The organism is Idiomarina sp. Sol25 (genome assembly GCF_033052775.1).
GTDB lineage: Bacteria > Pseudomonadota > Gammaproteobacteria > Enterobacterales > Alteromonadaceae > Idiomarina.
The window spans coordinates 1-56,017 of sequence record NZ_JAUPEW010000006.1 but is presented as its reverse complement, the minus strand read 5'-3'; the positions used below and the strand labels follow the sequence as shown (position 1 = coordinate 56,017).

57 protein-coding genes and 1 tRNA gene (1 of these 58 cut by a window edge) are annotated in these 56,017 nt (G+C 46.4%); 36 read left to right on the top strand and 22 right to left on the bottom strand.

What is annotated here, in order from left to right; all coding sequences use genetic code 11:
* On the top strand, positions 1–232 hold the 3' end of the coding sequence (locus Q5L94_RS09870) for a manganese efflux pump MntP family protein (RefSeq protein WP_110014392.1). The gene continues 326 nt to the left of window position 1, outside the view; the window shows 232 of its 558 coding nt (coding positions 327–558); the start codon falls outside the window, past its left edge; it ends in the stop codon at positions 230–232.
* 38 nt (positions 233–270) lie between these two features.
* On the opposite strand, the gene Q5L94_RS09865 is transcribed toward Q5L94_RS09870, so the two are convergent.
* The 5 genes from Q5L94_RS09865 to Q5L94_RS09845 are packed head-to-tail and all read right to left on the bottom strand — an operon-like array spanning position 271 to position 4,908.
* On the bottom strand, positions 271–1,656 hold the full coding sequence (locus Q5L94_RS09865; RefSeq protein WP_110014391.1) for an ATP-binding protein: 1,386 nt from the start codon (positions 1,654–1,656) through the stop codon (positions 271–273).
* Positions 1,653–2,318, bottom strand: a complete 666-nt coding sequence (locus Q5L94_RS09860; RefSeq protein ID WP_110014390.1) for a response regulator transcription factor — start codon at positions 2,316–2,318, stop codon at positions 1,653–1,655. Before Q5L94_RS09860 ends, Q5L94_RS09865 begins: the two co-directional genes overlap by 4 nt.
* Entirely contained in the window at positions 2,299–3,882 is a 1,584-nt protein-coding gene (locus Q5L94_RS09855; protein ID WP_110014389.1) for a phosphoethanolamine transferase, read from the bottom strand. Before Q5L94_RS09855 ends, Q5L94_RS09860 begins: the two co-directional genes overlap by 20 nt.
* On the bottom strand, positions 3,863–4,558 hold the full coding sequence (locus tag Q5L94_RS09850; protein ID WP_110014388.1) for a phosphatase PAP2 family protein: 696 nt from the start codon (positions 4,556–4,558) through the stop codon (positions 3,863–3,865). The genes Q5L94_RS09855 and Q5L94_RS09850 overlap by 20 nt, the downstream gene beginning before the upstream one ends.
* Positions 4,546–4,908: a diacylglycerol kinase gene (locus Q5L94_RS09845; RefSeq protein WP_110014387.1), complete on the bottom strand. Its 363-nt coding sequence runs from the start codon at positions 4,906–4,908 to the stop codon at positions 4,546–4,548. Before Q5L94_RS09845 ends, Q5L94_RS09850 begins: the two co-directional genes overlap by 13 nt.
* A 109-nt stretch (positions 4,909–5,017) precedes the next feature.
* Here Q5L94_RS09845 and Q5L94_RS09840 point away from each other — a divergent pair, with 109 nt between their 5' ends.
* The 5 genes from Q5L94_RS09840 (at position 5,018) to Q5L94_RS09820 (ending at position 9,455) form a co-directional block, all read left to right on the top strand.
* Complete coding sequence (locus Q5L94_RS09840) at positions 5,018–6,994, top strand: LTA synthase family protein (RefSeq protein ID WP_317498263.1); 1,977 nt, start codon at positions 5,018–5,020, stop codon at positions 6,992–6,994.
* A gap of 80 nt (positions 6,995–7,074) precedes the next feature.
* The gene (locus Q5L94_RS09835; RefSeq protein ID WP_110014385.1) at positions 7,075–7,575 is read left to right on the top strand and encodes a cytochrome b/b6 domain-containing protein; all 501 of its coding nucleotides are present in this window, start codon (positions 7,075–7,077) and stop codon (positions 7,573–7,575) included.
* 475 nt (positions 7,576–8,050) lie between these two features.
* Entirely contained in the window at positions 8,051–8,611 is a 561-nt protein-coding gene (locus Q5L94_RS09830; RefSeq protein WP_317498262.1) for a tyrosine-type recombinase/integrase, read from the top strand.
* Positions 8,612–8,733: 122 nt separating this feature from the next.
* Positions 8,734–9,111 (top strand): hypothetical protein, encoded by a 378-nt coding sequence (locus Q5L94_RS09825; protein WP_317498261.1) that lies wholly within the window; start codon positions 8,734–8,736, stop codon positions 9,109–9,111.
* Positions 9,112–9,122: 11 nt separating this feature from the next.
* Positions 9,123–9,455: a LytTR family DNA-binding domain-containing protein gene (locus Q5L94_RS09820; protein ID WP_317498260.1), complete on the top strand. Its 333-nt coding sequence runs from the start codon at positions 9,123–9,125 to the stop codon at positions 9,453–9,455.
* Between the two features lie 15 nt (positions 9,456–9,470).
* Here Q5L94_RS09820 and Q5L94_RS09815 read toward each other — a convergent pair whose 3' ends face one another.
* Positions 9,471–9,656, bottom strand: coding sequence for a carbon storage regulator (locus Q5L94_RS09815; protein WP_317498259.1), 186 nt, complete (start codon positions 9,654–9,656; stop codon positions 9,471–9,473).
* Between the two features lie 216 nt (positions 9,657–9,872).
* Here Q5L94_RS09815 and Q5L94_RS09810 point away from each other — a divergent pair, with 216 nt between their 5' ends.
* A complete protein-coding gene (locus Q5L94_RS09810; protein ID WP_317498258.1) occupies positions 9,873–11,981 on the top strand; it encodes an AAA family ATPase in 2,109 nt (702 codons plus the stop codon).
* Positions 11,982–12,138: 157 nt separating this feature from the next.
* Here Q5L94_RS09810 and Q5L94_RS09805 read toward each other — a convergent pair whose 3' ends face one another.
* From Q5L94_RS09805 to Q5L94_RS09790, 4 genes are all read right to left on the bottom strand, one after another.
* Complete coding sequence (locus tag Q5L94_RS09805) at positions 12,139–12,366, bottom strand: hypothetical protein (protein WP_317498257.1); 228 nt, start codon at positions 12,364–12,366, stop codon at positions 12,139–12,141.
* Positions 12,367–12,412: 46 nt separating this feature from the next.
* Positions 12,413–12,580, bottom strand: a complete 168-nt coding sequence (locus Q5L94_RS09800) for a hypothetical protein (RefSeq protein ID WP_317498256.1) — start codon at positions 12,578–12,580, stop codon at positions 12,413–12,415.
* A 202-nt stretch (positions 12,581–12,782) separates the two neighbouring features.
* A complete protein-coding gene (locus Q5L94_RS09795; protein ID WP_317498255.1) occupies positions 12,783–13,292 on the bottom strand; it encodes a hypothetical protein in 510 nt (169 codons plus the stop codon).
* Between the two features lie 43 nt (positions 13,293–13,335).
* The gene (locus Q5L94_RS09790; RefSeq protein WP_317498254.1) at positions 13,336–13,542 is read right to left on the bottom strand and encodes an AlpA family transcriptional regulator; all 207 of its coding nucleotides are present in this window, start codon (positions 13,540–13,542) and stop codon (positions 13,336–13,338) included.
* Between the two features lie 129 nt (positions 13,543–13,671).
* On the opposite strand from Q5L94_RS09790, the gene radC reads away from it, so the two are divergent.
* Positions 13,672–14,145 carry a RadC family protein gene (radC, locus tag Q5L94_RS09785; RefSeq protein ID WP_317498253.1) on the top strand — a complete coding sequence of 158 codons (474 nt, stop codon included), beginning with the start codon at positions 13,672–13,674 and terminating at the stop codon, positions 14,143–14,145.
* Positions 14,146–14,233: 88 nt separating this feature from the next.
* Here radC and Q5L94_RS09780 read toward each other — a convergent pair whose 3' ends face one another.
* The 3 genes from Q5L94_RS09780 to Q5L94_RS09770 all read right to left on the bottom strand — a co-directional run bounded on the left by Q5L94_RS09780 (position 14,234) and on the right by Q5L94_RS09770 (position 17,125).
* A complete protein-coding gene (locus Q5L94_RS09780; protein WP_317498252.1) occupies positions 14,234–14,905 on the bottom strand; it encodes an inovirus-type Gp2 protein in 672 nt (223 codons plus the stop codon).
* A 488-nt stretch (positions 14,906–15,393) separates the two neighbouring features.
* Positions 15,394–16,899, bottom strand: coding sequence for a YfjI family protein (locus tag Q5L94_RS09775; protein WP_317498251.1), 1,506 nt, complete (start codon positions 16,897–16,899; stop codon positions 15,394–15,396).
* Positions 16,889–17,125, bottom strand: coding sequence for a helix-turn-helix transcriptional regulator (locus tag Q5L94_RS09770; protein WP_317498250.1), 237 nt, complete (start codon positions 17,123–17,125; stop codon positions 16,889–16,891). The genes Q5L94_RS09775 and Q5L94_RS09770 overlap by 11 nt, the downstream gene beginning before the upstream one ends.
* A 123-nt stretch (positions 17,126–17,248) precedes the next feature.
* Here Q5L94_RS09770 and Q5L94_RS09765 point away from each other — a divergent pair, with 123 nt between their 5' ends.
* Positions 17,249–18,658 (top strand): hypothetical protein, encoded by a 1,410-nt coding sequence (locus Q5L94_RS09765; RefSeq protein ID WP_317498249.1) that lies wholly within the window; start codon positions 17,249–17,251, stop codon positions 18,656–18,658.
* 36 nt (positions 18,659–18,694) lie between these two features.
* Here the strand turns inward: Q5L94_RS09765 and Q5L94_RS09760 are convergent, their stop codons facing one another.
* From Q5L94_RS09760 to Q5L94_RS09740, 5 genes are all read right to left on the bottom strand, one after another.
* The gene (locus tag Q5L94_RS09760) at positions 18,695–19,921 is read right to left on the bottom strand and encodes an integrase domain-containing protein (RefSeq protein WP_317498248.1); all 1,227 of its coding nucleotides are present in this window, start codon (positions 19,919–19,921) and stop codon (positions 18,695–18,697) included.
* 165 nt (positions 19,922–20,086) lie between these two features.
* Positions 20,087–20,162, bottom strand: a tRNA-Phe gene (locus Q5L94_RS09755).
* Between the two features lie 103 nt (positions 20,163–20,265).
* Entirely contained in the window at positions 20,266–22,176 is a 1,911-nt protein-coding gene (speA, locus tag Q5L94_RS09750; RefSeq protein WP_317498247.1) for a biosynthetic arginine decarboxylase, read from the bottom strand.
* Position 22,177: 1 nt separating this feature from the next.
* Complete coding sequence (gene speB, locus Q5L94_RS09745) at positions 22,178–23,104, bottom strand: agmatinase (protein ID WP_317498246.1); 927 nt, start codon at positions 23,102–23,104, stop codon at positions 22,178–22,180.
* An 18-nt stretch (positions 23,105–23,122) separates the two neighbouring features.
* Positions 23,123–24,157: an ATP-dependent 6-phosphofructokinase gene (locus tag Q5L94_RS09740; protein WP_317498245.1), complete on the bottom strand. Its 1,035-nt coding sequence runs from the start codon at positions 24,155–24,157 to the stop codon at positions 23,123–23,125.
* 71 nt (positions 24,158–24,228) lie between these two features.
* Between Q5L94_RS09740 and Q5L94_RS09735 the strand changes: the two genes are divergently transcribed.
* A complete protein-coding gene (locus Q5L94_RS09735) occupies positions 24,229–25,299 on the top strand; it encodes an Ldh family oxidoreductase (RefSeq protein ID WP_317498244.1) in 1,071 nt (356 codons plus the stop codon).
* Here Q5L94_RS09735 and pdxH read toward each other — a convergent pair.
* The 3 genes from pdxH to Q5L94_RS09720 are packed head-to-tail and all read right to left on the bottom strand — an operon-like array spanning position 25,280 to position 29,166.
* Complete coding sequence (gene pdxH / locus Q5L94_RS09730; protein ID WP_317498243.1) at positions 25,280–25,918, bottom strand: pyridoxamine 5'-phosphate oxidase; 639 nt, start codon at positions 25,916–25,918, stop codon at positions 25,280–25,282. The two genes, Q5L94_RS09735 and pdxH, sit on opposite strands and share 20 nt — an antisense overlap.
* 17 nt (positions 25,919–25,935) lie before the next feature.
* Positions 25,936–27,498 carry a DUF3369 domain-containing protein gene (locus Q5L94_RS09725; protein ID WP_317498242.1) on the bottom strand — a complete coding sequence of 521 codons (1,563 nt, stop codon included), beginning with the start codon at positions 27,496–27,498 and terminating at the stop codon, positions 25,936–25,938.
* A 15-nt stretch (positions 27,499–27,513) separates the two neighbouring features.
* Positions 27,514–29,166, bottom strand: a complete 1,653-nt coding sequence (locus Q5L94_RS09720) for an amidohydrolase (RefSeq protein ID WP_317498241.1) — start codon at positions 29,164–29,166, stop codon at positions 27,514–27,516.
* A gap of 202 nt (positions 29,167–29,368) precedes the next feature.
* On the opposite strand from Q5L94_RS09720, the gene Q5L94_RS09715 reads away from it, so the two are divergent.
* The 22 genes from Q5L94_RS09715 (at position 29,369) to glnB (ending at position 49,769) form a co-directional block, all read left to right on the top strand.
* Positions 29,369–29,992 (top strand): response regulator transcription factor, encoded by a 624-nt coding sequence (locus Q5L94_RS09715; protein WP_317498240.1) that lies wholly within the window; start codon positions 29,369–29,371, stop codon positions 29,990–29,992.
* A gap of 10 nt (positions 29,993–30,002) precedes the next feature.
* Complete coding sequence (locus Q5L94_RS09710; protein WP_317498239.1) at positions 30,003–30,530, top strand: DUF1285 domain-containing protein; 528 nt, start codon at positions 30,003–30,005, stop codon at positions 30,528–30,530.
* Between the two features lie 21 nt (positions 30,531–30,551).
* A complete protein-coding gene (locus Q5L94_RS09705; RefSeq protein WP_317498238.1) occupies positions 30,552–31,988 on the top strand; it encodes a sigma-54 dependent transcriptional regulator in 1,437 nt (478 codons plus the stop codon).
* A gap of 118 nt (positions 31,989–32,106) precedes the next feature.
* Complete coding sequence (locus Q5L94_RS09700) at positions 32,107–33,114, top strand: sensor histidine kinase (protein WP_317498237.1); 1,008 nt, start codon at positions 32,107–32,109, stop codon at positions 33,112–33,114.
* Complete coding sequence (locus Q5L94_RS09695; protein ID WP_317498236.1) at positions 33,107–34,468, top strand: sigma-54 dependent transcriptional regulator; 1,362 nt, start codon at positions 33,107–33,109, stop codon at positions 34,466–34,468. The genes Q5L94_RS09700 and Q5L94_RS09695 overlap by 8 nt, the downstream gene beginning before the upstream one ends.
* Positions 34,469–34,615: 147 nt before the next feature.
* Positions 34,616–34,948 (top strand): flagellar hook-basal body complex protein FliE, encoded by a 333-nt coding sequence (gene fliE, locus Q5L94_RS09690; RefSeq protein ID WP_317498235.1) that lies wholly within the window; start codon positions 34,616–34,618, stop codon positions 34,946–34,948.
* A gap of 47 nt (positions 34,949–34,995) precedes the next feature.
* Positions 34,996–36,687 (top strand): flagellar basal-body MS-ring/collar protein FliF, encoded by a 1,692-nt coding sequence (gene fliF / locus Q5L94_RS09685; RefSeq protein WP_317498334.1) that lies wholly within the window; start codon positions 34,996–34,998, stop codon positions 36,685–36,687.
* Positions 36,680–37,726 (top strand): flagellar motor switch protein FliG, encoded by a 1,047-nt coding sequence (gene fliG / locus Q5L94_RS09680; RefSeq protein WP_317498234.1) that lies wholly within the window; start codon positions 36,680–36,682, stop codon positions 37,724–37,726. The genes fliF and fliG overlap by 8 nt, the downstream gene beginning before the upstream one ends.
* A 14-nt stretch (positions 37,727–37,740) precedes the next feature.
* The gene (gene fliH / locus Q5L94_RS09675) at positions 37,741–38,490 is read left to right on the top strand and encodes a flagellar assembly protein FliH (RefSeq protein ID WP_317498233.1); all 750 of its coding nucleotides are present in this window, start codon (positions 37,741–37,743) and stop codon (positions 38,488–38,490) included.
* Positions 38,491–38,495: 5 nt separating this feature from the next.
* Positions 38,496–39,845, top strand: a complete 1,350-nt coding sequence (gene fliI, locus Q5L94_RS09670; RefSeq protein WP_317498232.1) for a flagellar protein export ATPase FliI — start codon at positions 38,496–38,498, stop codon at positions 39,843–39,845.
* A 3-nt stretch (positions 39,846–39,848) separates the two neighbouring features.
* Complete coding sequence (gene fliJ, locus Q5L94_RS09665) at positions 39,849–40,292, top strand: flagellar export protein FliJ (protein WP_317498231.1); 444 nt, start codon at positions 39,849–39,851, stop codon at positions 40,290–40,292.
* Between the two features lie 124 nt (positions 40,293–40,416).
* Positions 40,417–42,204 carry a flagellar hook-length control protein FliK gene (locus tag Q5L94_RS09660; protein ID WP_317498230.1) on the top strand — a complete coding sequence of 596 codons (1,788 nt, stop codon included), beginning with the start codon at positions 40,417–40,419 and terminating at the stop codon, positions 42,202–42,204.
* Positions 42,205–42,272: 68 nt separating this feature from the next.
* Entirely contained in the window at positions 42,273–42,815 is a 543-nt protein-coding gene (gene fliL, locus Q5L94_RS09655; protein WP_317498229.1) for a flagellar basal body-associated protein FliL, read from the top strand.
* A gap of 16 nt (positions 42,816–42,831) precedes the next feature.
* Complete coding sequence (gene fliM, locus Q5L94_RS09650) at positions 42,832–43,896, top strand: flagellar motor switch protein FliM (RefSeq protein ID WP_317498333.1); 1,065 nt, start codon at positions 42,832–42,834, stop codon at positions 43,894–43,896.
* A 31-nt stretch (positions 43,897–43,927) separates the two neighbouring features.
* The gene (gene fliN, locus Q5L94_RS09645) at positions 43,928–44,383 is read left to right on the top strand and encodes a flagellar motor switch protein FliN (RefSeq protein WP_317498228.1); all 456 of its coding nucleotides are present in this window, start codon (positions 43,928–43,930) and stop codon (positions 44,381–44,383) included.
* On the top strand, positions 44,343–44,708 hold the full coding sequence (gene fliO / locus Q5L94_RS09640; protein WP_317498227.1) for a flagellar biosynthetic protein FliO: 366 nt from the start codon (positions 44,343–44,345) through the stop codon (positions 44,706–44,708). Before fliN ends, fliO begins: the two co-directional genes overlap by 41 nt.
* Positions 44,705–45,451, top strand: a complete 747-nt coding sequence (gene fliP / locus Q5L94_RS09635; RefSeq protein WP_317498226.1) for a flagellar type III secretion system pore protein FliP — start codon at positions 44,705–44,707, stop codon at positions 45,449–45,451. The genes fliO and fliP overlap by 4 nt, the downstream gene beginning before the upstream one ends.
* Before the next feature lie 8 nt (positions 45,452–45,459).
* Positions 45,460–45,729: a flagellar biosynthesis protein FliQ gene (gene fliQ / locus Q5L94_RS09630; RefSeq protein ID WP_011234440.1), complete on the top strand. Its 270-nt coding sequence runs from the start codon at positions 45,460–45,462 to the stop codon at positions 45,727–45,729.
* Positions 45,729–46,514 carry a flagellar biosynthetic protein FliR gene (fliR, locus tag Q5L94_RS09625; RefSeq protein WP_317498225.1) on the top strand — a complete coding sequence of 262 codons (786 nt, stop codon included), beginning with the start codon at positions 45,729–45,731 and terminating at the stop codon, positions 46,512–46,514. Before fliQ ends, fliR begins: the two co-directional genes overlap by 1 nt.
* A 30-nt stretch (positions 46,515–46,544) precedes the next feature.
* The gene (flhB, locus tag Q5L94_RS09620) at positions 46,545–47,672 is read left to right on the top strand and encodes a flagellar biosynthesis protein FlhB (RefSeq protein WP_317498224.1); all 1,128 of its coding nucleotides are present in this window, start codon (positions 46,545–46,547) and stop codon (positions 47,670–47,672) included.
* Positions 47,673–47,787: 115 nt separating this feature from the next.
* Complete coding sequence (locus Q5L94_RS09615; RefSeq protein ID WP_317498223.1) at positions 47,788–49,419, top strand: NAD+ synthase; 1,632 nt, start codon at positions 47,788–47,790, stop codon at positions 49,417–49,419.
* 11 nt (positions 49,420–49,430) lie between these two features.
* Positions 49,431–49,769: a nitrogen regulatory protein P-II gene (gene glnB, locus Q5L94_RS09610; protein ID WP_317498222.1), complete on the top strand. Its 339-nt coding sequence runs from the start codon at positions 49,431–49,433 to the stop codon at positions 49,767–49,769.
* A gap of 26 nt (positions 49,770–49,795) precedes the next feature.
* Here the strand turns inward: glnB and Q5L94_RS09605 are convergent, their stop codons facing one another.
* Positions 49,796–50,566, bottom strand: coding sequence for an outer membrane protein assembly factor BamD (locus Q5L94_RS09605; RefSeq protein WP_317498221.1), 771 nt, complete (start codon positions 50,564–50,566; stop codon positions 49,796–49,798).
* Between the two features lie 111 nt (positions 50,567–50,677).
* Between Q5L94_RS09605 and rluD the strand changes: the two genes are divergently transcribed.
* The 4 genes from rluD to pssA all read left to right on the top strand — a co-directional run bounded on the left by rluD (position 50,678) and on the right by pssA (position 55,899).
* Positions 50,678–51,646 (top strand): 23S rRNA pseudouridine(1911/1915/1917) synthase RluD, encoded by a 969-nt coding sequence (gene rluD / locus Q5L94_RS09600; protein WP_317498220.1) that lies wholly within the window; start codon positions 50,678–50,680, stop codon positions 51,644–51,646.
* Positions 51,624–52,337 (top strand): peptidoglycan editing factor PgeF, encoded by a 714-nt coding sequence (gene pgeF, locus Q5L94_RS09595; protein WP_317498219.1) that lies wholly within the window; start codon positions 51,624–51,626, stop codon positions 52,335–52,337. Before rluD ends, pgeF begins: the two co-directional genes overlap by 23 nt.
* Before the next feature lie 72 nt (positions 52,338–52,409).
* Positions 52,410–54,983: an ATP-dependent chaperone ClpB gene (gene clpB / locus Q5L94_RS09590; protein ID WP_317498218.1), complete on the top strand. Its 2,574-nt coding sequence runs from the start codon at positions 52,410–52,412 to the stop codon at positions 54,981–54,983.
* Between the two features lie 88 nt (positions 54,984–55,071).
* Positions 55,072–55,899, top strand: a complete 828-nt coding sequence (pssA, locus tag Q5L94_RS09585) for a CDP-diacylglycerol--serine O-phosphatidyltransferase (RefSeq protein WP_317498217.1) — start codon at positions 55,072–55,074, stop codon at positions 55,897–55,899.
* Positions 55,900–56,017 lie beyond the last annotated feature (118 nt).

The window sequence follows — 56,017 nt, the reverse complement described above, 5'->3', positions numbered from 1 at the left end:
TACGGCGTTAGGCACCAGCATTGATGCCATGGCAGTTGGTGTAGGCCTGGCCTTTATTGATGTGAATATTTGGCTTGCCGCGGTGCTTATCGGTTTAGCTACAACCCTTATGGTTACTTTGGGAGTGATGTTAGGGCGCTTTGTTGGAGCGGTAATAGGTCATTGGGCAGAAATGTTCGGCGGGATTACTTTAATTGGAGTGGGTTTTTGGATCTTGTTAAGCCACATATAAGAAAAGAGTTTATTAGGATAACGCTATAATTTCACTGTCTAATCTGAATTTGGTAGCTCTATCTGCACTTCAAACCCAGATGGCTGGATATTGTTAAATGATATCTTGCCATGGTGCAATTGTATTATTTTCGAGGTGATGGACAGCCCCAGACCAGAGCCGGCGATATTAGTGTGTTCGCGGAATCGATAAAAACGCTCTCCCATTTGTTCAGTTATTTCGGCGGGCACACCGCTGCCTTGATCTCTTATCTTGATAATAATGCTTGCCGATGTATCAACCGCTTCTATTTGTATAGTGGAGTCTGCCGGTGAAAATTTCATTGCGTTGGATAAGAGGTTGGTCAATGCGCTGACTATTAACGCGTTATTGCACGTTATTTTTATTGTGGGAACACCGATTTGCCATTGGTAGTCCTCGACTTGATTGATGGGTAGGCTATCAATCGCTAAGGAAACCAAGGTTTTAATTTCAATTTCATCAAAGTCGGCAGAATTATCCAAACTATCCAGTCGATTTAAACGCAAGAGTTGATTAACTAAATGCGACATCCGCTCTACGGCATGAAAAATAGCTTTACCGGACTGTTTAGAATCCTCCAGAGATTCAGCATGAATAATATTTTCCGCATGTACCTGAATGGCGCTTAACGGTGTGCGCAATTCATGTGACGCATCAGCAATAAAGCGCTTTTCCCGCTCTGAAAACATCTTAATTTGATGTAATAGTTTATTAATTGCCTGTTTTATCGGGATCAACTCTTTGGGCAGGTCGGACTCAATTGGAGACAGGTTATTTAACGCTCTGGCTCTTAAGTCTAAGGCAAATCTGTTAACGGGTTTCAGTACAAGATAAATAATGAAGAGTATAATTAGGCTGATAGGAACCCACATCAATAATAGCGGGTATAGTTGTTCTGAAGCCAGGTAGCCACTTAGCTCACTGCGTACATCCTGTCGTTGAAAAGTGCGCACCCAGATGCCTTTAGATTCTGAGAAATAACTGTAAATAAACCATGTTTGCGCATCATTCTCTAACGTATGGTAGCCAGCCTCTAAATTTTTAAGTGGTAGTACCCGGAGCTGATTGGTGAAAGCCAACAATTCACCATTGGCACTGTATATATGATAGCCGATTTTTGACTCGTACTTATGGCCGCTAGGGCCCCTCTCATTAGCGGGCTCGTCTTCACCGGTATCATCATAGTTTGATATCGGGATTCTTTTGGGTACTGAGTGAGTTTCCGGGGACGGTGTATAAAATGTTGCTAGCGACTTTGCGGTTTGTGCGAGTTGCGCATCAAAAACTTCATCCAATTCGTGCAGGATATCCCGATAACTGGTCCAGGCTGTAATCGCTAATACCGCAATTACAGCTAAGTTAATGCCAATAACCAATGAGCGGCGAAGCGACCAAAGTTTCATAATGATTCGTCTTTTAATCGATAGCCTAAACCCCGGATGGTGGTTATCAGGCTAGGATCCAGTTTCTTGCGCAAATGGTGAATGTGAACCTCTAACGAATTGCTTTCGTTATCACCATTCCAACCATAACATGCGCTCTCTAGTTGCTCTTTACTCACTATTCTGCCCATATGTAATGCTAATTGTTTAACTAACAACCATTCTAACCGGGTCAAATTGATGACTTTATTGCGGAAACGACATTGTTGTGATGCGATATCAACACTGAGCTCACCGCAGATTATAACATCGTTTAATTGCTGGTTTGCTTTTCGTACCTGAACCCGAATACGGGCTTCTAACTCACGCAGTTCAAATGGCTTTACAACGTAGTCATTGGCTCCCTCATTCAGTGCCAGCACCTTCGTATCAATGTCATCCCAAGCGGTGAGCACGACAATAGGAACTTGTTGGCCTGCCTTGCGGAGCTTTTTGATGAGGGATACCGCATTACCATCGGGTAGGCCGAGATCAAAGATTGCGAGTTCGAATTGGTCGGTTTTGAGAGCACTTTCCGCTTGTGACAGATTCATAGCTAGTTCGACAACATAACCCATACGGTTCAGGCCTTTAATGATACCTTCTGCCAAGGTTTTGTCATCTTCAAGGAGTAGTAGACGCATTCGCATATCTCTCGTTAATCTGCGTTAAATCAAGGTTTGCATTATAAAGTGACGTTTCTACATTAAAGTAACCCAATACAGTATGCGAGAAATTATCATGGCTAATATCGGCATCTGAATTATTTTTCGTCATTTCAAATGTCTTTGTAGGCCAGGTTATCCATGGAATATGACGCTGTTCTTTAGGGGCTAACCAGTTCGGTAAACCATGCAGGTAGATACCGTTATCACCTAGGGACTCACCGTGGTCGGATACATACATCATGCTGCTGTCCAGCTCGTTGTGGCTCCTCAACAACCTAATGACCTGACTGACGAGCCGGTCCGTTATCAATAAGCTGTTGTCGTAGGCATTTATAATTTCGTCTTTTGTGCAGTTCGTTAATTCCCGGCTTTTGCATTCCGGAAAAAATCGTTTGAGTTTTTCTGGTGAACGCTCGTAGTATGCTGGTCCGTGGCTGCCCATTTGGTGAAGTACAATGATTGAATCCTGAGTGATGTTTTGTAACCAGGATTTCAATTCATCAAGCATATCAAAGTCGTAGCAGCCCGTTTCTCCACACCTATTTTCATTCATTACAATGGTATTAATACGGTTACAGACGTCTTTGCACCCGGAGTTATTTTCAATCCAGGTCGCATTGATACCGGCGGTTTCTAAAACATCTAATACATTACTCGAACTTCTGGCGGCGTTGGAATAATTATCAGCCGTTAAAAAACTGAACATACAGGGAACAGAGACAGCCGTGGCTGTGCCGCATGACATAGCATCTTTGTAGCTCAAGAGTTGCTCTGATGTTGCCAGTTCCGAGAGCATGGGGGTTGTCGGCCGATCATAGCCATTGAGTGAGAAGTGATCGGCACGTGCCGTTTCGCCCAATACGACCACCATGATTCTTGGTTTTTCCGAGGCTTTAGTTTGCACTGCGTCCTGCCCCAAAGCGGTAAACTGAGCCGGCTTCTCGAGCTTTTGTCTTACAACTGAGACGCTCGCAGAGACGACATTGAAGGGTGCGATCCGATATTTTATATCCCGATGGTTACGAAATAAGGAGGCAAAGTCGTCATAACTTGTATAAGCAATACCAACCGCTAAAAAGCAGAAGCAGGCTGTTGCAACAAGACTCTGTTTAATCTGTGTTAGCGGTCTTGCTTTGGGGATTTTTATGTACACCAGCAATAAAGAAGGGACGATACCCAGTGCTATTAATGTGATAAAAAAACCGGTAGAAAGTTGGTCTCCTGCCTCTGCCGGATCGGTTTCTATGGTGTTGATAAGCATGTCGGGGTCAATAACAATGCCGTATTGCAACATATAAAATGAGGCTGGTGCAGCCACAATCATTAAAATAATCGCCAGTGGCTTGAACGCATTAACGAACCGGCTTAACGCTAGCACAAAGGCATAAAAACAGAGTGTGAATGCCATTAACTTAAACTGTGTGAATGGTTTTACACCGTAAGCCTCCAAAGCGCTTAACAATGGGCCGGAGTAGGCAAAGGTTAACCAGGTCGCAACGACCGTTAACAGTAGTGAAAAATTAAGGGTTAGTCGTTTCATGCTGTTCACCTATATGAAAAATGAATAACGCGATGCTCCAGCAAATAAAGGCTGTGGCGATATCGTCGACGAAGAAGTGGGCGCCACGCAGTTGTTGTGCAAAGCCGAGGATGAAGCCGACAAGAAGTGACAAAACGGCCGATGTCTTAGCAAGGTCGGGGCGGTTTTTACGCCAGAAAAAATAAAGTCCGATCCACGCAAAACCGATACTCGAATGCCCCGACGGAAAGCATCGTCCAGAGCTAAAGTGACTGTCACTTAACGACCACAAATTAACGTAGGGTTTAGTGCCGCCGTATAGACGCAGATCCCAGGGGCAGTCCATACCCAGAGTGGCCTTGAGGTAATTAACCAAGCCAAAAGACAGTAAAAGGGATAAGAGCAGCAGCACATAGCGACGCCGCTGAGAGTGATTTTTTCCCGGAAAAAACTGGACTAAGGTCAAGGCTAATAGCGAAATGACTGCGATTAGATTGAGGTTGCGCACACCTTCATGAAAAATAGTTTCAGTAACAAAGTGGTGTTTAAGTGACCACTGAAAACCCTCGAGTTGATAGAGTTTATTGGCAACTAAAAACTTGAGATCAAATAATTCTGCCGTTGTTAATACAGCAATAAAAATTAGTAGCGTAAACAGCCAACGTTGCCAGATCGTTGTCATTTTCAAAACGGCCATAATAGCGCTGCCCAAACGATGATGAACTGAAGGATGGCAAGGAATACGGCAGCCGACGCAATATCCTTCGCGCGCCCGCTAAGTTCGTGAAAGTCCTCACCGATGCGATCGACCACAGCTTCGACAGCGGAATTAAGCAATTCAGTAATGAGCAAGCCGGACAGAGACAAAAACATTATTAGTCGCTCTATTAGCGCCAGCGGTGCCAGAATTAAAATAGGCGCTAATAAAATGACCAGTACCACTTCTTGACGGAACGCCGCTTCAAAAAGCCATGCAGCCTTAAGCCCTTTTATGGAATACCGAGTTGCATGAAGTATTCGGATTATTCCGATTTTACCTGGTTTCATGATGATTCCTGTCACGATAAAAACTGCATCCTAAGCAACCAATATTAAGTTCAGCTTAAGGTTCCCCGTTTACTATCCAAACCATCATCAAAACTGGGTTGGATTGTTAATGCATAATGTTTATTTGCTAAAGAGAGGGGGAAGGTCGTTAGCGCACTATCGCACGCTGATTACCGGGTTTGGGCTTGGGTTAATTATTTTGAGTGTCAGCCGTCTACTGCTCTTTATCTGGCAGCATGAGCGCGTAACAGAGGCCGGAAATATTGGCTATCTGATGATGATGGGATTGAGGGCTGACGTTGTTCAGATGGGGTATCTGACACTGCCATTATTGTTATTGGCGCCGCTATTTCTAAACCGCTGGGGTGTCGGGCTTTGGCAGAAAATTCAGGGCATCTGGCTGATTGTTGCTATTACCTATATTGCGTTTATGGAGATATCAACGCCTGCCTTTATTATGCAGTACGATTTGCGGCCTAACCGTTTGTTTATTGAATATTTAGCATACCCCAAAGAAGTGTTTAGTACGCTCTGGGGCGGTTTTAAACCCTGGTTATTTTTAAGCGGTGTGGTTGTGATTGGCTTTTTATATGGGTTAACTAAATTAGCAAAGTGCTTGAATAGATCAACCGGCGTTGGGCACAAACACATTGTCAGTTCGCTGATTGTCTGGCCGGTATTGGTGATTCTTGTTTTTGCGGGGGTTCGTTCAACCCTGGCGCATCGGCCGGCTAACCCGGCCTTTTTCGCGGTGACCTCTGATGCATTGGTGAATAGTTTAATTATTAGTTCAGCTTATTCGGTGGAATACGCAATTTATAATATACGCCACGAGGGGAGTGCTGCCCGTGTTTATGGTAGTGCCTCAATCGAGCAAATACTCAATACCGCGAAAAAACAACCTCACTTAGTCGCGAAGACCTTTCCGTCAGAGCAATACCCAACGGTGCATTTTAATACCGCTTCCCGTAACTACGATAAACCGAAGAATATTGTTGTTATTCTGGAAGAAAGTCTGGGGGCTACTTTTGTTAAAGATTTAGGTGGCATTGGTGTGACGCCAAACCTTGAACAGTTGCGGCAGGAAGGTTGGTGGTTTAAGCAACTATACGCGACGGGAACGCGTTCGGTTCGTGGCATTGAAGCGGTCATTTCAAGCTTTTTACCGACACCTGCACGCAGCACGGTAAAACTCTCCTTGTCGCAGCAAAACTTTTACACAGCGGCTGATTTGCTGTCGCGTAAAGGCTATTTCACCGAGTTTATTTACGGTGGTGAAACACATTTTGACAATATGGGAACCTTTTTCATCGGCAACGGCTTTCAGTCAACACTGGGGCAAAGTGACATCACTAATCCACAATTTTTGGGTAGTTGGGGAGTAAGTGACGGCGATTTATTTAATACCGCGCATCAGCGCTTGGAAGAACTGGGAAAAGCCGGACAACCCTTCTTTAGTTTAGTTTTCACTTCTTCAAACCACGAGCCGTTTGAGTTTCCTGACAATGCAATTGAGCTTTATTCAAAGCCAAAAAATACGGTTGAGAATGCCGTGAAATACGCTGATTTTGCTTTGAGTCAGTTCATTGAAAAGGCTAAAAATAGTGACTATTGGGAGGATACAATTTTTCTGATTGTTGCTGACCATGATACGCGTGTCTACGGCAACGAATTAGTGCCCATTAATAAATTCCGTATACCCGGACTTATTTTGGGTGGGTCGATTCAACCCAGGGAAATCGACTCAATAGCCAGTCAAATTGATTTATTACCGACCGTTATATCGCTTGCGGGTATTTCTGCCTGGACCCCGGCAATAGGGCAGGATCTATCAGCAAAAGATGTACCACCCGCTAATCGTGCGATGATGCAGTTTGGTAGTAATTATGCGTGGATGACTAACGAGGGCGTGGCCATATTAACGCCGGGCGAGGATATGACGGGTCATTACGACGTTCAGAAAAACCGCTTTGTCGCAGATGATAAGACGAATAGCCAATTACACGAAGAGGCACTGGCACATGCGTTGTTGCCATCCTGGCTGTATCAAAATCGGGCTTACTTTGTGCCGGAAGGTCTCAACTAGAGTGCTTATTAGTCTGGTCGCTTAAGATTTTCTTAATAAAGGGTATTCATAATGATTCCTGACAATCAAAAGGGGGCTTTATGAATACCCACTACTCTGGCTTATCAAAGATTAATCACTGGTTCACGGTTATTCTTGTGACCGTTATGCTCACGCTCGGCTATATGATGCTTTTTGCTGCTGAAGAAAGTACCGAAGGTTTTTTAAAAGCAGTCCATATTAGCATCGGTTTTTTTGCGTTCTGGTTTTTGTTGTGGCGAACAACTTACCGCCTAAAACAGGGTTTTCCGAAAACACATTCGATGGATGTAAAAGGAATTATTGCGCGCGGTGTTCATTATCTTATTCTGTTGAGTTTGGTGGTATTAGTTATAACTGGTCCGCTTTATCTTTTTACTGAAAATGAAGCGGTAGTCGTGTTTAACTGGTTTAGCGTTCAGTTTGACTTAACGGCACTAAAAGTTATTCATGAACCTGCGGAAGAAGTACACAAACTGTTTGGCTTGTATCTACTGCCTGTTTTACTGGCGATACACATCTTGGCAGCTACTTTTGAATATCTGGTAAATTCTGAGCAATAATAATTTAAAAAAGGAGCATGTCGTTAGGCATGCCCACAGTCATCGAGTTTGACTGGTCAATCAATTGGCTAACACTTCCGTACCATTGATGCAGAAGTTTTTGAAATTAATTGGTTTGTAGTGGCATAGTTGATTTGGCTACCTAATTAATTAGGCCACTATAGCTTCATTTGAGTAAAGAGAAGTCGGTTCAACGTGAATGAATGCTTGGCTTAGAATATTTTTGTTTATGTAGTCAGCCAATTAAAGCTCCTTATTCGTTTAGCTAGAATTAGTAACGTTAGGAGTCCTTCTCGAATCAGCCTCTAAATATTTGAAACATACATCATCTCGTTGGGCGTAAAGCACAAGGAAAGACGATGTTCCCAAAATGCAATAACGGGAACAAGCAAACTCACTAAAAACGGGCTATTTCCCCCTTTATACCCTCTTAAGTACTCAAAATCACGTTTTACAGCAAAAAAGGAACTCGATCATGGCCGAAGTACAAGCGGTTAAAGATCTGGATACCGTAAAGCTGATAAGCTACCTTCTCAAACGAACTTATGGTCAGCAAATTGCTGACGTTTGGGATGTTGGCTTGAACCTGGCATTACGGATCTCGGATCTGCTATCCATCAAATTTGAAAACATTAACGACGAGCGCTTGACCCTGGTTGAGGGGAAAACCTCGAAACAAGCAACAATTAAATTGAACGACAAAGCACGGTCGGTTATTGCTCGCATTAAAGATGAGCATCCTGATCATGTTTACTTGTTTCAGTCCTACCGGAACCAATGGTCCAAAGGTTTGGACGAGGCCCCGATTAGCCGCCGTTACGTTTCGCGGGCGTTCGCGGCGATAGGGGAGGAGGTTGGTATTAAACTGGGTACTCACTCAATGCGGAAGACACGAGGTTATCATCTTTATAAGAACACCAATGACATCGCCAGGGTAATGAAGATGCTACGTCATAGCTCTGAGGCTGTGACGCTGCGTTATATTGGCATTACTCAGGAAGATGTTGACCGGGACTTTGCTGAGTTAGAGCTATAGGGGCTAAAAGCCCCTATTTTTTGTTTCGTCTACCTAGATTAACAATCGAGCGAGATTAAAACCTATATCACCTAATGGCAGTTACGGCTGCAGTTAATTAACTGTCAATTAGGAGAGAATTTATGTCGAACGTAACAGTCGTATACACCAAGTCAGAGCTCGAGCGTGCTATCGAAAGACAAGACAAAACAATTGCTGTAAAAAGCGCGTCGTTGGCTGATGACGTAAAAATGTTAAAGTCAGCATCATCCGGTGCCTTTGCGTTAGCTGTCGGTTCAGCTGGGGTCTTTGCTACCAACTTCTGGAATCCGCTGGGGTGGGGCTCAGGCATTATCGGAACCTTATCCACCGGCTCACTGACCACCGCCATCGTGGCGATAGGGCTCAGCACAACGTTGCTGTTTGCTATTTACAATAACTACTCAATAAAAGGGCGAACGTCGATTCGACTGGCTGGTGGTAATAGCATCGATGCCGACCTGGTTATGGAGAGGGACTAGGTATGGGTAGCATGAGACGAAACATTATTGCCGTTAAAACGTGCCCTGGTGAGGTTCGTTTTGTTGCTGTTGCTTCCATCGAGCGTGTGGAAGCGTTTGGTAATTACGTGAAGATCTACTTTGGCAACGAGCGAGTGCTTCATCGAGCAACGCTGTCGGATATGGAAGACATACTGGATGATAGATTCATTCGAATCCACCGAAGCCATATTGTAAAACGTGACCATTTGCGAAAGCTGCTGTCAGAGCTGGGTCGATACCAGGAAGTCGAACTGGCTGACGAAACAGTGCTTCCACTTGGCGGCAACTATAAGCGCCAGCTAATGATAGAACTTGGATTGTAAGGCGTAGGCTCAGGGTTAAGTTACCCTGGGCTTATTTTTTGTCTTAGGTGCCTGTGTAGCAGCATCGTCTCGCATAACGACGACGTCTGCTGGCGCATCGATACCAAGCTTTACCTGACCATCTTTGATCCTACAAACAGTGACGGTTATGTCATGACCTATTGTTAGTTTTTCGGATGACCTGCGACTCAGAATTAGCATGTTGAAGTCCTTTTCCAATATGAGTAAATGTCCCGAGGGACTATGGCATAATACCATTATTCGAGATACTTCATAGCTTGCAGTTGGGTCCGTTGTGAGCGAGGTCCTTGGACTTTTTGACGATAGTAACTAAAGTGACTGGTAAGGGACATGACTATGCATGCTCTTGCTCACAAGCTTTTAGGTGCCAGGCTAGCTAAAACAAAGGAGTGTGGTATGGAAATTGAAATTAGTAACTGCAATAACATTGAAAACGGAGTAGTAACAATTGCGGAAGGCGCACTAAATATTAAATACGCTATCAATGGTACAGGTAAAAGCACTGTCTCAAAGTCGATTCAAAAATCAGTCTCATCAAGGCTCAATGGCACTAATGACCTGATGGATCTCACACCTTTCAAGGCATTAGAAGATGACTCGGTCAATCCAACGGTTGTAGGGTGCGAAGCAGTTAATAGTATCAAAGTGTTTGACGAGTCTTATATTAACGAATTTGCGTTTCAACCAGACGAGTTGCTTAAGGGCAGCTTTGATATCCTCATCAGAGATGAACAGTATGACTTGGTTATGGCTGAGATAGAAGATCTTGTATCTGAAATAAAGAGCCACTTTAAGGAAGATGATGAGATAGAGGCTTTGATAGCAGATTTTGATGAGTTGAGCAGTAGCTTTGGCAAGCCAACTAAGAACGGTGTACATGGATCTAGCACAGTAGCTAAAGCTCTAAAAGGAGGGAATAAGGTAGCTAATATTCCAGAGGGTCTTGAAATATACGAGAACTTTATTCAAGGTCAGGAAAATGTTAAGTGGGTTAAATGGCAACTAGATGGAGCACAGTTTTTAGAAGAGTCGGATAATTGTCCTTATTGTGTCAGTGATGTTAAAGATGTAAAAGACACTATAAAACGCGTTGGAGATGTTTATGATCCAAAATCAATTCAAAATTTAAATAACCTCGTAAAAATATTTCAGCGACTTGATAAATACTTTTCTGAAAAAACAAAAGAAGTAATAAATGAATTCATTTCAAGCGTTGAAGGCTACACAGAAGAACAGACTGGTTTTCTCCTTGAGGTAAAAGGGCAAGTAGACCGGCTTAACAGTATGTTTAAGCATCTAAAGGGTATGGACTTTTTTACTTTTAAAGACGTCGGTAAAGTAATCGAGGAGCTACAAAAATATAAAATAGATCAAAATCTATATGCACATTTACAATCTGACGAAACTCTCTCAAAAATAGCAAAAGTTAATGAGTCAATTGATAGGCTAATTCAAAAGGCCGGTCAGCTACAGGGAAGAATAGCGATTCAGAAACGACATATTGAGGAAGTAGTGGAAGAGAACAAGGAGGCTATGAATTCGTTTCTTCGTAATGCTGGCTATAGATACACTGTCGACCTTGTTGAAGACGAGTCAGGAAAACACAAGCTAAAACTTCTTCATGCTGACCTTAAATCAGGAGAGGTTTCTGGTGTTAGGGATGTGCTCAGTTACGGTGAAAGAAATGCTTTTGCGTTGGTATTATTTATGTACGATGCAGTCAAAAACTCTCCCGATCTAATCGTCCTAGATGATCCCATTTCCTCTTTTGACAAGAATAAAAAATACGCAATTGTGGAGATGCTTTTTAGAAAGGAGAAAACTTTTCGAGGTAAGACTGTCTTGTTGCTTAGTCATGATTTCGAGCCAATAGTCGATATGCTTTATCACCATACAGACAGATTTGAAAAGCCCAGTGCTTCTTTTCTTCAGAATGACAACGGTCAACTAATTGAGATAGATATTGATAAAGACGATATCATGACGTTCGTAGACGTTAATGTTTCAAATATTACAAGTGACACTAGCGTGGTAACGAAGCTTGTCTATTTGCGTAGAACGTATGAGATTGTGAATTCAAGGGGAGTGGCGTATCAGCTCATATCAAATGCACTCCATGGAAGATCAATTCCTCTAATGTTTGATAGTGGGACGTCCCGCGAGATGTCCGAGGAAGAAGTACAAGAGGCCGAAACCGAGATCCAGCGGCAAATTCAAGATTTTAACTATTCAGACTTTATTGAGTTGATTTGTGATAATTCTGCTATGATCGAACTGTATAATTCTTGTCCAAATAATTATGAAAAATTACATTTATACAGAATTTTATCGGAGAGAAATAGTGATAACGATCAGGCGGACGTAGTGCTGAAATTTATTAATCAAGCTTTTCATATTGAAAATGACTACATTTACCAGTTAAATCCTGCAAAGTATCAAACGGTGCCGCAGTACATTGTTGAAGAGTGTGATAAATACATTACAACCTTGCAGCAAAGCATCTAACAAGCGCAGTTTGTAGGACTGTCTTTTTGTTTCGTTCCAAACCAGCAGCAAATGTAGACGTGAACATCAGTTCTTGGCACGAAGCGGACCAATTATGGTTCCTAATAAAGAAGCACAAATGAACGCTAGCCGATGAGAGTGCATCGGCTGGCTTGTGTTATCGCTTGATTTGGGAGTCAGTATAGCCACGCTTCCGTAACATATTTTTTGCCACCACCTGATCCTTTCCTTCAGACTTCCACGCTGATTGATTCGCTATATCCAGTAGTTCCTTATCGCTCTTGCCTTTGAGTCTCTTGTGAGCTTCAGTCACTTCTGATGTCTGCTCTATTGCGCCTGAGAGAATATCTTTCCCTGTTTTGTATATCGTATCCCAAATACTCATTTCTAATTCCTGTGAAATGGCGGAGCGCTGTGCCCCGCGTAACCAATTACTCGTCGTTCACCTTTCCGTCACCATCAAAGTATGGGCACTCGATGCGCACGCGTGAGTCTCCTCCACAAGTGGGGCAGCTTTCTGGGTGAGGGCCGCCCCCATGGTCTAACGGACAAGGAATTTCACCACGACCACGGCATTCAGGACAGTTGACTTTTGACATGATTATCTCCGTTTAAAATCAGTTGCTTGAATAGCTTCTCAATGTTTAGAGAGTATAGTCAATAGCCCTTGTATGGCGCGCTTTTTAGGGTGTTTGGTTGGTGGCTGTTCATGGGCTTTTAGTCAGCGATGATGGGGCGTTTATCCCTAAAATTTTTTTGATTTTATTTCAAAAAGCTTACGTTCTGATAGTTACTATCTCCTCACTTGAAACTCTTAGCGAGTCGGGACGCGACATTCGCCAACTCATGACAGTGCATTGGTTCTCTAACCGAACTGTCGGCGATTTCAAAATTTAGGCTTGTACGGCAATGCTGGTTGTACTTGGCAGCGATGCTGTTTAGGTATTTTTTGAGCATGTGAACCGCAAGTTTTTTTGGCTGGGTCCAGCTGTCTCGAATCATAAGAAGCAAATCGCGGTGAGAGCAGTCCATATCGATGCCGTAACGATTCAAATGCAGCACACAGGTTATGTATGCTGTTTCGGCGGCTTTGTCTGGATTCGGGTGCCAGTTGTTATGCGCCAGCTGAATGCCGTATTCAGCTGCAATCTGAAAGATGGTTTCAAGGCTGACGTCGAAACCATCGTACTTTCTGCCGATAACGATACAAATTTTTATCAAGGCTGAAGTATTCACCGTAGGCTCCACCTTGCCGTGTAATGCTAAGTGCGCTTTGACGATATCGCTAGCGTTGAGGAACGAGAGCTCCATAGTGACTTCCTCGTTGTTAAGACGTCTAAATAGCCCTGCAGGCTCAATACTTAATTTTTGGGACTGACAAACCGCGCTTTTCGTCAATACGGTCCATCATCCACTCATCAATTTCTGAGTCTAACCAGGCGACATTTCTTCCCAGTGTGTTGACAGGTTTGGGGAACTTGCCTTCCCCCATCATTTTATAAATTGAGGTACGCCCCAGCCCGACGCGTTCTTGAACCTCGCTTAACCTTAGAAACCGCATGAGCTTCTCCTTGTTTTGTGTCATAGGATTAGTAGGAATTGAGATGAATTAAGGCGAATAAAGAACCTACCGAATTTCAGGCCTATATCACGCACGTGCATTCAAGAATCGAAAACATGGAGACACAAAATGCACGAGCAAAACGCTGAGTATGTAACGAATGGGCCAATGACTGAGGTTGATGTGCTGAACAAAGCGTCTGAGATTCTCGAGACGAAGTTTTTGAAGGGGGAGGGCTTCACTAGCCCATCTGCAGCAAAAGACTTCCTTAGGTACAAGCTGGCGCATCAAAAGCGTGAGGTGTTCGCCATCCTGTTGATGGACTCACAGCACCGGCTGATTGAGTATAAGGAGTTGTTCTTTGGGACGATCAACGCTGCCCCGGTGTATCCCCGTGAGGTGATGAAGGAAGTGCTTCAGCAGAACGCTGCTGCTGTCATCCTGGCGCACAACCATCCATCGGGTGTGACTGAGCCATCGGAAGCTGACAAGCGTGTGACCACGCGTATCAAGGACGCGCTCAATTACATAGACGTCCCCGTGCTTGACCACATAGTAGTAGGCCAAGACACGGTTTCGTTTGCTGAAAGGGGATTGTTGTAGTTGTAATGCCGCTAAGCGCGTAGAAGAGGTTTTCCCTGGGCCTCTTCTGCGTTGCTTGGTGCCTCATGCTGGCGCTTTATTTTTTGTCTTATTTACGGCTTGTAGTGAACGCAGGGCGTCCACGACGATAGAGCGTCGTGTTTTCCTTGCATAAATAACTGAAATGTCGAAATGCTTTTTGATGGTCAGGGTCAAAAGAATCTAACGGACCCTGTAGACGGTAGCAAGAGGGCGTAGAGCCATGTATTAGGTATTCAGTTGTATTCTCATCAACACCAACGACGTTATGCCAAGTTTCTCTGATGATTACCGCTAACTGCGAGTCATCGTCAGGGCCTAGATGACCAACTCGCATGAACATGTCGTTACTTACGAACAGTACGACGTGGTAATGCTCATACGGAGACTGCACGCTTTGCTCGACTTTTTGGGCATAGCGGACAGTACACTTGTGAGGATAGGGGTTTAGCTCTTTCTCATTCTCGTATTTGGTTTTAACTTTTCGGTTGATGGCTCGAAAGAAGTCTTCCATCGGTGATACACGATGCGGAGGCATACCGGCTAATGGCACCTTCAAGTCAAATCGCACTGCTAACGTTCTATTATGACCTTTGAGAGCTCGCTCCATGGTGTTATAAAGGCGACTTAAGTCCCCCTCAATATATGGCACATGTTGAGACCACAAAGGGAAACCTCTGTACCAGCTATCGTAGTAGAGCGTATGGTTGTGGTTCATAGGGTTGCGTGTTGGTAAATTCATATTTTGCTCCTTGATCATTGACCACTCATATATGATCTGATCCTGTAATCTTTAACCATAAGTCAGACGGTAAGCTTTGGGGCTTACCTATCATTGGCTAAGCATTGGTTACTAGACGTACCAATGAATGATATAAACAGCATTAGTAATAAGTATTACTATTACCGAGAAAACAAGTGTCGGCATTCACGTCACATTTTGATTCAACGTGACGGTGTTCCCGACGATTTTGATTAACCTTTCGTGTTCGGAAGTTAGAATCTACTTGGCAAAAAATTTTGCCGGTTTGGCAATGCTACGAGGCTGATCAGTTCCTCGCAGCTAGAGCCGTTTTCAGGCCATTCTCAAGTCGAAATGGCCGAAAACCTTGATACTCCTGATATCCGTATCAGAAATATCCATCTTTTGAGTGGTTTCAGCGCTGAAACCTGGTAGGCATTGAGAATGCCTACTTACGTCACCTCCTTAATTTACCGTTCAATTTATAGTTACAGACGATGGCTTTTGTACTTGTCGTAGAATCTGTTCCACATGTGTGGCTCATGGAATAGATTAGGGTTTAGGTCGAGGTACACTAGTCTAGTAGTTGGTTCTGTATAGACCATTAACTCCCCCCAAGATTGTAAGAGCTCTATTGCTCTCGTTAAGGTTTCTAGGTTTCTAAGTCTGCTTGGACCACTGCGGCGAATTTTTGCTTTAGATATATACCGTTCACCACTTTCCCGCTTGGTTTGGCAGTATTCCTGCAGCGCGTAAGCATCTTTCAGGTAATCTGGATAAACTTGGAAAGCCTGGATATAAGAATCAGAAAAATGAAACGCAATACGCTCGGCATCCTGGAAAATGCCTAGGCTTATTTTTTCGTCTTTACCGTGTTCGAAGTAAGACAAGAGCGCAGCGATACGAGTGATATTCTCAAAGAGTTTATTACCGTGGTCTTTTGCGTACTCAAATCGCCCCCGGGGTCCTAGCATTGCTTCAATCTCGTTGTATAGCTCACGAGCATAGCCTTTTACCTCGTCTGAAAAACGGATAACTGTTCGTTCTGGTTTAGAGGAGTCGCCCATGTCTTTTAACTCCGTTAAGATTTCCTCCATTCTCTTTAAATAATTTGCATAACCACTCTCACAGCCTTGATTAGATTGACTGATGAAACGTGTTCCCTGAGTCGTTTGTGGATTGCAGAAAATGAATCTACCTAAAAAGCCAATGCCTAAAGCTTCGGGCCCCTTTTTCTTAAGAAACTTTTCGATTGCACTTGGTTGAATTAGAAGAGAAAGTGTTAGTCTGGTATCGGTAAGAGTAAAGCTTCTCGCGGTTTTACGACTGACAGTGAAACGCTCTCCTGACCACAAGCTATTCAGGAAGGCTAAGGCTCTAGTGATAGGCCCTTCGAGCACAGTGGCTCCCTCGTTAGAAACAAGCGCGACATTACCAAAGCCATCCTTCATTTCAATTTGAAGGGACTCGGGAGTTATATTCTCGTAAATAAGTTGTTGTTTGATAGGCCGCTTCGGCTTTTCACTTTGCCACTGTTTTAACTCCCATTTAGCCTCGAAAATGGCTTCCGTGTTGTTGGACTTTATAGCTTTCTTAAGCTTGAGCTTTATCAGGTGCTCTTGTTCAGCAAAAATTTCTTGTCGGATCTCATAGTCTGTCCATTCCTCTTCGAATTTTTTTTCCTCCCGACGTTCAAAATCAATTATTGGTTTGTATACTTTGCTAGCTACGCCAGTCTTACGCTCTCCCGAATCAGCTTTTACGCACGTGAAGGTAGAGACTGGTCCTGAACCTCCATATATTCTTTCTACATCAACCTTCCCTTGAGCGGCAGTGGAAATAGCCCCCAATATTGTTTGTAAAATTAGCTCACCAGGGGCTTGTACACTCGACATCAGTGATGTCACGACCCCATGGGTCACAGGGCTATAAATTAATCCATTTTTAAGACTTCTGTTCGGATTCGATAAATTTGGTACACCTCTAACTCGCATTTCTTTCCTCCTTTCGTGCGTTTACCCAGTCAATTACCTCTTGCTCTATATAGCGCACAGACCGCTCACCAACGCTAATAGGCTTAGGGTAGGTGGGGTCGTAGCTTTTCGAGTTTTTATCCAACTTTGCAAAGTGGTACGATTTTGAAATCGACAGTAAATCAAGCACCTCTTGAAGTCGTAATACTTTGCCTGGTAGTCGGATGTTTTTGTGTTCGTTCAGCATGCCTCCTCCTTCTTCTTGCGAAATTGCGGAACACGAGAATTATTACAGCGCACAATGACATGAGGTGACCAGCATTCTGAGGGGACAAAAGTGTGTAAAAATGGAATTCTAAGGGTTAAGCGGATGGAAGAATTTACCACCGCTAGAGATTACCTAGATGAGCTTCGTTCTTTTGATTGGTGGCGTTATCAATACATCCACCGTTATGTAAATCAAAGGCTGATGAGTTTGGGTAGGTTTGACAGTGAATCTATCGCAACCTTTCAGTGGTTAGAGCAAGTAGCATATAAGTACCAGGTGTTAGAGAATAGACAAAGGCTAACCTCTACTGAGTACACGAGTTTGCTTATAGATATAGCTGCTGGTTTGGTCTATAGCTATCACAGACGCAATCATGCTGGTGCTCCGAAAAGCCTGGTTTACGAGAATATTGTTGCTACGTTTGGGTATCTTTTCGATAGACTCGCGATTGAAGAGGTAGAAGGCGTCAAAATCATGCATGACATGAGTATGGAGCTAGGCTTTTTAGTCGTTCCATTTTATCTGGAGCCGGATACAGAAACTTCTTGGGAAGCATATGTTGACAAACGTGATGATGCGCATTTAAGAATTGATCGGAGTAGGCTATATATATACCCCAGGTGTGACGTACAGGATAAACCTGTTCAGGTGGTGTACTCTGGCTATGAGTTTGATGTTAACGATACTTGGGACATGGTTGTCTATTATGACGGAAGTTTGACAACCGGAGAGCTCGAAAGGCAGATAAGTGTTAGTTGGGAGCAGAGCTCTCGTGTTGAAATAGGTAACCCGAGACGGTGTAAGTTTCGGATCTATATTAATCGAGGGCAGTGTTCGCGTAGGAACGTTTCTACCTTATTAAAGGGAAGCATTATCGGGCTTAAAACTGTCAGCTGTGGAGGTTTTTTTGTTTTTCTGGACGAAGGTTTTAAAAGGCGGCGAGCGATAAAGCGCGAGGACGTACCGTCTCGCAACGCTGCAATTAACGAAATTATTCATGTAGAAGACAAGTTACTACACACGAAAACTCACTATAAGTTAATTATGCAGAGGAAGCGCAAATTAGATAGAGAGAATAGGCAATACATCGATGCTCTGAAGATTATAGATCATAACTTCAACCAATATATTAGCTCTGACAAGAGTAATGTTCGCCGTGCAGTTGGCCTGAAAATATGGGATACAGTAACTGAGCGTCGATCGGCTCAACTGTTGGATGAATACTGTAGCAAAGGCCGACCAGTTAGTTCTTCAAAAAAAGGGGAGAATCTGGAGAGTAAAATTACCGTGGGCGAGGTAATAAGCGAGTTATTTAAAGAACTTTCGGAACACAACCCCCAACTTTTAAACTACTACCGGAAGGGGTGGAATGATAGCGACACATCAGCAAGTGGAGCTACTATAATGGATACTATAAAAAAACGTATGAGACGAGACTACCAAATGACCGATTACTGTATCACCCATAGGGGGTATTTTGGTCCTTTCGAGGCAACAAAGGGAGGTAAGTAGTTTTATCTGTGACGAAAAATTATTATAGACTATTTGCTAGGTGTTTGTAGAGCTTAAAGATAGTGAACCCTGCGATGCTTTCTCAATATGCTCAGACCACCACTCCATCATTTCCCTGCGCTGCTTCATGTAAGTAGCGCGGTTATATGCCGCTCGAATTTTATCCTTGTCCTTATGCGCCAGCGCAACTTCAATCACGTCTTTGTCAAAACCTTGCTCGTTAAGCGTGGTGCTAGCGAGAGCTCTAAGACCATGGGCAACTAGACGGCCTTCGAAGCCCATGCGCTTGAGCGCCATGTTAGCGGTTTCTTTATTGGCATGCTTAAGGGGGGCTCTATCAGAGGGGAATATGAACTCTCTGTGACCGCTCAGTGGTTTTATGAACTCTAATAATGCTAATGACTGCTTAGTCAATGGCACTTCGTGAGGTCGTTCCATTTTCATTTTCTCAGCAGGAATCGTCCATATAGCTTTATCGAAATCGACTTCCTCCCAGCGGGCTTGCACTGCTTCACCGGGGCGGACCATGGTGTGTAGTTGCCATTCAATCAAGCACCGAGTCACGTATTTGATATTGGCGAAGTTTAAAGCCCGCATGAGCTCTGGTAATTCATCAGGAGTCAGTGATGGCATGTTCTGAACCCTTGATGAGGGTATTACCCGATTGATGCCTGTCAGAGGGTTATGATCGATGTATCCAACATTAAGAGCGAACGACATTACGTTATTCATCCGGCGAGCGACCTTACGCGCCATCTCAAGGCTATTTCGTTTGGTAAGGGCTTCAATGACTTCTATTGCTTTCGGTGCTATTAATTTTTTGATTGGAATTGAACCCACACGTGGGAATACGTCATTTTCTAGTGAACGCCAAATCTTTTTGGCTGTGTCGGGCTTTACTTCTTTCTGATGCGTCTCGAACCAACGCTCAGCCACTGCTTTGAATGTATTGCCCGCCGCAGCCCGTTCTGCTTCGAATTCTTCGTCACGGTGAGATATAGGATCAATATTCTGGGCAAGTAACTCCCGATTCTGCTGGCGCTTTTCACGTGCTAAAGCTAAAGACAAATCAGGAAAGTCGCCAAGTGTTAAATTTCTGCGCCGTTTAGTGAAAGGCTCGAAATAATTGAAGACCCAAACTCTCTTACCCGAAGGTTTAACTCTTAGTTGAAGTCCTTGTCCATCATAAAGATTGTATTCTTTGTCTTTAGGCTTAGCTTCACTGACTTCACGAGCACTTAGCGGTTTAGTTATACGGGCCATTTTAGTAACACGCCTTTAGTGTATTTTGTTCTGTGTTACTAAACAGTGTACTAAAAAGTCTGGATACTACTGAACCCGAAAGGACTGCAAAAGACCAAAGTTACGATCAAGTCTTTGATTATTAAGGAGTTAAAGTACTAATAAGGACCACTAAGGAGGGGGAAGTGGTGCCCGGAGGCGGAATCGAACCACCGACACGAGGATTTTCAATCCTCTGCTCTACCGACTGAGCTATCCGGGCAACGAGGCGTATTAAACGTTTTTTTCAGTTTCGAGTCAACCGCTTTTTGTACCTTTTCTACTGTTTGCTCAGTAATTGCACACTAAGCGGTTGTTTTGGTGAATTATTCAACACGAAGATAGGTGCTGCCGGCTAAACAATGCTCGTAAAAATTTGTCCAGCGGACACCTTCGCGCGGCGCCATTGAACCTTTACGTACCTGACGGTCTATTTGTTTTTTCACCGTTTTGGCCATGTACTCGGTATTGTACTGCATGGTTTGTAGTACTTTTTCAGCCGATGTCCCTGGTACAACTTCTTCAATATAGAAATCGCCGGGTTCGTCGTCGTGGCAGTACACATGCACTTCGGTTAAGCGGCCAAACAGGTTATGCATGTCGCCCATAACGTCCTGATATGCGCCAGTCAGGAATAAGCCCACATGGTAGTCTTCGCCTTTGCGCAGGTTATGCATGGGAATATGATCGCTAATTTCGGTGCCTTCAATGTACTTACTGAGTTTACCGTCACTATCGCAAGTGATATCGACAATTGAGCAGCGCACTTCTGGCTGTTCGTTTAGCCGCGAAATAGGCACGACTGGAAGCACTTGCCCAATGGCCCAGGTATCTGCCGCCGACTGGAACACCGAAAAATTACACAGGTACTGGCTGGCAAGCATGTCGTCCAGCTCTTCCAGTTCCTGCATTACATAGGTATCTTTATCCAATGAATAGTGGATATCTGCCAATATTTGCCAGTACATGGTATCCAGTTTGGCCATTTCATTCAGCGATAAAATGCCCAACTTAAAAGCTTCATAAGCATTTTGTTTGTAACCGGCAGCGTCGTTGTAACGCTCCTGCGGGTGGAACTGGTCGCCCGAGCTGTGCAGTTCGCGCATATTTTTAACTAAAATGTGTTCGTCACCGCTGGCGCTGATATCGAACTCCGTTCCGCCGGGCTTCATTTCACCGACAATGTTAGTGACCACACAGCTATGGTGCGCGGTCATAGCGCGGCCGCTCTCGCTGACCAGGTTAGGGTGGGGTACCTTTTCCAGGTCACAAATTTGTTTTACACCCCAGACAACGTCAGCAACGTACTCTTCTGTGGAGTAGTTACGCGAAGAGTCGCTGGTGGTACTGGTACCGTCGTAATCAATGCCTAAGCCGCCCCCAATATCCAGATACTCTAAAGGCACGCCCTCCTGCACTAATTTGGCGTATAAACGCGCGCCTTCGTTGACCGCTTCTTTAATTTTACGAATATCGGACAGTTGGCTACCAATATGGAAATGCAGCAGCTTAGCGCAATGCAGCATGTTTTCTTTACGCAGGCGTTCAACAACATTCAGGATTTCGGCAATACTCAGACCAAACTTAGCCCGATCACCACTGGAGCCTGCCCATTTTCCGGAACTTTTTACCATCATTTTTGAGCGCAAACCAATCATGGGTTCAACACCCATTTTCTTAGCCAACGGAATCAGCATTTCCAGTTCACTGAATTTCTCAATAACAATGATCATCTTACGTTTTAGTTGACGCCCGAGGAGCGCCAGAGTCAGATAGTCTTTGTCTTTGTAGCCATTAAGAATGGTCAACGCGTCGGGGTTATCGTTGTACGCCATTACCGCCATTAACTCTGGCTTAGAACCCGCTTCCAGACCGTAATTGTAGGGTTCACCTGCGTCCATGATTTCTTCGACTACTTCCCGCATTTGGTTAACTTTTATCGGGAACACGCCGCAATATTGCCCCTGGTAGTTGGCTTCTTCTATCTGTTTACCAAAGGTTTCGTTAATAATCTCAACCTGTGAGCGCAGAATGTCGTGAAAGCGAATAACGGCCGGGAATGGGATGCCTTCCGAAATAATTTCATCCACCACCTCTTTCATATCGATGGTCACGTCGGGTAAGCGGTGGTTCGGTCGAATTTGAATGTTGCCACTCTCGCCAATGGAAAAATATCCCGCGCCCCAGCGATTAACGCCGTACAGCTCTTCTGCTTGATCAATATTCCAGTCTGACATTTCAGGCTCCCGACTGTTGTAATACGAGTAATAATTCGCGCACAATTTTTGCGGCGAACACGTCGGAATTGCCGGTTGGGTCTATTTGTGGAGACAACTCGACTACGTCGGCACCGACCAGGTTCTTTTGGCGCAACAGTTTCATCAGGCTGACAAAGGAATGGAAGTCTTCGCCTCCCGGTTCGGGAGTTCCTGTGCCCGGTAAAAAAGAAGGATCAAAATAATCGAGATCCAATGTCAGGTATACCGGGCGGTCTTTGGCAATAGCCTCAACACTGTCGAGAAAGTCTTTGCGCGAGCTGCGAATGGTTTTGTGTTCTTTCATCCATTGGTACTCGTCGCGTGTACCGGAGCGAATACCATACTGAATCAGCTCATGGCCGGGCCCGAAATGGTCGACAGAACGACGAATAATGGACGCGTGCGAATAATGGTAACCGAGGAAACCATCACGTAAATCAGCGTGAGCATCCAGGTGCAGCAAAACCATATCGGGATATTGCTTTAAGTACTTAACGATAGGTGCATACGAAATAGAATGCTCGCCACCTAAGGTCAGCAGTTTGATTTTTTCCTGTGCTAGATCAAGCGAGTCAAAAATGGCATTAAAGTCTTGAACCGCGTGATGCCACTGTTTTTCTTCGTCGTCATCAAAACCCAGCCGCAGGTTGCCTAAGTCGTAGAAGGTTTTATCTTCTAAGTCGGCGTCAAGGTAAGGCGAGTAAGACTCAATGTCCTCGGAAACGGCGCGTAAACCGTCCGGGCCTTCTTTGGTGCCTTTACGGAAACAGGCGGTACCATCAAAACCAAACCCCAGAATATGGGTATGTCCCGGGTGTAAATCGGTGCTGTGTTCCGCGCCAAAAAACGGGCGGCTTGGGTCATTTAATGGTACGGGTAGTGGCACCGTTAGTGGCGTTAGGGGCATTGTTGTTGCAGACCTCTCTTACTTTGTCGATTTGCTGCGATCTTTTTTGATCGGATTAAACAGACTTTGTTGAATATTAATTAACTCTTCGCTCAATTTTTTACGTTGCGTCCAGGTGTCAGCGAATGGCGTTTCACTGAGTTCATTCGCGGTAACACCAGCCATAACACCGGTTTTCTGTTGCCGGACTAACTCAACGGCGTGTACCCCCAGACGAGTACCTAAAATACGATCCATAGCCGTAGGGCGTCCACCTCGCTGAACGTGCCCAAGTAAACAGGGACGACAAGGTAAGTTAAGACGATCTTCTAACTGTTCTGCAAGTCGGACTGCGCCACCGGGCCACTGGTGTTCGCATAACACCATGACGTAGCTCGAGTCACCGCGAACTCGCTGTACTGACTCAATGTGCTTAACCAGCGCGTCAACCGTTAATGGTTTGTCCTTCTGTAACTCGGGCAGAATCATCCGCTCTGCACCACAAGCCATAGCGCTGCTAATGCCGATATAGCCAGCGTTGCGGCCCATAACTTCGACAATAAAGACTCGGTCCATGGCCTCGGCAGTATCGCGAATTTTATCCAACGCATCCATAGCGGTTTCTACTGCTGTGTCATAGCCAATAGTGTTATCGGTGCCAAAGAGATCATTATCGATGGTTCCCGGAATACCGACAATGGGACCTTTCCAGAAGTTAGTCAGATGCTCAGCGCCGCGGAATGAACCGTCGCCGCCAATAACGATAAAGGCATCAATTTGGTGGGCATCTAAATTCATTGCAGCCTCCCGTCCGCCTTCTTCGCTTTTAAAGCGCTCGCTGCGGGCACTTTTAATGATAGTGCCGGAATACTGCAATATGTGTTCAACGTCTTCGCGGTCAAGTTTTACAAAGTCGTTATTCAGCAGGCCTTCATAGCCATGGCGAAATCCCATGACTTCAATACCATAGTGTTCAGCAGCGAGAACCACGGCACGGAGTGCGGCGTTCATACCGGGGGCATCGCCACCACTGGTTATAATGGCTATGCGGTTTATTGTGTTAACAGATGACACAATCTCTACTCCTTGATAATGTCTTATGCGTAGCTTAAACGACCTGCATGCCGTGACCAAGAGGAAATTTCATGAGCACTGATGTTGTACGTTTTGATTATTCAGAATTATCGGACTGGGCGCGTGCCTGTTTAACGGAAGCAGGGGCTTCGGGTGAGGTGGCGCGTAACGTTGGATACTACCTGCTGGAAGGCGATTTGCTCGGGTTTAGTACTCATGGGTTAATTCGCCTGTTAAACAATTGCCAGTGGCTGCGCGACGGTAAGAGTCTGGCAAAAGGCCAGCCGGTGGTGCTGAGTGAGCGCGCTGCGGTCGCTAACTGGGACGCGCAGTTTTTGCCCGGACCTTACGTGGTGCCGCAGGCTATTGATGCGGCCTGCAAAATGGCGGAGCAAGCGGGTACCGGTACCGTTGTTGTACGCCGGAGTCAACACGTTGCGGCGCTCGCGGCCTATTTAAGTATTGCTACAGACCAGGGGCTGGTAGTGAGTTTAATGTGCTCGACTCCCGGACAGCGTGCAGTCGCGCCTTTTGGTGGTAAAGAAGCGGTGTTTTCTCCAAATCCTTTTGCAGTTGGGGTGCCAAGCTCGAAGGAGCCTTTACTCTTTGATATCAGCTTCTCTATGACGGCGGCAGGCAAGGTGCGCCAGGCTAAAGCTAATGGTACTCGTCTGCCTTATAAAGCTTTAATAAAACCCGACGGGGAGTGGACAGATGATCCGCTTACTTTCTTTGAGTCACCGGGCAGTTCAATAGCCCCACTGGGCGGCGAACAATTGGGTTATAAAGGTTATGGGTTAACTTTATTCAGTGAGGTTTGGTCCATGGCATTAAGTCAGTACGGCCGCAGACAAGGCAGTGAGGACGGCGATGCGAACTCAATATGGGTACAAGTGATTGACCCAGAAGCTTTTGGTGAAAAGCAGAAATTTTTACAGCAGGTCGATGACTTATTAGCCGACAGTCGTAAAAGTGCCCCTGCGGTTCCTGAACAACCGGTGCGTATTCCGGGAGAAGCGGCGCAGCAGCGTAAACGCGAGCAACTGCAGCAGGGAGTTTCCTACAGCAGCGCTACTTTAAAAGTGTTGCAGCGCTGCGCCGAATTTTGTGGTGTGGACTTGCCTAAGGCTGTAAACGGGTAATACGCCAGTTTTCGCGGTCTTTGCTGTACTGATAGCGGTCGTGCAAACGGTGCTGGCCGCCTTGCCAAAATTCAAATTGCTTAGGGTGAACACAATAGCCGCCCCAGCTTTGAGGGCGCGGAACTTCAGTGTTCTCATAGTCTTTCAGAAGTGACTGATAGTGGCTTTCCAGTACGTCGCGACTTTCTACCGGGCGGCTTTGTTGTGACGCAAGCGCCGCAACCTGACTCTCTTTCGGGCGAGAGTGAAAGTAACGGTCGTTATCTTCATCATCAAGTGGCACCGCATTGCCGATAATACTAATTTGCCGCTCTAAGGGCAGCCAGGCGAAGTGCAGGGCAACTTGAGAGTTCTCGCTTATGTCCTGGCCTTTGTGGCTGCTTTTGTTGGTATAAAACCGAAACCCGGTATGGTCGTAACCTTTAAGCAGCACGATACGCTGGCTGGGCATGTGTTCATCGTTCACCGTTGCCAGCGTCATGGCGGTAGGATCACTCAATAAGTCGCTGCCTATTGCCTGCTGCATCCACTTTTCAAATTGCTTTACCGGGTCGGCTTCCAGTTGCTCGCGGTGCAGGCTGCCTAACCCGTATTCCCGACGCATTGCTTGTAAATCCATGACCTCTCCTTAATGGACTAAAGGTGCGTATCCTGTTTTTTGTCCAGGAAGCGCTGACGTATTTTTTCCATCGCATCCAGATTGTCCAGCATAAGTCCCACCAGCTCTGGATCAAAGAACTTACCGCTGTGCTGTAACAGATACTCTGCGGCATCTTCAGATTCTTTTGCATCACGATAATTGCGCTGCGTTCGCAGTGCATCAAAGTGACTGGTAATAGTCAGAATTCGGGCGTTCAGGTCAATTGCCTTTGCCGATTTCTGGCTGGGAAAGCCCGAGCCATTCCAACGTTCATGAATATCCTGTGCAATAAGAGCTGCTACTTTAGCGACCGCTGAGTCCGTCTGGCGTAAATAATCATGGCCTTTAATGACTTTTTGCATAATTTCTTCGTATTCGTGAATACTCAATACATCGGCGCGTTGAGCTAACTCCATTTGCACAGAGACTTTACCGATATCATAAACGGAAGCGGCTTGTTTTAATGCCTCAGCCTGTTCTTGAGTTGCGCCTGAGAATATCGCCAGCTGACCGGCCATTTCGGCGGAACGTTTAACATGGTGGCTAATCTCATCAATAGAATGTTTTTCAATGGCTTCGCCAACACTATAAAGCAGTTCTCGTTGTGCTTCCCGCTCGTTCTCTGTCGCTTGCAGGTTATCTATGGCAATGGAGCTATTATTCACAAAAAGCCCCAGCAGATTTTGATCCAGCTCAGATAAGTCCCTGACACCACGAATAAAAAGTAAGTACTGACGCGAGCTGCTGGTTTTGTACAGACCGTAGTAATTACCGTCAACAATACGAAAATCAACATTCTGCGGACTTTGCTGCATGGGCCGGACAATGCCCCAGTCAATTTCACCGTGTACGGGTTGTCCTACAGCCTCTTCATATTCGCCAGTGCCGCCAATAATCTCAAATGGGTCGTCAGTATCCGAGCTGGCAGTCAGCGCATCAATGCGGCAATACATGGCGTCATCAGACAGGGTAATTAGCGCGACAAGTTGCTCCAGTATGCCCTGACATAAGGCTTGCATTGAGCGGGCAGAAAACACTTCTGCCGACGCGTTAATGACTTTTTCCAGCCCGCGTTTGTTGCGCTCAATGGCGTTTAAGTCGCGATAAGCCCGCAAGCAGGAATACATTAGGGTAACCAGCTTGCGGTAGGTCAATTCGGTTTTTTCTTTATAGTCATCAATATCATAACGGGCAATGACATCTTCTTCGGGAGCCTGCCCCGGCTGGCCAGTTCGCAGAACAATTCTTATCAACCGGTTTTTCCGGGTCTCGCGTACCCATTGCGCAACATCGAGTCCGGCGTGATCGGTTTCCATCACGACGTCCAGCAACATCATGGCGATATCGTTGTTGTCCTGTAAAAACGCAATAGCGTCTTCACCGGAATAAACCGAGTGAAACTTCAGCGGACGACCATCGAGTTTAAATTCACCTAACGCCATTTTGGTAATGGTGTGTATCTCTTCGTCGTCATCAACAATGAGAATATTATACGGTTCTGATACGTCTTCTTCCGCTGTATCAGGTTCGTCATCAGAAAAGAGAAAGTCATCGTTCATACTTATGCGTCCCTGTTAATAAACTCGCTCGCCTGCAACGTAAGTTTGTTCAACCTGAGTTTGCCAGATATCACTGCTATCGACGGCAAATGGGTCTTGCTCTACAACAATAAAGTCAGCCCATTTACCGGGTTCCAGCGAGCCCAGAGATTTTTCCTGCCAGGCACTGTAAGCGGCATCTATGGTAAAGGAGCGTAGCGCTTGCTGCAGGCTCATTTTCTCTTCAGCATACCAACCTCCGGCTGGCATATCATCGCGATCTTGTCGGGTTACCGCTGCATGCAGTCCGTAAAACGGGTTGGCTAGTTCTACCGGGAAGTCCGAGCCGGCAGCAATAACCGTGCCCTGATCCAGCAGTGTTTGCCAGGCATAAGCACCCGCCATCCGCTCCGAGCCAAGACGGTCCTCTGCCATATTCTTGTCACTGGTGGCATGCGTAGGCTGCATGGAAGCAACTAAATTAAGTGTGTTAAAACGCTTTAAATCGTCCGGATGTACAATTTGCGCATGCTCTATGCGGTTACGTAAATTGCGACCACCAAGTTCATTATACACTTCTGCGAGGTTATCCAGCACAACACGATTTGCCCGGTCACCAATGGCGTGAGTATTTATCTGGAAGCCATGAGGAATGATAAGCTCGTACAGATCGCGAATTTTTTCCTCTGACGTGACCATCAGACCATGGTTTCCATGGTCGTCACTGTAGTCTTCCAGCAAAGCTGCTCCACGGCTCCCTAAAGCGCCGTCGGCGTAAATTTTAACGCTACGAATGGTCAGTTTCTGGTCAGCACTTTCGTAAGGGCCCTCTGCCAAAAGCTGCGCCAGCTTAGGTTCCGTAGCGGCTATCATGCCATAGACTCTGAGAGGCATACGCCCCTGATGATGCAACCCTTTGTAAACGGAAATTTCGTCAGCATTAATACCGGCGTCATGGACACTGGTAATGCCCAGTTTAATTAGGTGCTCAAAAGCGAGTTCGTAAGCGGCTCGTTGTTGCTGAAGCGATGGTTCGGGAATAATATCCTCTACCAATTGCATTGCATTGTCGACCAGCACACCGGTGGGGTTGCCTTGTTCGTCACGAACAATTTCACCGCCTTCCGGGGCTACAGTGTCTTTATCTATTCCTGCACGACGTAACGCTTCGCTGTTGGCCCAGCCTGCGTGGGCATCGACGCGTATTAACCAAACCGGACGGTCAGTGACCACTTCATCCAGATGAGCTGCACTGGGGAAGACCTTTTGTTGCCACTGTTCCTGATTCCAGCCTCGGCCGGTTATCCATTCCATTTCTGGCTGCTCGCCAGCATAGGTGTGAACTTTCTTAACTGCGGAGGCGACTGATTCCGTGTCGCGCAAATCTACCTGTAATAAGCTGGTGCCCAGGCTCTGGATATGTCCATGGGCATCAGTTAACCCCGGAAGAACGGTTTTTCCCTGCATATCAACGGTTTCTTCTGTTTCAGTAAAACGTTCAGCAAGTGAGTTACCGCCAATGGCCTGAATCTTTCCATTTTCAACCAGCATGGTCGAAAACTGCTGCAATACCGCTTGTTCGCCAGCGGGGCTGGTAAGGGTGTAGCCTTTCATGTTGGTATACAATGTGTCGGCAATGACTGAAGCCGATAAGCTTAGGCCGATAATCAGGCAGGTAATACGTCGCATAAAGATAAAACTCCCTAGAGAATAACTTAGGCAACACTATAGCGTTTTTACTGTACAAGCGACTAGGCGTTCGCTAATTTTTTTGTTAACTAAGTTAACATTAGCTTTTTTCAAAATCGGTATTGTCCTTAAAAAACTTGCTGTCTGTTATATTTTCGGTATGCTAAAAGTTAATTGAATAAGCGTTATTTTGGATCTCAAGATGAAAGTTCTAATTATTGACCCGCAGTTTTTTATGCGCGCAGGTCTTATACAAATTCTCACAAACTATGCGAATCAACCTTCAATATATGAAGCCGACTCGTTTGAGATTGCTGAGAGTTATTTATCGGCCGATGATTATGATTTGATTTTTTTGGAAATGGACTTACCTGACGCCGAAATTCGACCTGCGCTGCAACGCCTGAAAAAAGTGGCTCCCCGTACGCACATTGTGTTGTTTACACGGCCGCGCTCGATTTCGGAAGTTCGCCAGGTGCTGGCTGCCGGAGTTCGCAGCTACTTACCAAAAGACAGTTCAGCGGAGCAGGCTAAACTGGCCATTCGGGCTTTACTGAACGGCGACCGTCACATTCCTGATGACCCTCACTTGAATGAACCAAGAGACAAGTCCAGTGGGGCAGAGAGCTTTTTATCACCGCGTCAGCTGGAAATAATGCAATTGTTGGCTCAGGGGCTTTCAAATAAAGAGATTGCAAATATTCTGGGTATTACTGAAGGCACTATTCGTGTGCATTTGTCGGCAATATTCAAAGCCATAAAAGTATCAAACCGCACTGAAGCGACGCTTTGGTATTTACTGAGACAGAAAAAGTTGGTCGACTAAGTTTCAATTTATGTCACTTAACCAATTAATTTCTGAATTAGAAAAACATCAACATGCACCAACCGAGTTGTGGGATCCTCCGTATTGTGGTGAGATCCCTATTTATATTGCCTCAAATGGTGACTGGTTTTATCAGGGCAGCCAGATAAAACGCTCTGCATTGGTGAAACTCTTTGCGTCTGTTTTGGTGGTTGAAGACGGCGAGTATTTTTTAATAACACCTGCCGAAAAAGTTAAAATTACGGTTGAAGACACGCCCTTTGTCGTCGTTGACTGGCGTCAACTAGAAGAGAATGGTCAGCAATTATTACTGCTAACGACTAACATCGGTGATACTCTGGTATTGAGCTCTGAACATTCGCTCACAATGAAAAACGGCGTGCCCTACATTGTGATGCAACGAGGATTAACAGCGAGAGTACATCGCAATGTATTCTATCAGTGGGTTTCACACGCAGAGTCAAGAATTGTCGATGGTCAAGAACAGTGGTATCTGTCCAGTGCGGGTGAAACCTTTGTGTTAGGAAATGTGGAATAGGACGTTGCGGTAAACTCGTCTATGACAAAAACAAGAATAGTCTATCTGATTGAACAGCAACCAGAGCGTCGTCAGCATTTTGAAACGGTACTGACCTTTATTGGTGAAACCGTTGAAGTTATATCTCCCTCAGACACTCTAAAGCTTCGTGCTGCAGATGCATTCTGTGTGATCGCCGGTAATGGTATCGATAATTTGCATCAATTAGCTAGTGATGCGCCACATCTGCCTTTTATCTGTGCGATTGACGATCAGCATAACGCATTACAGAAAGCGAACGTCATTGGTCCTTTGGAAAAGTCATTCGATTACGCCAGTTTGTCCAGCATGCTGCATTACTGTCAGGCTTACCACCAGCAAATGCCGACCAAAGCGGCAAGAAAGCGGCATCCAGGCAGCGGTAAGCTAGAGCAAACTCTGGTGGGTAACGGGCGTACAATGAAGCATGTGCGTCAACTGATCGAGCAGGTAGCCGTGACCGATGCAAATGTCTTGATTCTGGGAGAATCTGGTACGGGTAAAGAAGTCGTGGCACGTGGTGTTCATGATATGTCCGGACGCAGTAACGGACCTTTCGTGCCGGTGAATTGTGGTGCAATTCCCGGAGACTTATTAGAAAGTGAGTTGTTTGGGCATGAGAAAGGCGCTTTTACCGGCGCCATCGGTGCGCGTAAAGGGCGCTTCGAATTGGCTCAGGGGGGCACCTTGTTTCTGGATGAAATTGGCGATATGCCATTGCCCATGCAGGTAAAACTGTTGCGAGTTTTGCAAGAACGCACCTTTGAACGTGTGGGGGGCAGTAAAAGCATTACCGCCGATGTACGAGTAGTGGCGGCGACTCACCGCGAGCTGGAACAGATGATCATTGACGGCAAATTCCGTGAAGATTTGTATTACCGCCTGAATGTTTTTCCTATTGAAGTTCCGGCTCTGCGCGAACGTCAGGAAGATGTGCCGTTACTGTTGCAGGAGCTGACTCAGCGTTTTAAAAAAGAGCGTGGCGTTGGGGTACGTTTTACTGAACGAGCGCTGGAATCGCTGTCCTATCATCGCTGGCCGGGCAACGTAAGGGAATTGACTAACCTGATAGAACGCTTGACCATAATGCACCCAGACAGCCTGGTTGACGTGCCCGATTTACCGCCTAAGTATCAGCATGTTGAACATGATGCGCCAACCCCGGATTACCCCGAAGAAATGCTTGAGCGCGAAGCGCTGAGTGCCATTTTCAGTGAGTCAGATGAAGAACTTGATGACGAAGTAGCGGGCCCCATGGACTCCGAACTGCCTGATGACGGCGTTAATCTGAAAGATATGCTAACCGAAATAGAAACAGGGATGATAGCGCAGGCACTGGATAAATCTGACTGGGTGGTTGCTAAAGCGGCCGACTTACTCAGTATGCGCCGTACAACCTTAGTTGAGAAAATGAAAAAGTACGGAATTCAGAAAGATTAAACTCAAAGCGTCAGTCTTTTGACAATGCCCAAAATCTTAACCTTCTGATAATAAAGAGAATTATACTGGCATCTATTTTGCATTATCTTCTCCATAGTTGTTAACTGGAGATGTCAGTATGGCCACCTATCATCAAATTATTGATGCCATGCCTAACGCTGTTATTTTACTGGACAGTCATGGAGTCGTGGATTATTGCAATGACAACGCCACGAGCCTTTTAGGGCATCCGCTGAAAAACTTTTTATGGCGCGAGCTGGTAAGTGAACTATTTGCTCCGAAAGCGGATGACTGGCACGAAGTGTCTTTGCGTAACGGGCGACGGGTTCGTTTAGACACTTCAGTTGTTAACGAAAAACCAGGGCAGCTTATTGTTTTGACTGATTTGACTGAGACGCGGCGTCTGCAAAACCGCATCAGTCACTTACAGCGGCTGTCTTCGATGGGCAAAATGGTGGCTTCGCTGGCGCATCAGATAAGAACACCACTGTCTGCCGCTATTCTTTATGCGCAGAACCTAAAGCAGGGGAGTATTTCTGCGGTCAAACAACAGCGTTTTTCCGGTAAGTTATTGTCGCGCCTGCATTCGTTGGAACAACAAGTCAACGACATGTTGCTGTTTGCCAAAAGCGGCGATCAACCCATGCTGGAAGAGCTCAGTACTAATAGTCTGATCCAGCAAGTTCTGATGAACACAGAAAGTTACGCTGAGCAGCATCAGGTGAAAATTAATTGTATTGATCCTGACTTTGGTGTGATGTTGCGAGCCAATCAGACCGCTCTGGTCGGGGCAATACAGAATCTGGTTAACAACGCTGTTGATGCCAGCCCGCCCGGACAGGAAGTGTTATTAAAAACCGATGTTGATGATGGCAACTGGAAAGTTTCTGTTATTGACTCTGGTTGCGGCATTCCGGCTGAAAAACAAGACAGTGTATTCACTCCATTTTTTACTGAAAAATCAAACGGCACCGGTTTAGGTCTGGCGGTTGTCCAAACAGTGATAAAAGCACACAACGGTTTAATTGACTGGGAAAGCCAACCAAATAAAGGCAGTCGTTTTACCTTAGTACTGCCGGTATATGAGTGGTCAGAAAATAGAATGAAAGAGGTACGTTATGGCTGAGCGACAAGTATTGGTTGTTGAAGATGACGTATCGCTGCGTGAAGCAATTATCGATACGCTGGAACTGGCTGATTGTCAGTGCCTGGAAGCCGCTAACGGCGAAGAAGCCTTGCTTATTCTGAAAAAAGAATCCGTGGCGCTGGTTATCAGCGATGTACAAATGCCGGGAATTGATGGCTTACAGTTATTGCGCAGCATGAATAATCAGCAATACGACATTCCGGTTATTATGATGACGGCCTTTGCAAAGGTGGATGACGCAGTCGTTGCTATGCGTGAAGGCGCTGTCGATTATCTGACGAAGCCGTTTTCAATTGAAAAGCTACAAACACTGGTGCAGCGTTATTTGCCCGATGGTGCAATTAACGATATTGAGCCGGTAGCAGAAGAAGATTCCAGCCAGGCCGTGCTGGCTATGGCACGAAAAGTTGCGGTTAGTGAAGCGAGCGTTATGGTCACCGGGCCTAGTGGTACCGGTAAAGAAGTGCTGGCGCGTTATATTCACCAGCATTCGGATCGCTCAGACGGGCCCTTTATTGCTATTAACTGCGCAGCCATACCCGAGAACATGCTGGAATCGATGTTATTTGGTTATGAGAAAGGTGCCTTTACGGGCGCTAATCAGTCTTCGCCCGGTAAATTTGAACTGGCTCAGGGCGGTACTTTGCTGCTCGATGAAGTGACTGAAATGGCTATGCACTTGCAGGCTAAGCTGTTACGAGTCATTCAGGAGCGCCAGGTTGAGCGTCTGGGGTCACGTAAAACCATACAGTTGGATGTCCGGTTAATAGCTACCTCTAACCGAGATTTACAACAGGCGGTGCGCGAAGGGCTATTACGCGAAGATTTAATGTATCGGCTGAACGTGTTTCCTCTGCATTGGAAGTCTCTACGTGAACGACCTGCGGATATCGTTCCTCTGGCAGAAAATTTATTGCAGCGACATAAACAACGTTCCGGTATTAAAACGCCCGTCAATTTCTCCGCCGCAGCAGTTCAACAGTTAAAGCGCTATTCCTGGCCGGGCAACGTTCGGGAGCTGGAAAATGTAGTGCAAAGAGCTCTGGTGTTGCATCGCGATGGGGAAATTCAGCCACAGGACCTTATGCTGGAACTAAATGACGCGGTGGAAACCGTTAGTGTGTTTCCGGAGCAGGTGGAGACGCCTGACGATAAGTCGGAAAACCTCGATGAGTCACTTTTCCATCAGGAATACCAAATTATCAAAGAGGCGCTGCAACGGCATCAGGGGAAACGCCAACCTGTTGCCGATGAGCTTGGGATTAGTCCTCGCACGTTGCGCTACAAGCTTGCGAAAATTCGGGAACAGGGGCTGACTCTGACCGGCTCATAATACGGTCTTGAAATACCTTGTCCATTACCATTAGCCCTGTTTCTCAGGGCTTTTCTTTGTACCTCACCGCCGCGATCAAAAGTTGGCACTCTGTTTGCATAACTAACCTTAAATAAAGTCAGTGATGAATTTTTGACGGGGTTAATTATGAAAGTGGAAGCAAACGCACTTTATCAACAGTTACAGTCTATGGCCACGCAGGCTTCCCAGCGTGATCAGCCTACGAATGTGAACGCCCTGCAAGGCAATACCTCTCAGGCTGATTTTTCCAATATGCTGAAAAACGCAATGGATAATGTTAACGAACTGCAGCAAACCTCAGGTGATTTAAAAACCCGCATGGAACTCGGTGACCCAAATGTCACGCTGGAGCAAACCATGATTGCCAGTCAAAAGTCGAGCATAGCGTTTGAGGCAACGGTTCAGGTGCGCAACAAAGTCGTTGATGCGTACAAAGAAATAATGTCAATGCCGGTTTAACCGCTGCATCACTGGAGATATAAGTCGTGGCTGAATCAACGGATCTAATGGTACAAGATACTGACTTACCTGATAACAACAGTTCAGGTAACGATGACGGCAGTGAGAAGACCAGCATCATGACGATGTTAAGCAACTTTGACATGCTGCGTCAGGTGATTGTGGTCTTGGCTTTGGCTATTTGTGTGGCCATTGCAGTTTTTATAATGTTGTGGGCTCAGGAGCCAACCTACCGGCCTTTGGGTAAGTTAGAAACTCAGGAATTGATCAGCACCCTCGACTACATGGATGCAAACGGTATTGAATACCAGGTGGACGGCAATACGGTTTCGGTTCCGGAAGAAGATTACGAGTCAATTAAACTGCAGCTAACCCGTGCGGGTGTTGATTACGGTAATTCGACCAACAACGGTTCAGAAATATTAATGAGTGAACCAGGCTTTGGCGTTAGTCAGCGACTGGAGCGTGAGCGCCTGCTTCATTCTCGTGAAGTTCAATTAGCGCGCGCTATTGAAGAAATCAGAAAAGTCTCTGCTGCCAGAGTGTTACTTGCGGTACCCAAAGAAAATGTCTTTGCTCGTCGCGAAAAGCAACCTAAAGCCTCGGTCATGCTGAATGTTCGTGGCGGAAGCTCGCTCAGTGAAGAAGAAGTTGCGTCAATTGTGGATATGGTCGCGTCGTCCGTTACCGGTCTGAATACCGAGAATGTAACCGTAACTGACCAGGCCGGACGCTTGCTCAACTCTGGTTCACAAAGCGCGTTGGCGGCGAAAAGCTCGCGTGAGTATCAAATTGAACAAAAACGCGAACAAGAATATCTCGAAAAAATCGATAGTATTTTGATTCCTGTGCTGGGTTATGACAATTATACGGCACAGGTTGATGTGACCATGGACTTTACTCAACGTGAAGAAACCCAACGACAGTTTAATCCTGATATGCCAGCCATTCGCAGCGAAATGACGGTTGAAAACCGCTCGATGGGTAGTGCAATTGGCGGTATTCCGGGCGCGTTAACAAATCAACCTCCACTGGATTCAGACATTCCTGAAGAAGCCGGAGCGGGAAATGCCGGCGGCGGTGCTACGGGCAGTACTCATCGTGAAGCAACCCGTAATTATGAGCTTGATAATTCAGTCACTTATACACGAAGCCAAACCGGCACTATTAAGCGCTTGAGTGTTTCTGTTGCGGTGAACCATGAAGCAATAACCAACGAAGCGGGCGAAGGTGAAACGCAATCGCGTAGCGTGGAAGAAATCGCAAATATTCGCCGTTTGCTGCAAGGTGGGTTAGGCTTTGATATTAATCGTGGTGACAGCATTGAAGTTGTATCAGTGCCGTTCGCGCAGTTGCCTGACTTAGGTGCTGGCGAGACGCCTGTGTGGGAAGAGCCATGGTTCTGGCGAGCTTTCCGTCTGGTGATGGGAGCACTGGTTATTATCGTATTACTGCTGGCGGTGGTTCGTCCAATGCTGAAGAAACTGATGAATCCGGAGTCGGGTGTTGAGGACGATGCTGATGCGTTTTCCGATGAGGAATCGATGGGCGATGAAACCATTGATCTGTTATCCTCTCAGTTTGATGAGAGTGCAGTTGGGTTTGGGGCTGACGGTAGCCTGCAATTACCGGACTTGCACAAAGATGAAGACTTGCTGAAAGCTGTTCGCGCGTTGGTTGCCAACGAACCAGAACTGTCCTCACAAGTGGTTAAAGCGTGGTTAAACGAAGATGGCTGATCAAGATATAAGAACTGAAGGTGGCAATGTCGGTTTTGAGGTCGATACCCTTGAAGGCGTTGAGAAAGCCGCAATTTTGCTGTTGAGCTTATCGGAAGAAGATGCGGCTCAGATTCTGAAACACCTGGAACCTAAGCAGGTGCAGAAAGTTGGTATGGCTATGTCGAGCCTGGAAGACTTTAATCAGGAAAAAGTAAACGCTGTGCATCAGTTGTTTCTCGAAGATATTCAGAAGTTCACCAATATTGGCTTCAAGAGTGAAGAGTTCGTGCGTAAGGCACTGACTTCTGCTTTGGGTGAAGACAAAGCAGGTAACCTGATTGAGCAAATCGTTATGGGCGGTGGCTCGAAAGGTCTTGATTCACTTAAGTGGATGGACTCTAAACAGGTAGCCACTATTATTCGCAACGAACACCCGCAGATTCAGACCATTGTTCTTTCTTACCTTGATCCCGAGCAAAGTGCCGAAATTATGGCGCAGTTCCCGGACAAAGTCCGTCTGGAGCTAATGATGCGAATAGCCAACTTAGAAGAAGTCCAGCCTGCAGCCTTGCAGGAGCTGAACGAAATTATGGAAAAACAATTTGCTGGTCAGGCTGGTGCTCAGGCGGCGAAGATGGGCGGCCTGAAAGCGGCAGCCAATATCATGAACTATTTGGATACCAACATAGAAGGTCAGTTGATGGACTCTATTCGCGAGCAGGACGAAGAGATGAGTCAGAGTATCCAGGACTTGATGTTTGTGTTCGAAAACCTGGTGGAAGTCGACGACCGTGGTGTTCAGGCCTTGCTGCGTGAAGTTGAAGGTGAAACGTTGCAAAAAGCGATGAAAGGTGCAGACGAAGCGGTTCAGGAGAAAATATTCAAGAACATGTCGAAACGTGCCGGCGATATGCTGCGTGATGACCTTGAAGCCATGGGACCGATTCGTATTAGTGATGTAGAAGCCGCTCAGAAAGATATTCTGGCAGCAGCGCGCCGTTTAGCTGACGCAGGTGAAATTATGCTTGGCGGCGGTGGCGGTGATGAATTCTTATAAAGGTTTAACGCACAATGACGGATGATAAAGACGCGACCCAGCTTTGGGATTTACCTGACATGACGTCGGAAGAGTTCAAGCAGGGCTCTGAGGTAAATGCGTTAAACAAACCCCGGCGCTGGCAATATGAACCGCCGGAAGCGGACGACGAGCAGGAAGAAGAGCTTAAGCCTCTGACTGCAGAGCAATTGGAAGAAATTCGTCAGGCGGCACGCGAAGAAGGCCACAAAGAAGGTTTTGACGAAGGCCGTAATGAAGGCCTTAAGAAAGGCTATGATGAAGGCTACGAGGCAGGAAAAAAAGACGGTTTTGAAGCGGGGGAACAGCAGGGTATAGAAGCCGGAAAAGAGGCTATGCAGGAGCAACAGCAACAGCTAGATGTTTTGCTGCAGAGTTTATCTCACCCCAATGAACGTATCACCGAAGCGGTTCAGGACGAGCTGATTGATATGGTCACTGAGCTGGCCCGGGTTATTTGTCTCGATGTTGCAGCTAATTCAGAAGAACTCATTGTCAAAGCCGTGCGCGAAGCTATCGCGGTTTTACCGGTCACAGATCAGCGGGTCATTATTCACCTGAATGAAGAAGACTTAGCGATTTTGCAAAGCACGTTCAGCGAAGACGAGCTGAAGGAAAAAGGCTGGCTGCTAAATAAAGACGATTTACTGGAACGCGGCGGTTGTCGGGTTACCACAGAGAGCTCCACCATAGATTACACCCTGACCAGCCGTATGGAAGATGTGTTCTCCAAATTAAAAGGTTAAAACCCATGAGCGCTTCTGAGCAGTTAGTGAAACAACTACGCAAGAAACGTGAGCGTATCCAAAAGCCATCAGTGGCCGTGTCGGGGTATCTCACCCGCGTCGTTGGTTTAATGTTTGAAGCTGTTGGCTGCCGTGCACCGGTGGGTTCAAGTGTGGCGGTTGAGGCCGACAGTGGGGACATTGAAGCCGAAGTGGTGGGGTTTGAAGGCAACATCAGTTACTTAATGCCCACCGAAGATGCTCATGGCGTTATTCCCGGGGCCAGAGTACGACCACTTAATCGCAAGAATCAACTGCCGCTGGGTATGGAGCTGCTGGGGCGCGTTATTGATGCCCGCGGCGACCCCCTTGATGATAAAGGTCCCATTTTTTCTGACGGGAAAACTTACCGCAGCAAGCCCATGAACCCATTGAATCGACGTCAGGTGAAGCAGCCGCTGGATGTTGGCGTAACGGCTATTAATGCCTGTTTAACCGTCGGGCAGGGGCAGCGAATGGGGCTGTTCGCCGGCAGTGGCGTGGGGAAAAGTGTGCTGTTGGGCATGATGACTCGCGGTACCACGGCGGACGTGATTGTGGTTGGCCTGATAGGCGAACGTGGCCGGGAAGTAAAAGAGTTTATAGAAGAAATTCTCGGTGAGGAAGGTCGTGAGAAAGCGGTGGTTATCGCTGCGCCTGCCGACCAGTCCCCTCTTATTCGTTTACGCGGTTGTGAAACGGCTTCTCAGGTTGCTGAGTACTTTCGTGACCAGGGACTGAATGTGCTGCTGTTAATGGATTCATTGACTCGTTACGCCATGGCGCAGCGAGAGATAGCACTGGCTGTTGGCGAGCCACCTGCAACCAAAGGTTATCCGCCTTCTGTTTTCGCAAAGTTGCCGGCATTGGTTGAAAGGGCTGGTAATGGCGGCGACGGTCAGGGTTCTGTTACCGCATTCTATACGGTTCTGACCGAAGGCGATGACTTGCAGGATCCAATTGCTGACTCGGCAAGAGCGATACTGGACGGGCACATTGTACTGAACCGGGAACTGGCCGACAGCGGTCATTATCCGGCAATAGATATTGAAGCGTCTATCAGCCGGGTTATGCCACAGGTTGTTTCAGAAGAGCATATGCAACAGGCGATAAAAGTCAGACAATGGTACTCAAGCTACCGCCGCAATCGTGACCTGATTTCCATTGGCGCATACACTCGCGGAAGTGATCCGGCAATTGATCAGGCTATTGCAATGCAACCGCGAGTGAGTCAGTTTTTACAGCAGAAAATGCGTGACGTAGTGAATTATGATGAAAGTTTGTTATTGCTTAATCAGTTAGTTAATCCGAACCAAAAACAGTCAGCGGGCATGTAATTTATGGCTGAGTTGGCACAGTTGGAAATGTTGCGGGAGCTGGAACAAAGGCGCGAAGATAAAGCCGCTCAGGACTTCTCTCAGGTGCAGCAACAGGTTCAGGAACAGCAGATGCGTCTGGACGGCATGTCAAAATATCGACTCGACTATTTAAACCAGCTGCAGCATCGCGGGCAAAGCGGAATTGCCTCAATGCAGGTAGGGCAGTATCACGCCTTTGTCGGAAAATTAGACGAAGGTGTTGAACAGTTGCATCACGACATTATTAAGTTGCAGCAGGTGTTACAACAACGTAAAGATCGTTGGCTGGCGCAGCGTCGCAAGCGTGAATCGATAGACTTTTTAATAAAAGAAAAGCGCAAGCGTGAGCAAATAGCCGAAGCCAGAAAAGAACAAAATAACCTGGACGATTTTAGCAGTCAGCGTTTTATTCGCGCCAGAAAATAGTTGGAACGAAATTTGCTTGGATACTGACTAGATATTGTTTGCTCAGCTATTGAAAATAGCGCAAGCGCATTGCGAAGTATTATTAAGCAAGGCGTCAATAAGCACTTAATTCAGGAATAAAACTATGCAACAGCTGCTTAATTTAACCGAATCTGCCGACAAGTTTGCACGAGTTGGTAAAGGTAATGACCTATCATTGAAGAGCGCCGATGGCGATAGCGGTGAGTTCTCGCGGCTGATGCTACAGCAAAATAGTGGCGATAAAGAGCTGCAACAACTGGCCGCTAAAATTGAAGCTTACCAGAAAGCCGGTAACGACGGCGGAGGTGGGGTAGAAGGCAAAGACATCGAGCAGAAAAATGTCGGTGAGCCGGTAACCCGAAACTTATGGGAGCTGTTGCAGCAAATGAAGCAGGAAAGTGCTGGGGTAAGCTCTGAAGGCGAAATTGTCGTGAGTGACGAGATGGATGTTGCTGCGGGCGATGGCGAGCTAAAAATGACCGATGAGCAACTGGCGGAAATGCTGGAAGCCCTAATGGCTAAGCTGGATTCGGCTAGTAAAAGTGAGGGTGATGCCGTTATGACGGATGCCGAACGGCAGAAATTTGCCGACGAGCTTCTGGCCGGCATGACCGATAGTGATAAACAGGCATTACAGGCAAAGCTTCAACAACTGATACAGGCCGCAGAGCAGGGCGAAGGTGCTGAAAGTGCGGTTGAGGATGCCGGTAAGTTCATTGTTAATTTGCTTGAACCCCTTATACCAAAAGCCGACGCTGATAAGTTGTTAGTGGGTAATGAAAAAGCGTTAACTCAGGCTTTGAATGAGGCCGCAGAGCGTGTATTGGCTCAATTGTCTGTATCTCCGGATAAAAGCACAGGCAAGCCGCAAAGTGCTGAAGAATTAACAAATTTGCTTAAGCAACTGGAGCAGCAGGTTTCTGCGCAACAAGCGAAAGGCGAAAGCAGTGAGTTGAGTTTAGCTGAGCAGAAGAAACTGCAGCAGTTCACCGCCGAATTGCGCAAGATTTTAGCCAGCCAAAATGGCGGCGCTGATAAGCCTCAGGCTTTGACTCAGGAGCAGTCGGCTAAAGCTGAGCAGTTACTGGCTGAAGTGAGACAATTATTAAAAGGTCGTACGGGGCTGAGCGAAAAATCGGTAGAACAAGGTAAGGTTGCAGAGCCTGTTAAGTCATCGGAATCCGTTATTACAGCCACGGACTCAAAAGCTGGTAAAGAAAAAACCAGTTTTGGCGATATGGGTGTGAAAAGCGATGAGGGTAAGCAAACGGCTAAAGGTGTTTCTGTGAATGCAGCTGTTGAAGCAGAAACAAAAGTAGCCGATGCGGTTCAGCAAGGACAAGTATTCCGGAATAACACCGATGCTTTGGCCGATGCCAGTGCGGCTCGGGCAATTCAGGGGCAAATGGTGTCAACCGCGCAGGGAACTGTAGCTGCGAATGAATCCAGTCAGGCGAATACGTTGCAGGCACTACAACGACCATTAGATTTGCAGCAAACTGAAGCGTCGCAAAAACTGCAGGAGCGTATCAATATTATGATGAGCAGGAATATCCAGCGTGCGGATATTCGTCTGGATCCGCCGGAACTTGGTAGTGTTCACATTCGCGTCAACATGAGCGGTGAGCAGGCGTCTGTGCAGTTTCAGGCTCAAACACAACAGGCTCGAGATGCGTTAGAGACGACCATGCCGCGATTACGCGAAATGCTGGAACAGCAAGGCATCAATTTAGCTGATACCCAGGTTGGAGAACAAAGCAAAGAAGGCGGGCGCACCGCTGGCGGCCAGGCTGGAGGAGCTCATGACGCGGAAGACTGGGCTGTTGAAGGCGAAATCGCTTTAGAAGAAGGCCGTGTGCTTGCTGACGGGCAAGTCGATTTCTATGTCTGAAACGGTATATCTAAAGCGGCTATCAAGCTATAGTAACCGTCGGTGGACGGTAATACAGGAAATTGAGCATGGCAGAAGATAAAGACAACAACGATACGGAACAAACTGAAGAGCAAGCCGGCGGTAAGAAGAAAAAGCTGATTCTCTTCGGTGGTATCGGTATTGTGTTAATTATTGCCGTAGTCTTAGTGTTGTGGCTATTTGCTGGCTCGTCTGAGAGCGAGTCAGTTGCTGCCGTAGATGGCGAGAGCAGTTCGGTCGCACCGTCGTCATCGCAACGCCCGGAAATTGGCAATGCACTTTATGTTGGGATGCCCCGGCCTTTCGTTTTCATTGTTCCGGGCGACTCACGTGAGCGAACAGTACAAATTAAAGTGCAGCTAATGGTGCGCGGCGAAGAAAGTGAAGAACTGGCGAAAAAGCATATTCCCTTAATTGAAGGCACGTTGCACGAAGTGTTTTCCTCAACCACGGCGGACAGGTTAAAAACAGCCGAGGGTAAAGGGCAATTGCGTGAACTGGCTTTAACCGAAGTTCGCTCTTCGCTTGAAGAAGTAACGGGGAAACCCATTGTTGAACAGGTTTTATTTACCAGCTTGGTAATGCAATAAGTGAGCTATTATGGCTGTGAGTGACTTACTATCTCAAGACGAAATTGACGCGCTGTTGCATGGCGTTGATGACGTTGAAGAAGAGGACACAGAGAAAGAAGCGCCCTCTGCGGATGCTCTCGATTATGACTTTTCATCGCAAGATAGAATTGTCCGTGGGCGTATGCCAACACTGGAAATTGTTAACGAGCGTTTCGCCCGGCATATGCGTATCAGCCTATTTAATATGATGCGACGTACTGCAGAAGTGTCTATTAACGGCGTTCAGATGATTAAATTTGGTGAGTATGTGCACACTTTGTTCGTGCCAACCAGTTTAAATATGGTGCGGTTTCGTCCGCTTAAAGGAACAGCTCTCATTACTATGGAAGCGCGTTTAGTTTTTATTCTGGTTGATAATTTTTTCGGTGGTGACGGACGTTACCATGCGAAAATTGAGGGCCGTGAATTTACACCTACTGAGCGACGTATCATTCAAATGCTGCTTAAGCTTGTATTTGAAGATTACAAAGAAGCCTGGGCTCCTGTAATGGACGTGGGCTTTGAATATTTAGACTCCGAAGTGAATCCGGCTATGGCGAACATTGTCAGTCCAACCGAAGTTATTGTTATCAGTTCGTTCCATATTGAGTTAGACGGTGGTGGTGGAGATTTTCACATTGCGTTGCCTTACTCCATGCTGGAGCCCATTCGTGAACTTCTGGATGCTGGTGTGCAGTCGGATAAAGAAGATACCGACATGCGCTGGAGTAAGGCGTTAAGAGACGAAATTATGGATGTTCCGGTGGAAATGATTGCCAAATTGGCAGAAACGGAAATGTCATTACGCGAAGTAATGGACTTGCGCGAAGGTGACGTTATTCCGCTTGAGCTGCCAGATGATGTAACTGTACTCATTGAAGACTTACCGACCTTCCATGCGAAAATGGGACGTTCACGTGACAATGTTGCTTTGAAAATTTCAGAAAAGCTTAGGCGCCCTGAAACGGTGAAGTCGGATATCCATATGTTGACTCGTGGAGGCCGCCGAATTGGTGGTGATGCTGAGTTACAACAGTTAGAAGAAGATATTGATTTATAATAATTGCTGCTGGAGAAAGTGAGGTTGCAACATGAGTAACGATGATAAAGATATGGATGACTGGGAAGCAGCAATGGCTGAACAGGAAGCTGCTGAAGATGAAGAGAGTAGCGAACCAGAAGCTAGTAAAGGGTCAGGGAAGTCCTCCAGCCACTCAGGTATGGATGACGTGCAGACCGCTGAACTCGAAGAGTTGAGTGAAGATGAGCCAGTAACTGAGGAAGAAAAGCGCAAACTGGACGCTATTCTTGATATTCCGGTAACCATTTCAATGGAGGTAGGGCGCAGCCAAATCAGTATTCGTAATTTGCTGCAGCTCAATCAAGGCTCCGTCGTTGAACTGGAACGCGTGGCTGGTGAACCATTGGACGTACTGGTTAACGGGACCTTGGTGGCACATGGTGAGGTGGTTGTTGTTAATGATAAATTCGGGATACGCTTAACCGATGTTATTAGTCAGATTGAACGTATTCGTAAGCTTCGCTAGTTTGGTGCTGCTGCCCTCTGCTGCCAAGGCGGAAGAGAAAGCTGGCATTGTTTCAGGCAATGATATAGGCGCCATGGTTTTGGCGCTTTTTGCCGTTTTGGCGGTCATTGTGATTTTGGCTTCGCTGTTAAAACGCTTTAACCTCAAGTTTCAGGGCACTTCTGGTATGAAGGTACTGAGTAGTGTCTCGTTAGGAACGAAAGAGCGTCTGGTCATTGTTGAAGTTGGGGGACAGAAGTTATTACTTGGTGTTACCCAGCAACGCATAGACTGCCTGAAAGAACTGCCAGGCGATATCAACCTGGAAGGAAAACAAGAACAATGAACCGCTGGTTGCTGCTTTGTATTTTAGCCGTTTTGTGTTTGCTGCCTGAGCAGGCGTTTGCCTGGCAGGATCTTACCGCGGTTACAGTGAAGACAAACCCTGATGGTAGCGAAGAGTACTCTGTAACGCTGCAAATTCTGGCGATAATGACGGCGCTGACCTTCATTCCCGCTATGGTCATTATGATGACCTCATTTACCCGAATTATTATTGTTTTGGCTATTTTGCGTCAGGCGATTGGTCTGCAACAGTCGCCTTCTAATCAGGTGCTTTTGGGTATTGCGCTGTTTTTAAGCTTTTTCATAATGACACCGGTGCTAAACGAAATTAACGACAAAGCTTTGCAGCCTTATTTAAACGAAGAAATCCAATCGATGGAGGCGCTCGACAGAGCGAAAGCGCCGATAAAAGCCTTTATGTTGGCGCAAACACGCTTAACCGATTTAGAAACTTTTGTCGAAATTTCCGGAACCGAAGGTGTGGAAGAACCAGAGGACGTGCCCATGTCCGTGCTTATTCCGTCATTTATAACCTCTGAGTTAAAAACTGCTTTTCAAATCGGTTTCATGCTGTTTATTCCGTTTTTGATTATTGATTTGGTGGTCGCCAGTGTTCTCATGGCCATGGGTATGATGATGCTGTCGCCAATGATTGTATCGCTGCCGTTTAAACTCATGTTGTTTGTGCTGGTTGATGGCTGGAGTTTAACCATGAGTACCCTGGCCGGAAGTTTCGGGGTTTAGGAGGCAATATGTCACCGGAAATGTTTCTCGACATTTTTCAGGAAGCTCTGAAGACCATAGTGATAATGGTGGCGTTTATTATCATTCCCGGACTTTTAGTGGGTCTGGTCGTTGCCGTTTTCCAGGCCGCTACCTCTATCAACGAACAAACTTTAAGCTTTCTGCCACGCTTACTCGTCACTCTTGCCGTTATTGGTCTTGGCGGACACTTTCTGACTGAAACCGTAATGGACTTCACTATCGAGATGTTTAACCGGATACCTGAAGTGGTCGGCTAATGGATCTGGTGACTTCTGTTCTGCTCGAGTGGTTGGAACAACACCTGTGGCCGCTAACACGGGTGTCATCAATGATCATGAGTATGGCGCTGTTTTCCGGCACCATCGTTAACTCTCGCGTTAAAATTTTCCTGTCTCTGGCTATTATTTTTGCGGTTTCACCAGCTTTGCCAGAGATTAATACCGGTGTTGAAATGATGTCAGTTGGCGGATTTTTAGTTACAGCACAGCAAATCGTTATTGGGGTTGCCTTAGGGTTACTTTCCATTTTGTTTCTGCAAACATTTGTTCTGGGTGGCCAAATTATAGCCATGCAGATTGGTCTGGGTTTTGCCTCTATGGTCGACCCCACTAATGGCCAGCAAGTCCCGGTCATTGCGCAGTTCTTTCTAATGTTAGCCAGTCTGGTTTTTCTTGCATTCGACGGGCATTTATTAATGATTCATATGGTTGTTGCCAGCTTTGACGCAATACCTGTTGGAATGACTGGATTGGATGCTGACGCTTTATTTGCAGTTGCAGAGTGGGGCGTTTACATGTTCTCGGCTGCTTTAGCTGCAATGCTTTCGGGTATTATTGCGCTACTGCTCATTAACTTAAGTTTTGGGGTTATGACCCGTGCAGCTCCGCAGCTGAATATTTTTGCTATTGGTTTTCCCATTACCATGGTCAGTGGGTTGGTGGTTGTGTGGCTGACTATGGGCGGCTTTATTTTTCACTTCGAAAACCAATGGGCGCGGGTTGTGCAAACCATGTGCGAAATACTAGGCAGCCAATGTGCTTAAACAGACTGTCTCTGACAAAGGGCAATAAGTATGGCTGAGACTGATCAGGAACGTACAGAAGACCCCACGGAGCGACGAAAACAGCAGGCCAGGGAAAAAGGGCAAATTGCTCGTTCGAAAGAAATGGGGACAGGCTTTGTATTGGTGAGTGCCGCAGTGTCGTTTTTCTGGTTCGGCGGTGCGTTGTACCAAGGGGTACGTAACGTTTTTGAAATTATGTTCACCATCGACAGACAACAAGCCTTCGATACCAGCAAAATCTATGAAGCCTTTGCCATTGCTTTTGGCGAAATCTTATGGCCCATGCTGACGATTTTTGCCTTTATCGTCGTTTTCACTTTTTTGGGAAACAGCTGGCTGGGGGGCATTAATTTTTCCGCTCAGGCGATGGCACCTAAATTTAACCGCATGAGTCCGCTTAACGGATTTAAGCGAATGTTTGGTGTTCAGGCATTGGTGGAGCTCGTAAAAGCCATAGCGAAGTTTATGGTGGTAGCAGTTTCGGCCTATTTTCTGTTGAAGTGGCAGTTTGTCGATATTCTGCAAATGTCCATGGGGCAAATGCCGAACATGATTGGCAATGCGCTGGACACACTTCTATGGATGTTCCTGCTGTTGTGTTTATCGATATTCCTAATTGTCGTTATTGATGCTCCCTTCCAGTTATGGAAGCACAATAAAGACTTAAAAATGAGTAAGCAGGAAGTTAAAGACGAACACAAGGACACGGAAGGGAGCCCGGAAGTTAAAGGCCGCATTCGTCGTCTGCAGATGGAAATGGCCAACCGCCGAATGATGCAGGAAGTCCCGAAAGCTGATGTTGTGGTAACCAACCCGACGCACTACGCTGTCGCGTTAAAATACGATGATGGTGGCGTACAGGCTCCGGTTCTGCTCGCTAAAGGAACCGATGAAACCGCTGCAAAAATTCGTGAAATTGCTCTGGAATATGACATTCCGCTGGTTGCTTCGCCCGGGCTTGCCCGCTCAATTTATCACACCACCGAGCTGGAAAAAGAAATTCCGAAAGGCCTGTTCGTGGCTGTGGCACAGATTCTTGCGTACGTATATCAATTACGAATGTTTAAGAAAGGACAAGCTAAACGTCCGAGAAAGCCACCTATGGATAAAGATATTCCGGACGATTTACGTTACTAACCAGCCTGATTACAACGACAGTAGACTCGCATAATTTGCGCGTTAAGACGGGCTGCTATATCATTCGCCACCATTCGTGCCGATATCGGCAGTGGCAAATTTGGACTAAGCAGTTATGGCTAAACTTTCTTTGTGCCTGGCACAGCTGGACTTTACCGTTGGTGCCATTCACAACAACACCGCCCTAATTTTGAAGACGCTGCGAGAGCAGGGTGAGCAACATGACATTATTGTGTTCCCTGAGTTGGCTATTACCGGTTATCCGCCGGAAGACTTATTATTCCGCGATGACTTACATCAGGCGGTGGACAACGCGGTAGAGCAAATCAGCGCAGCAGCTTCAGATTGTGTGGTTATTGTCGGCCACCCTCAGGCCGTTGGCGGAGAGCTGTTCAACGCAATGTCCGTGCTACACCGGGGGGAATGTCTGCATCGCTATTTTAAACAGCGCCTGCCCAATTACGGCGTTTTTGATGAACAACGCTACTTTATTCCGGGCCATCAAAGTCAGGTGTTTGAATGGCAGGGCGTGCGCATTGGTTTACAAATTTGTGAAGACTTGTGGCATCCGCAACCACTACGACAATTACTGGACGATGATATTGATCTGGTGCTTTCAATTAATGCCTCTCCGTATGAGTTAAACAAACACGAACAACGTTTAGGTGTGTTGAAACAGCGTGTGGCAGAAGCCGGTAAACCCATTTTGTATTTGAATAATTGCGGTGCGCAGGATGAGTTGGTGTTTGATGGCCATTCGCTGATTTTAGATGCCGAAGGTGAGTTAATTGCCGAGTTACCCCACTGTGAAACGACCACGGCAACGGTAACTTACGAAGACAAGTGTATCCGTTGTGCCGGTCTCGAGGCGAAAGCTGAACAGAATGATCTGGCTCATGTTTACGACGCTTTGGTACTGGCTGTCCGTGACTATGTGACTAAGAATGGTTTCTCTGGTGTAGCTTTAGGTTTGTCAGGTGGAATTGATTCGGCATTAACTTTGGCAATAGCAAGTGACGCGCTTGGAGCCGATAAGGTTCACGCGGTTATGATGCCGTTTCGCTATACTTCAGATATGAGTCTGGAAGACGCAGAGAAACAAGCCGATACCTTAGGTGTTCGCTACGACGTTGTGCCAATTGAGCCCATGTTTAATGAGTTTATGACTCAGTTGGGACCATTATTCGGCGAGACTGAAACCGATACCACCGAAGAAAACCTGCAGTCCCGCTGCCGTGGTGTATTGCTTATGGCTTTATCGAATAAGACAGGTTCGCTGGTGCTGGCCACTGGCAATAAAAGCGAAATGGCGGTGGGTTACGCAACCTTATATGGTGATATGTGCGGCGGTTTTGCACCTATTAAAGACATTCCCAAATTGCTGGTTTATCAATTGGCTGAGTTTCGCAATACGCGGGGGGCCTGTATACCTCAAAGGGTTATAGACAGACCGCCTTCTGCTGAACTCGCACCAGATCAAGTGGATTCTGATTCCCTGCCAGACTATAGCGATTTAGATCGCATTCTGGCATTGTATGTAGAGAGAGACTGGTCGGTAACCGATATTATCGCGGCCGGATTTGCAGAGGAAGACGTGCGCCGGGTTGTTCGCCTGGTCGACTTGAATGAGTACAAGCGTCGCCAATCTGCGGTCGGGCCTAAAGTGACGCCTCGTAACTTTGGTAAAGATCGTCGTTACCCTATTACCAGTCACTATCGCCATGAATTACAGCGACAAGGTCAATAGGACAAATACTGATGAAAAAAGTTGAAGCCATTATTAAGCCGTTTAAGTTGGACGACGTGCGCGAAGCGCTGTCGGAAGTCGGCATTGCCGGTATGACTGTGTCAGAGGTAAAAGGCTTTGGTCGTCAGAAAGGCCATACCGAACTTTATCGTGGCGCGGAGTACATGGTCGACTTTTTACCAAAGGTGAAACTGGAAGTTGTGGTTGCGGATAGCGACGTTGAGCGTTGCATTGAAGCCATTATGGAAACCGCTCAAACCGGAAAAATTGGTGATGGGAAAATTTTTATTACCGAAATTGAACGTGTGATTCGTATTCGTACCGGAGAGGAAAACGAAGACGCGGTATAAGTTACCGCGCCATTCGTTGTAAGCAATTAGCGGGCTGAGACTAACTGATTCTCTGGAAAGTTTGCTCTCAGCACCTTCATTGCGTCTTCGCGCAGTTCAGGCAGTTCCAGTTGGTCATAACTTTCCGCCATTATCGCTAAAGCATTCTCTACTTCAGGTGTATCTGAAAAGTGCTCTAATACATATCGGCCCCGGTTAGCTGCAGCTAAGTAAGCCTGACGTTCCATATAGTATTGTGCGATAGCCAGTTCTTTTTTAGCTAAACGGCTTTTCAATGCAATTAAACGTTTTTTTGCATCTGCGGCGTACTCGCTTTTCGGGTACTTACGAACTAGCTCAGCAAAATCTTTAAACGCTTCTTCCGCCATAGACGAGTCACGGTCAGAGCGGTCAACACCAGCCAAGTCATGTATGGCATTGTGTTCAGCGCGTTGATTAACCAGTCCGCGCATGTAAAGTGCGTAATCGACATCTTTATGATTTGGGTTCAGGCTGATAAAGCGGTCAATTGCAGCTAAAGCTTCGTCTGTATTATCGAGTTTATAATGCAGATAAATAAGGTCTAACTGAATTTGATGAGCAAAAGGACCAAAAGGGTAGCGCTTGTTCAGACTGGACAATTGCTCCTGCGCCAAATTCAAATTACCATTTGCCATGCTCTCCTGAGCCTGGTCATACATAGCTTCAATTTGGGTTTTCGCAACTTGCTCATCTTCTGACTGGCTTGAACAACCCGCTAACATTAATCCCAGAACCGATGATAAAACGAGGCTTCGGCTTAACTTATTACTAAACATATTATGAAGGATTCCCTTTATTTTTTTGGCGCTGCACCGGCAAACCGTTACACTAGCATATTCTTGCATTCTAACGCAGCCGTAAAGGCTTTGACAGTCGAAACCCAATATATGAACAAAAGCATTGAATTAGAAGCCATTGTTACCGAGTCTCTGGCTGGAAAAAGATTAGACCAGGCACTTGCAGAGTTGTTCCCTGACTACTCAAGGTCACGTTTAAAAAGCTGGATAACTGATGGAAAAGTGACCATTGACACAAAAGTCATCAAAAAGCCGCGAGAAAAAGTGGTTGCCGGTGCTTTAGTTGCCGTGGACGCAGAAATTGAAGGCGAAGAGCGGCACGAAGCACAGCCGGTGGAACTGGACATCGTTTATGAAGATGACGACATTTTGGTCATTAACAAACCTGCGGGCTTAGTTGTCCACCCCGGTGCAGGAGCACCAGACAGAACCTTGCTGAATGGTTTGTTACATTACGATCCACAGCTCGATTTAGTGCCGCGGGCGGGCATCATTCACCGCTTAGATAAAGACACAACCGGGTTGATGGTTGTTGCGCGTAATGTGCCAGCACAGACGCAGCTAGTCTCAATGATGCAGGACCGTGATATTACTCGCGAGTATGAAGCGGTCTGTAATGGCGTGATGACAGCCGGTGGCATGGTTGATCAGCCTATCGGTCGGCATCCGACAAAACGCACGCATATGGCTGTGGTACAGTCGGGGAAAGCGGCAGTCACGCATTATCGTGTGCTCGATCGTTACAGAGCGCATACATTACTTCGTCTGCGTTTAGAATCAGGCCGTACTCACCAGATTCGTGTGCATATGGCGCATATTCGTCACCCCTTGGTCGGTGATTTAACCTACGGTGGTCGTCCGCGTCCGCCCAAACAGGCTGAAGATCGTCTGTTGCAAACCTTGCGAGGGTTTAACCGTCAGGCGTTACATGCGGCATCACTGGGCTTGCATCATCCAATTACCGGTGACTGGCTGGAGTTTAATGTTCCGCGGCCAACCGATTTTCAATATTTGATTGAAGAACTGCGCGTTGATCATGAACGTTTCAAGTCAGCCTGACGGCATTATCGTTCCTGACTGGGAGCTGCCGCCGAATGTTCATGCGGCAGTGACCACCAGAGGTTTTGGCAACCTGGCTGTGCATGTCGGAGACGATCCTGCCGCTGTCCTGCTGCGTCGCCGGCTGTTGCAGCGCTCACTCAAATTACCAACCGCGGTTACCTGGTTGCAGCAACAACATACCAACGGGGTATTGCGCTGGCCTTTTAAGTCCGCAGTGGCTGATGCGGCCTACAGCGATTTACCCCAGAGTGTCTGTGCAGTTTTAACCGCAGACTGTCTGCCTGTTCTTTGTTGTTCAGATGACGGAAACGAAATTGCAGCAGTGCACGCAGGCTGGCGAGGTTTAGTCTGCGGGGTATTACAAAATGCATTGGCAAGTTTTAAAACCCCGGCGGCTAACATTCGCATTTGGATAGGACCGTCTATCGGCGCTTCGGCTTTTGAAGTGGGAGATGACGTAAGAGATGCATTTGTTGCACGCCACTCGTCTAATACGAAATACTTTCTTTCTCACTCTGGTAAATGGTTAGCCGATTTAGCCTCAATTGCAGCGGATGAATGTTCGCGCTCAGGAGTTATGGATATTACCAAAAGCGCTGAATGCACCGTCGGCAATAACACAAACTGGTACTCGTGGCGTAAAGAAAAAGCAGCAGCAAGATTTGCGTCAATTATTTGGCGAAATTAATTTTAATCACTTGAAAATGCGCAAAAAGTACCCACATTTAACTTAACGAAAGAATTAAGTGAGGAAGTACCAATGCGACACGATAAATTTACCAGTAAGTTTCAGATGGCAATTGCTGATGCTCAGTCAATTGCTCTGGGACGTGATCATCAATTCATAGAACCCGTCCATTTAATGCAGGCGCTGTTGGATCAAAACGGTGGCTCAGTTCGCCCTTTATTTACCATGTTGGGCGTGGACATTCCCCAGTTCAGAGCAAACTTGTCGAAAGCCCTGGACGCTTTACCTCAGGTTGAAGGCACCGGTGGTGACGTTCAGTTATCGCAGAACACAGCTCAGTTGCTGAATTTATGTGATAAATACGCGCAGAAACGAAATGATTCGTACATTTCGTCTGAGCTGTTTTTATTGGCTGCGGCTGAAGACAAGGGCAAGTTGGGCGATATTTTCCGTCAGCAGGGCATAAAACGCGAAGCGCTGGAAAAAGCCATTAACGATATTCGCGATGGCGAAAAAGTGGATGACCCTAATGCCGAAGATAAACGCCAGGCTCTGGACAAATACACCATTGATTTAACCGAACGCGCAGAGCAGGGCAAGCTTGACCCTGTTATTGGTCGTGATGAAGAAATTCGCCGGACTATTCAGGTATTGCAGCGCCGCACGAAAAATAATCCAGTTCTTATTGGTGAGCCGGGTGTTGGTAAAACCGCCATTGTTGAAGGCCTGGCACAACGCATTGTTAACGGTGAGGTGCCCGAGGGCTTAAAGCATAAACGGGTATTGTCTCTGGACTTAGGCGCTTTATTAGCGGGCGCGAAATTCCGTGGTGAGTTTGAAGAGCGACTCAAAGCCGTATTGACCGAGCTTTCTAAAGAAGAAGGCCGCATCGTTTTGTTTATAGACGAGATGCACACCATGGTGGGCGCCGGCAAGGCCGATGGCGCAATGGATGCCGGTAATATGTTGAAGCCGGCTCTGGCTCGAGGCGAGCTGCACTGTGTTGGCGCTACTACGCTCGACGAGTATCGTCAGTATATTGAGAAAGATGCGGCGCTGGAACGACGCTTCCAGAAAGTTCTTGTGGAAGAACCGAATGTGGAAGACACCATAGCTATTTTGCGTGGTTTGAAGGAGCGCTATGAGCTGCACCACTCTGTAGAAATTACCGATCCGGCTATTGTTGCGGCAGCGTCTTTATCGCATAGATATATCAGTGATCGTAAACTGCCGGATAAAGCCATCGACTTAATTGACGAGGCGGCATCAAGTATTCGTATGCAAATTGACTCTAAGCCGGAGGATTTGGATCGTCTGGAGCGCCGCATTATTCAATTGAAGCTTGAACGTCAGGCGTTGCAGAAAGAAAAGGATGATGCTAGCAAAAAACGCTTGGAAATTCTGCACGACGAGCTAGACGAGCAGGAACGCAAGTATGAAGAACTGGAAGAGGTCTGGAATACTGAAAAAGCCGCAGTACAAGGCACCCAGCATATTAAAGCGCAGTTAGAACAAGCTCGTACGGATATGGATATTGCCCGCCGCGCCGGCGACTTAAACCGGATGTCTGAACTTCAGTACGGCCGGATTCCTGAACTGGAACGACAGCTGGATTTAGCGTTGCAAGCTGAAATGCAGGATATGAGCTTGCTGAAAAATCGTGTGACTGAAGAAGAAATTGCTGACGTATTGTCACGGTGGACGGGTATTCCGGTTAACAGAATGCTCGAAGGCGAGCGTGAAAAGCTGTTACAGATGGAAGAGCAAATCCACAGTCGTGTAGTGGGTCAAAACGAGGCCGTCGATGCGGTTTCCAATGCTATTCGTCGCTCACGGGCCGGACTTGGCGATCCGAATCGTCCTATAGGTTCATTCTTATTCCTTGGTCCAACCGGTGTGGGGAAAACTGAGCTTTCTAAAGCCTTGGCGAACTTCATGTTTGATACTGACCATGCGATGGTACGTATTGATATGTCCGAATTCATGGAGAAGCATTCGGTTGCCCGTCTTGTTGGGGCGCCTCCTGGCTATGTTGGCTACGAAGAAGGTGGCTACTTAACCGAAGCGGTGCGACGTAAACCCTATTCGGTAATTTTGCTCGACGAAATTGAGAAGGCTCACCCGGATGTCTTTAATATCTTACTCCAGGTATTGGACGATGGCCGCTTAACCGATGGGCAGGGGCGCACGGTCGATTTTAAAAACACCGTTATTATTATGACCTCTAACCTTGGCTCCGATTTAATTCAGGAACATGCCAAAGAGCATACTTATGAGCAGATGAAGGCCGAGGTAATGGAAGTGCTGGCGCATCATTTCCGTCCAGAGTTCATTAACCGTGTGGATGAAACCGTTGTTTTCCATCCTCTTGGAGAAAGTGAAATACGGTCTATTGCTGAATTTCAGTTGCAGCTTCTTTATAAGCGTCTGGAAGACAAAGAGTATCAGTTAGAATTGGATGATGATGCTTTATCTCATCTGGCAAGAACGGGATTCGATCCTGTCTTTGGCGCGCGGCCTCTGAAACGTGCTATTCAGCACGAGCTGGAGAATCCCTTAGCGCAAAAAATCTTGTCAGGGGAACTTGAGCCTGCTAAACCGATCAAAGTAAGTGTTGAAAATGAGCGGTTAGTGATCACGCAATAACCACACAGGGCTTCGGGTATTTCCTGTTCGAAGCCCTAATGTGATAACCTGACGACTTTCTATTTAGTGACTAAAGAGTGTTTTATACATGAGTAATGACAGCTCAAATACCAATGGTAAGAGCCGCGGTATCTATTTACTGCCAAACTTGTTTACGACTGCAGGCTTGTTTTCAGGCTTTTATGCCATAGTCGCGTCAATGAACGATCGCTTTATTGAAGCGGCAGTCGCAATTTTTATTGCAATGGTTTTTGATGGGCTGGATGGCCGAGTTGCAAGAATGACCAATACGGAGAGCGATTTCGGTGCTGAGTTCGACAGTATGGCCGATATTGTATCTTTTGGTATGGCGCCTGCTTTGGTCATGTATAACTACGCCCTGGCTGATCTTGGAAAAATAGGTTGGCTAGCGGCCTTTATTTTTGTGGCTGGTGGCGCATTACGGTTGGCGCGGTTTAACACTAACCTCGGCTCATCTGATAAAAACTTCTTTCAGGGCCTGGCAATCCCCAGTGCCGCAGCTATTGTTGCTGGCCTAGTTTGGGTAGGGGCTGAGTACGGTGTAGAAGGTAGTGACATGGGCGGCTTCGCTGCCGTTATAACCATTTGCGCGGGTCTATTGATGGTAACCAACTTCCGTTACCACTCTTTTAAAGACGTTGACTGGAAAGGCAAAGTTTCATTTTTAGTTATACTAGTCATTGTATTAGCTTTCGTGATTGTCGCGACACAACCATCATTAGTGTTGTTCTCTATATTCTTTTTATATGCCTTGTCAGGTCCGGTATTGACCATTAAGAATGTGAAGAAGTTGAAGTTGGGTCATGTTGTTGGTGACGATGACGAAGATGACGCAGACTTTAATGACAATAAAGAGACTAAAAAAGAAGCAGAAAAGGCTGAGAAAGAAGATTAAACTAGCAAGTTGGTGAAGTTCTGAGCAAACGATAAAAAAGGTTCAAAAAAGATCTTGCAAGGCTCAGAGAGATCACTATAATTCGCCGCCGTTGTCATGAGTTATCTGCAAAGCGTAT

What these genes read in the sequence shown, in the direction of transcription:
- Q5L94_RS09865 (WP_110014391.1), bottom strand. Translation starts at nt 1,656, where the DNA reads ATGAAACTTTGGTCGCTTCGCCGCTCATTGGTTATTGGCATTAACTTA.
- Q5L94_RS09860 (WP_110014390.1), bottom strand. Translation starts at nt 2,318, where the DNA reads ATGCGTCTACTACTCCTTGAAGATGACAAAACCTTGGCAGAAGGTATC.
- Q5L94_RS09855 (WP_110014389.1), bottom strand. Translation starts at nt 3,882, where the DNA reads ATGAAACGACTAACCCTTAATTTTTCACTACTGTTAACGGTCGTTGCG.
- Q5L94_RS09850 (WP_110014388.1), bottom strand. Translation starts at nt 4,558, where the DNA reads ATGGCCGTTTTGAAAATGACAACGATCTGGCAACGTTGGCTGTTTACG.
- Q5L94_RS09845 (WP_110014387.1), bottom strand. Translation starts at nt 4,908, where the DNA reads ATGAAACCAGGTAAAATCGGAATAATCCGAATACTTCATGCAACTCGG.
- Q5L94_RS09840 (WP_317498263.1), top strand. Translation starts at nt 5,018, where the DNA reads ATGCATAATGTTTATTTGCTAAAGAGAGGGGGAAGGTCGTTAGCGCAC.
- Q5L94_RS09835 (WP_110014385.1), top strand. Translation starts at nt 7,075, where the DNA reads ATGAATACCCACTACTCTGGCTTATCAAAGATTAATCACTGGTTCACG.
- Q5L94_RS09830 (WP_317498262.1), top strand. Translation starts at nt 8,051, where the DNA reads ATGGCCGAAGTACAAGCGGTTAAAGATCTGGATACCGTAAAGCTGATA.
- Q5L94_RS09825 (WP_317498261.1), top strand. Translation starts at nt 8,734, where the DNA reads ATGTCGAACGTAACAGTCGTATACACCAAGTCAGAGCTCGAGCGTGCT.
- Q5L94_RS09820 (WP_317498260.1), top strand. Translation starts at nt 9,123, where the DNA reads ATGAGACGAAACATTATTGCCGTTAAAACGTGCCCTGGTGAGGTTCGT.
- Q5L94_RS09815 (WP_317498259.1), bottom strand. Translation starts at nt 9,656, where the DNA reads ATGCTAATTCTGAGTCGCAGGTCATCCGAAAAACTAACAATAGGTCAT.
- Q5L94_RS09810 (WP_317498258.1), top strand. Translation starts at nt 9,873, where the DNA reads ATGGAAATTGAAATTAGTAACTGCAATAACATTGAAAACGGAGTAGTA.
- Q5L94_RS09805 (WP_317498257.1), bottom strand. Translation starts at nt 12,366, where the DNA reads ATGAGTATTTGGGATACGATATACAAAACAGGGAAAGATATTCTCTCA.
- Q5L94_RS09800 (WP_317498256.1), bottom strand. Translation starts at nt 12,580, where the DNA reads ATGTCAAAAGTCAACTGTCCTGAATGCCGTGGTCGTGGTGAAATTCCT.
- Q5L94_RS09795 (WP_317498255.1), bottom strand. Translation starts at nt 13,292, where the DNA reads ATGGAGCTCTCGTTCCTCAACGCTAGCGATATCGTCAAAGCGCACTTA.
- Q5L94_RS09790 (WP_317498254.1), bottom strand. Translation starts at nt 13,542, where the DNA reads ATGCGGTTTCTAAGGTTAAGCGAGGTTCAAGAACGCGTCGGGCTGGGG.
- radC (WP_317498253.1), top strand. Translation starts at nt 13,672, where the DNA reads ATGCACGAGCAAAACGCTGAGTATGTAACGAATGGGCCAATGACTGAG.
- Q5L94_RS09780 (WP_317498252.1), bottom strand. Translation starts at nt 14,905, where the DNA reads ATGAATTTACCAACACGCAACCCTATGAACCACAACCATACGCTCTAC.
- Q5L94_RS09775 (WP_317498251.1), bottom strand. Translation starts at nt 16,899, where the DNA reads ATGCGAGTTAGAGGTGTACCAAATTTATCGAATCCGAACAGAAGTCTT.
- Q5L94_RS09770 (WP_317498250.1), bottom strand. Translation starts at nt 17,125, where the DNA reads ATGCTGAACGAACACAAAAACATCCGACTACCAGGCAAAGTATTACGA.
- Q5L94_RS09765 (WP_317498249.1), top strand. Translation starts at nt 17,249, where the DNA reads ATGGAAGAATTTACCACCGCTAGAGATTACCTAGATGAGCTTCGTTCT.
- Q5L94_RS09760 (WP_317498248.1), bottom strand. Translation starts at nt 19,921, where the DNA reads ATGGCCCGTATAACTAAACCGCTAAGTGCTCGTGAAGTCAGTGAAGCT.
- speA (WP_317498247.1), bottom strand. Translation starts at nt 22,176, where the DNA reads ATGTCAGACTGGAATATTGATCAAGCAGAAGAGCTGTACGGCGTTAAT.
- speB (WP_317498246.1), bottom strand. Translation starts at nt 23,104, where the DNA reads ATGCCCCTAACGCCACTAACGGTGCCACTACCCGTACCATTAAATGAC.
- Q5L94_RS09735 (WP_317498244.1), top strand. Translation starts at nt 24,229, where the DNA reads ATGAGCACTGATGTTGTACGTTTTGATTATTCAGAATTATCGGACTGG.
- pdxH (WP_317498243.1), bottom strand. Translation starts at nt 25,918, where the DNA reads ATGGATTTACAAGCAATGCGTCGGGAATACGGGTTAGGCAGCCTGCAC.
- Q5L94_RS09725 (WP_317498242.1), bottom strand. Translation starts at nt 27,498, where the DNA reads ATGAACGATGACTTTCTCTTTTCTGATGACGAACCTGATACAGCGGAA.
- Q5L94_RS09720 (WP_317498241.1), bottom strand. Translation starts at nt 29,166, where the DNA reads ATGCGACGTATTACCTGCCTGATTATCGGCCTAAGCTTATCGGCTTCA.
- Q5L94_RS09715 (WP_317498240.1), top strand. Translation starts at nt 29,369, where the DNA reads ATGAAAGTTCTAATTATTGACCCGCAGTTTTTTATGCGCGCAGGTCTT.
- Q5L94_RS09710 (WP_317498239.1), top strand. Translation starts at nt 30,003, where the DNA reads ATGTCACTTAACCAATTAATTTCTGAATTAGAAAAACATCAACATGCA.
- Q5L94_RS09705 (WP_317498238.1), top strand. Translation starts at nt 30,552, where the DNA reads ATGACAAAAACAAGAATAGTCTATCTGATTGAACAGCAACCAGAGCGT.
- Q5L94_RS09700 (WP_317498237.1), top strand. Translation starts at nt 32,107, where the DNA reads ATGGCCACCTATCATCAAATTATTGATGCCATGCCTAACGCTGTTATT.
- Q5L94_RS09695 (WP_317498236.1), top strand. Translation starts at nt 33,107, where the DNA reads ATGGCTGAGCGACAAGTATTGGTTGTTGAAGATGACGTATCGCTGCGT.
- fliE (WP_317498235.1), top strand. Translation starts at nt 34,616, where the DNA reads ATGAAAGTGGAAGCAAACGCACTTTATCAACAGTTACAGTCTATGGCC.
- fliF (WP_317498334.1), top strand. Translation starts at nt 34,996, where the DNA reads ATGGTACAAGATACTGACTTACCTGATAACAACAGTTCAGGTAACGAT.
- fliG (WP_317498234.1), top strand. Translation starts at nt 36,680, where the DNA reads ATGGCTGATCAAGATATAAGAACTGAAGGTGGCAATGTCGGTTTTGAG.
- fliH (WP_317498233.1), top strand. Translation starts at nt 37,741, where the DNA reads ATGACGGATGATAAAGACGCGACCCAGCTTTGGGATTTACCTGACATG.
- fliI (WP_317498232.1), top strand. Translation starts at nt 38,496, where the DNA reads ATGAGCGCTTCTGAGCAGTTAGTGAAACAACTACGCAAGAAACGTGAG.
- fliJ (WP_317498231.1), top strand. Translation starts at nt 39,849, where the DNA reads ATGGCTGAGTTGGCACAGTTGGAAATGTTGCGGGAGCTGGAACAAAGG.
- Q5L94_RS09660 (WP_317498230.1), top strand. Translation starts at nt 40,417, where the DNA reads ATGCAACAGCTGCTTAATTTAACCGAATCTGCCGACAAGTTTGCACGA.
- fliL (WP_317498229.1), top strand. Translation starts at nt 42,273, where the DNA reads ATGGCAGAAGATAAAGACAACAACGATACGGAACAAACTGAAGAGCAA.
- fliN (WP_317498228.1), top strand. Translation starts at nt 43,928, where the DNA reads ATGAGTAACGATGATAAAGATATGGATGACTGGGAAGCAGCAATGGCT.
- fliO (WP_317498227.1), top strand. Translation starts at nt 44,343, where the DNA reads ATGTTATTAGTCAGATTGAACGTATTCGTAAGCTTCGCTAGTTTGGTG.
- fliP (WP_317498226.1), top strand. Translation starts at nt 44,705, where the DNA reads ATGAACCGCTGGTTGCTGCTTTGTATTTTAGCCGTTTTGTGTTTGCTG.
- fliQ (WP_011234440.1), top strand. Translation starts at nt 45,460, where the DNA reads ATGTCACCGGAAATGTTTCTCGACATTTTTCAGGAAGCTCTGAAGACC.
- fliR (WP_317498225.1), top strand. Translation starts at nt 45,729, where the DNA reads ATGGATCTGGTGACTTCTGTTCTGCTCGAGTGGTTGGAACAACACCTG.
- flhB (WP_317498224.1), top strand. Translation starts at nt 46,545, where the DNA reads ATGGCTGAGACTGATCAGGAACGTACAGAAGACCCCACGGAGCGACGA.
- Q5L94_RS09615 (WP_317498223.1), top strand. Translation starts at nt 47,788, where the DNA reads ATGGCTAAACTTTCTTTGTGCCTGGCACAGCTGGACTTTACCGTTGGT.
- glnB (WP_317498222.1), top strand. Translation starts at nt 49,431, where the DNA reads ATGAAAAAAGTTGAAGCCATTATTAAGCCGTTTAAGTTGGACGACGTG.
- Q5L94_RS09605 (WP_317498221.1), bottom strand. Translation starts at nt 50,566, where the DNA reads ATGTTTAGTAATAAGTTAAGCCGAAGCCTCGTTTTATCATCGGTTCTG.
- rluD (WP_317498220.1), top strand. Translation starts at nt 50,678, where the DNA reads ATGAACAAAAGCATTGAATTAGAAGCCATTGTTACCGAGTCTCTGGCT.
- pgeF (WP_317498219.1), top strand. Translation starts at nt 51,624, where the DNA reads ATGAACGTTTCAAGTCAGCCTGACGGCATTATCGTTCCTGACTGGGAG.
- clpB (WP_317498218.1), top strand. Translation starts at nt 52,410, where the DNA reads ATGCGACACGATAAATTTACCAGTAAGTTTCAGATGGCAATTGCTGAT.
- pssA (WP_317498217.1), top strand. Translation starts at nt 55,072, where the DNA reads ATGAGTAATGACAGCTCAAATACCAATGGTAAGAGCCGCGGTATCTAT.